Raw genomic sequence first — 57671 nt, forward strand, 5'->3', positions numbered from 1 at the left:
CGATTGTTCTGAAAAAGAGCAATCGGGCTTGCTTTTTACTCGTTTTCGCCTCTTTTATGTACGTTTTGTTGCTATTCTGTTTAATAACTGTTAAATATATGCAGATTTCTGACAAAATGTTTGGTAGGGTCGGAAAAAAGTCGTACCTTTGCACTCGCAATTCAGAAATGAGTTGATTATATCGCGGTGTGGAGCAGTTGGTAGCTCGCCAGGCTCATAACCTGGAGGTCGCATGTTCGAGTCCTGCCGCCGCAACAATGATCGGGTAAGAAGTTGGTCAACAACATCTTATCCGATTTTTTTGTGCCCTAATTTATTAATTTAACATTAAATATTTGTTTAATTCGAATTAAAGTGCTACTTTTGCACAATAATATTTTATGTGCAATTAATAAAAAAGGAAGGGCTTCAATATGTCAGTATCCAAAACAAGACAAAAACTGGTAGATGTCGCACGACAACTCTTTGCCAAGAATGGTATAGCAAATACTACAATGAATGATATTGCTGTAGCTTCTGGTAAGGGAAGACGTACGCTTTATACTTATTTCAGTAGGAAGGAGGATGTCTATTACGCGGTGATAGAATCAGAGTTGGAGCGTCTTTCGGACAAGTTGGACGAGGTTGCTAATTGCAAGATGCGTCCACAGGATAAAATCATCGAGCTTATCTATACTCACCTCAGTATGATCAAGGAAACGGTTGTAAGAAACGGTAACCTCCGTGCTGAGTTCTTCCGTAACATCTGGATGGTTGAGAAGGCGAGAAAAAACTTCGATGAAGACGAAATAGAGATTCTCAGAAGGATTTATGCCGAAGGAAGAGAAGACGGTGAGTTTGATATTGATAACATCGATCTGGTGGCCGATATTACTCACTATTGTATCAAAGGTCTCGAGGTTCCATTTATCTATGGACGTTTGGGCCATGGCATGAATGTGGAGTCGAGCAAACCTCTGGTTGCCAAGGTGGTTTATGGTGCCTTGGGAAAGTCGGGCTTGAAACTCTAGATAAAAGATAGAAAAAACGTAACTAATTGATAATTAATTAAATAAGAAAGAAATGGGATTATTAAGTGGTAAAACAGCCCTTGTAACAGGTGCTGCTCGCGGCATCGGTAAGGCTGTCGCTATGAAGTTCGCCTCTGAAGGCGCTAACATCGCATTTACAGACCTCGTACTCAACGACGATATGGCTGCCGGTTTGGAAGCTACTCGTAAGGAGATTGAGGCTCTTGGTGTAACCTGTCGTGCTTATGCTGGTAATGCAGCAGATTTCGAGGAGACACAGAAGACAGTTAAGCAGATTCATGAGGACTTCGGTTCTATCGATATCCTGGTTAACAATGCAGGTATCACCAAGGACGGTTTGATGCTCCGTATGAGCGAGGCTCAGTGGGATGCTGTTCTGAATGTAAACTTGAAGTCAGCCTTCAACTTCATTCATGCTTGCTCTCCAATCATGCTTCGTCAGCGTGGTGGTTCTATCATCAACATGGCTTCTGTAGTAGGTGTTCATGGTAATGCAGGTCAGTGCAACTATGCAGCTTCTAAGGCTGGTATGATTGCTTTGGCTAAGTCTATCGCTCAGGAGTTGGGTCCTAAGGGCGTACGCGCTAATGCGGTAGCTCCTGGTTTCATCGAGACTGCAATGACTGCACAGTTGCCTGAGGAAATCCGCAAGGATTGGATGCAGAAGATTCCATTGCGTCGTGGTGGTCAGACTGAGGATATCGCAAATGTTTGTCTCTTCCTCGCTTCCGACTTGTCTAGCTATGTAAGCGGTCAGGTTATTCAGATCGACGGTGGTATGAACATGTAATCTCTCGGCAACGTTTTGTTGATAAAACATGCAGGTAGTTTACGAAGACAACCATATAATCATAGTCTCTAAGAGAAGTGGCGAAATCGTACAGGGCGACAAGACCGGCGACGAACCTCTCTCGGAGACTGTGAAACAGTACATCAAGGAGAAGTATCACAAGCCGGGAAATGTATTCCTCGGGGTGGTGCATCGCCTTGACCGTCCTGTTTCGGGTTTGGTCGTATTTGCCAAGACTTCTAAGGCATTGAGCCGTCTGAACAATATGTTCCGGGATGGCGAAGTTCACAAAACCTATTGGGCAATCGTGAAGAACATGCCAAAGGAACCTGAGGCTACGCTCACCCATTGGATTGTAAGAAATGAAAAGCAGAATAAGAGCTATGCTTACGACCATGAGGTGAAGAACTCGAAGAAAGCGATATTGAAGTATAAGGTGATAGGTCATACAGACCATTATACACTTCTGGAGGTGAACTTGATGACGGGTCGTCATCATCAGATAAGATGCCAGCTTGCCAAGATGGGATGTCCTATCAAGGGAGATCTGAAATACGGTTCTCCACGTAGCAATGCAGATGGCAGTATTTCTCTCCTTTCACACAGAGTAGAATTTGTTCATCCTGTGTCTAAAGAAACAATAGTAGCAGAGGCTCCGCTGCCGGATGATAATCTTTGGCGGGCTATTGCACACTAACTCAAAAATCCATGCTTATGAAGAGGTATGCGAAATGGGCAGGAATCACGGTGTTGACTCCATTGGTGCTCATCTTGTTGTTATCCATTCTGCTTTATCTGCCACCTGTTCAGAATTGGGCGGTAAAGCAAGTGGCTGCTTATGCCTCAGAGTCGACGGGTATGGATATTTCGGTAAAGCAAGTACGCCTCGTCTTCCCTCTGAAACTGGGAGTGGAAGGCGTAAAGGTACTTCAGCCAATCGACTCACTCAAGAATTCCCCAAACTTGGCTTTAAGAAATAAGAGAGATACCGTTGCCGACATCCAGAAGATAGTGGTAGACGTACAGTTGTTGCCTCTTTTCGAAAGTCAAGTCATGGTGGATGAACTCAATTTCACCCAGATGAAGGTGAATACCACTAATTTTATTCACGAAGCCAGAATCAAGGGCAATGTAGGTAATCTGCGCCTGAAGGCTCATGGCATTGACCTCGGAAAGGAGAAGGTGAGGGTGAATCATGCCCTGTTGGCTGATGCCCGACTCTCGGTAGAACTGAGCGATACTGTGCCGCCGGATACTACGCCTAGTACCAATTTCTGGAAGGTGAATATCGAAAAACTGAAACTGAAGAACACTGATTTCGTATTACACATGCCTGGAGATACCCTCCAGGTGAATGCTTATTTTGGAGATGCGGTGGCGCAGACTACCTATCTCGACCTTTATAAAGGACTTTATCAGATAGGTCATCTTGACTGGAAGAAGGGCAAGGTGAACTATGACCAGAACTATATCCGTCCGGTATCGGGCATGGACTTTAACCATATCGCCCTGGCGGCCCTGACTTTAAAGGCAGACTCTTTCTATTATTGCGATTCGAAGATAGATGTCAAGATTCGTGAAGCTCAGTTTAAGGAGAAAAGCGGTTTGCAGGTAGACCAGCTCTATGGCAGATTTGTGATGGATTCCGTGAAACTGCAGTTGCCTGATATCTGTCTCCGTACCCCATACTCCCAGTTGCAGGCAACGGTGGATATGGATATGAATGCCTTTGATGAGGTGAAACCTGGCAAGTTGATGGCACAGCTGAAGGGAGCTTTGGGCCGTTCAGACCTGTTCCTCTTTGCAGGCGATGCCTTCCCAAGCGCCATGAAGAAGAAATGGCCATTCTATCCGATGAAGATAGAAGGTTCGTTCAAGGGAAATATGCAGCAGGCATCTTTCTCGGGCTTGAAACTGTCGCTGCCTACAGCCTTCGAACTGAGTGCTGATGGAAAATTGGGTAACCTGACGGATATGAACCGTCTGAAGGCAAATGTAGATCTGAACGCCCGTACCTATCATCTGGATTTCATTACCGCCATGCTTGACCCTTCTCTGATGCAGGAGATACGTGTGCCTAGCGGTATCGGAATCCGTGGTAACATTCAGGCAGACGGCTCCAGATATGCTACCCGACTCGCCATTACCGAAGGTCGTGGCAGGATGAGGGTAGATGCCAAGATAGATGTGAAGACCCGGAAAGACGGCAGTATCGATATGAACCGTCTGGCTTATCAGGCTAAGATTCAGGCGCACAACATCCTGGCAAAGCATTTCCTGCCAAAACAGGATTTGCATTCTTTCACCGGCTCATTGGAGGCGAAGGGTGTGGGAACTGATGTCCTCTCTCCTCGTACCCGATTGCAGGCTAAGGCACAGGTAAACCGGATTCAGTATGGCAAATACAAACTGGATCATGTATTGGCAGTGGCTCACGTTGCTAATGGTAAGGTGCATGCCGATATCGACAGCAAGAACCAGTATCTTACGGGACTCGTCAGCCTTGATGCACTTACGAATTCCAAGAAACTGGAGGCTACCCTGGTGGCAGATGTCCGCGATGTGAATCTTTATTCGTTAGAGGTAACGAAGGCACCGATGCGCCTGTCGCTCTGCGGTCACATGGATATCAGGTCCGACCTGAAGGACAGTCACGACATCATGGCTTCGATGAGTGATATTACGGTTCGTACGGCAGAAAAGAATTACCGTCCGGTGGATGTTGACGCTGATGTCTTTACCCGCAGAGATACCACGCACGCAGTCATCGATTGCGGCGACTTCCATCTCAACATGGATGTACACGGAGGCTATAAGCAGTTGGTGAGCCGTTTTTCCGGATTGCAGAAAGAATTGGCTCATCAGCTTAGGAACCATCATATCGACCAGGTGAAGATTCGCAGTCAGTTCCCTTTCGGTCATGTTTATCTTACCACAGGAAAGGACAATTTCATTTCCCGTTTCATCGCTTACTGCGGTTATGATTTCAAGGCGGTGGATATGAAGATGACCATGTCGCCTGTAACAGGTGTCAATGGTTATCTCAACATCGATTCACTGGTAGCGAGTGGCATGCAGTTGGATACGATCCGTGCCTTGGTGAAGACTGAGGGCGATACCATCCGCTATGCAGCACGTGTTCAGAACAACAAGCATAATCCTCAGTATGTGTTCCGTGCACAGGTAGAGGGCGAACTGCAGGAGAAGGGTTCCAATATCGATGCCCGCATCTATGATGCCAAAAACAGATTGGGTGTAGATGTGGGTCTGGAGGCGCTGTTGCTGGAAAACGGCGTGAAGATTTCGCTCATCGATACCCATCCTGTCCTGGGGTACAAGAAGTTTACTGCCAACGATGACAACTATCTGATGTTGGGCAATGACGACCGTGTTTCAGCCAATCTGATTCTGAAGGCAGCCAATGGCATGGGTATCCGCATATACAGCAATGATGAAAACGAAGAAGCGCTGCAGGATCTTACGGTGAGCATGAGCCAGTTTAATCTGGATAAAGTGCTCAGCGTGATTCCTTATATGCCTGACATCTCGGGTATTCTTGACGGCGACTTCCATATTATCCAGACCAAGGATGAACTCTCGGTTTCTTCTAATCTGAACATCGACAATATGGTTTACGAAAAGTGTCCGATGGGAGATGTCGGTACTGAATTCGTTTACATGCCAAAGAGCGACGGTTCTCATTATGTAGATGGTTTCCTCAATTATGATGGCGAAGAAGTAGCTACCGTAAAGGGTACTTACAAGTCGGAAGGAAACGGTTATCTCGATGCCGAAGTGGGTATGGAGAAGTTGCCTCTGCATTTTGTCAACGGTTTTGTTCCTGACCAGATTATGGGGCTGAAGGGATATGGCGAAGGAAAACTGAGTTTGAAGGGAGCCTTGAGCCAGTTGGATGTAGAGGGCGAAGTATATCTGGATTCGGCTTATCTCGTCAGTGTGCCGTATGGCATCACGATGCGTTTTGCCAACGATCCTGTCCGTATCATAGACAGCAAGTTGCTCTTCGAAAACTTCATGATGTATGCCAACAATGAGAGTCCGCTCAATATCCAGGGCAGTCTCGACTTTACGAATATAGAGAAAATGATGCTCGATATCCGGATGAGAGCACAGAACTTCCTGCTGATTGATGCCAAGGAGAATGCCCGTTCCGAGGCTTTCGGCAAGGCGTATGTCAACTTCTTTGGAGCGATGCGCGGACCGGTAAGCAATCTGAAGATGCAGGGTAAGCTGGATGTCCTCGGCAATACGGATATGACGTATGTGCTGAAAGAATCGGAACTGACTACTGATACGCAGCTCGATGAGCTGGTGAAGTTTACGAATTTCAAGAGTGGCAAGCCTGTCGTTGTCGAGCGTCCGGCACTGGAAGGATTGAACATGATGTTGGGCATGTCGATAGACGAGTCGGCTCATATCCTCTGTGCTTTGAATGCCGACCAGACCAACTACATCGACCTGATGGGCGGTGGTGATCTGACGATGACTTACAATTCGGTTGATGGCATCGGCATCACGGGCAAGTATACCCTGAACAATGGCAAGATGAAATATTCGCTGCCTATCATTCCGCTCAAGACGTTTGATATCCAGGACGGCAGCTACATAGAGTTTAACGGCGATCCGTTCAACCCGACCCTGAACATCACGGCAACAGAGAATGTCAGGACAACGGTAAACGAGGGACAGGGAACCGGCCGCTCGGTGGATTTCATTTGTGGCGTAAAACTCTCGCAGACATTGAATAAGCCAGGCATCCAGTTTATCGTTTCCTCACCAAACGATGCCACCTTGCAGGATGAACTGAACACGATGAGTATTGAAGAGCGGGGTAAGATAGCCATTACGATGCTGGCTTCAGGCATGTATCTTGCCAACGGAAATACCAATTCGTTCTCCATGAACAGTGCCTTGACCTCATTCCTCAACTCAGAGATCAATAATATTGCAGGTTCAGCGATGCGTTCTGTGGGTGTGGATGTCGGTATGTCGGTAGATAACTCCACCAATGCAGCAGGTGGCATGCACACCGATTACAACTTTAAGTTTGCCAAACGGTTCTTCAACAACCGCTTGAGTTTCAGTGTGGGCGGCAAGGTTTCTACCGGTGCAGAAATGGAGAATGCAGCCAACAATGATGATGTATTCTTCAACAATATCGAATTGCAGTACCGGCTCAACGAAGGTGCGAGCCAATATATCCGTGCCTTCTACAACAACAATACCTACGATTGGCTCGAAGGTTTGATAGGTGAGTATGGTGTCGGTTTCAAATGGCAGAGAAAGTTGCAGCATTTCAAGGACATCTTCCGTTTCAAGACCGATAAGCAGCAGATTCCTGCAGCCCCAATGGAGAAGAATCCTGCGGTGAAGAAGAGTACGAACGAAAAGAAGGATACGATGGAGAAATCCAGAACAAAGGACTTTGACCCATTGAAACTTAACGAAAAGTAATGAGCGATATGAAACAGCAGAACAGGTTATACCTTATTATATATGTGGCAGCATTGCTGATGTTGTCGGGGCAGCTCATAACGGGTTGCTCTTCAACCAGTGCACTGAAAGAAGACGAGCAGCTGTTTACGGGTCTGGTACCTATCGAGTATAAGAACTACGAGAAGGGAGCTTATGCTGATTCTACCATCACCGAGATGGAGTATGCCCTGGCTTCGGCTCCGAACGGTGCCTTGTTCGGGAGCAGCTATTACCGCACGCCGTTCCCTGTGCGCCTGTGGATATGGAATGCTTTCTCTCAGTCGGATGGAGCACTGGCTAAGTGGATAACCAAGGTATTCGGTTCCAAACCTAAGCTGATGGCGAATGTGAATCCGCAGCTCCGTGCCCAGGTAGCCGAGCATCAGCTCGATAAATATGGGTATTTTAACGGTAAGGTGACTTATGATGTGCTGACACAGAGCAATCCGAAGAAGGCGAAGGTTGCCTATCAGGTAGACTTCGGTCATCTCTGGACGCTTGATTCTATGGCTTATCTCAACTTCCCAGCCAAGAGCAAGCAGTTTATAGATGCTTCCATGAACAAGGCGCTCATACGGAAGGGGAGTCCTTTCAATGTCTCCAACATGGAATCGGAACGTCAGCGTATCACCCGTCTGTTCCGCAACAGGGGCTATTATTTCTATCAGAATAGTTATGCTTCTTATCTTGCCGATACCGTGAATGTGCCCGGCAAGGTGCAGTTGCGGCTGATGATGGCAGACAGCGTGGACGATAGGGCTACCCGACAGTGGTATATCGGAAAGATTCATGTTAATTTCAGAAAGCAGTATATGGAGGAGTTGAAGGATTCCTTTATGCGCAGCTATCTGAGTTTCCATTATAATGGAAGAAAGATGCCGATACGTCCGGGCATCGTTTTGCAGAGTCTGCGCCTGCGTCCCCGTGAACTGTATCGGGTACGTACCGAGGAACGTGCCAAGACCGGACTCCAGGAGATGGGACTCTTCAGCTATTCCAGCATCCAGTTCACTCCCCGTTCGGTGCAGACCTTAGATAGTCTGGGCAATGTAGTATATCGTGATACCTTGGATGCCAATATCGATCTGGTATTCGACAAGCCATACGATTTCTATGTCGAGGCAAATGCCCGCGGTAAAACGACCGGTAGAGTAGGACCGGAGTTGGTAGTGGGTCTTACCAAGCGCAATGCTTTTCATGGAGGCGAGAAACTTACTGTCAACCTGCATGGTTCGCATGAGTGGCAAACCATCAGTCAGGCTGGTGGAGGTTCTACCCGCATCAATTCCTATGAATACGGATCGGATGTTTCCGTAGAGTTCCCTCGCATCATCACGCCTTGGAATATGTTCAGAACGATGGAGCAGAATGAGCGCAGATACCGTGCCGGGCATATGCCTACCAAATATCGGGGTGTGCCAACTACTACCATCAAGGCTTCGATGAATGTGCTGAACAGAGCCAGCTATTTCCGACGTCATGTGGCAGCGGGCGAGTTAACCTATGCGTGGTCTACCTCTTACCAGCATCAGCATTCTTTCAGTCCGCTGATTCTCTCTTATGAGTTTATGAACAGCCGCACTGCCGCATTCGATAGCATCCTCGCCCTGCATCCTTATCTTCAGATATCGATGCGCGACCAGTTTGTGCCTAAGATGAGTTACACCTATACTTATCGCAGTCCGCGCCGTTACCGCCATCCTATCACCTGGTCAACCACCATCAGCGAGGCAGCCAATATCCTTTCGCTCGGTTACATGGCGGCCGGAAAGGGATGGAATGAGAAAGACAAGAAGATGTTCAAGAATCCGTTTGCTCAGTTTCTGAAACTGGAGACTGATTTCGTGAAATATTGGCGTATCACCCAGGATGGTACGCTGGTGGGACATGTCAATGCCGGCATTATCTGGAGTTATGGCAATGCCGAGAATGCTCCTTATTATGAGCAGTTCTATATCGGTGGTGCCAACAGTGTGCGAGCCTTTAATGTGCGGAGTATCGGACCGGGCAGATACCAGCCTACCAACAGCAAGTATTCGTATATCGACCAGACGGGCGACATCAAGTATCTGATGAATCTGGAATACCGTCAGAAGGTATGGGGCGATCTCTATGGAGCTCTTTTCCTGGATGCAGGTAATGTGTGGACCTTACGCAACCATGAGTACAGTCCGCTCGGCAAGTTTGATGTAGACAAGTTTTTCCGGCAGTTGGCGGTAGGCACCGGTGTCGGTGTGCGTTATGACATGGGTATGTTTGTGATACGTGTCGACTGGGGTATCGGTCTGCACGTTCCTTACGATACCGGCAAGAATGGCATCTATAACATCCGACGGTTCAAGGATGCCCAGAGTCTGCATTTCGCTGTGGGTTATCCTTTCTAGGTTTAGACTGGGAGATGTGTCCGGAAATAAGTCTGATATGTGTTACAGATAGTGCATAAAAGAACAAAAATTGATATTAATCAAAAAAAAAGTAGGAAAACTTGCGGTTAACTGCATTTTTTTTGTTACTTTTGCATCGTTATTTTTTAAATAACTATATCAACTATTAATAAATAAAAGTATAGACAAAATGAAACCTACGTTATTGCTTCTGGCTGCCGGTATGGGTAGCCGTTATGGTGGTTTGAAACAGCTTGATGGTCTGGGTCCTAATGGTGAGACTATCATGGACTACAGCATCTATGATGCTATTCAGGCTGGTTTCGGAAAGATCGTATTCGTTATCCGCAAGGACTTCGAAGATCAGTTCCGTGAGAAGATTCTTTCAAAGTATGAGGGCCATATTCCTGCAGAACTTTGCTTCCAGGCATTGGATGCTCTCCCAGAGGGATTCTCAGTTCCAGAAGGTCGTGAGAAACCATGGGGTACAAACCATGCTGTCCTGATGGCAAAGGATATCATCAAGGAACCTTTCTGCGTAATCAACTGCGATGACTTCTACAACCGCGATTGCTTCATGGTAATCGGCAAGTTCCTCTCTGAACTTCCAGAGGGCAGCAAGAACCGTTACGCCATGGTAGGTTTCCGTGTAGGTAATACCTTGAGTGAGAATGGTACCGTAGCTCGCGGCATCTGCTCTAAGGATGCTGATGAGAACTTGACAACCTGTGTAGAGCGTACCGAGATCATGCGTATCGACGGTAAGGTATCTTACAAGGACGAGCAGGGCGAGTGGGTTGCTGTAGGCGACAATACTCCTGTTTCCATGAACGTTTGGGGCTTCACACCTGATTACTTCCAGCATAGTGAGGAGTACTTCAAGGAGTTCTTGAGTGATCCTAAGAATATGGAAAACAAGAAGGCTGAGTTCTTCATCCCATTGATGGTCAACAAGCTCATCAATGAGGGTACAGCTACTGTTAAGGTGCTCGATACTACCAGCAAGTGGTTTGGTGTAACTTATGCAGCCGACCGCCAGAGTGTTGTTGATAAGATCCAGTATCTTATCGATGAGGGTGTTTATCCAAACAAGCTCTTCTAATTTAATGTGATGGATATAAACATTAATATATTGACAGATCAGGAAGCCGCTATTCTCCGAGAGACGATAGCGGCTTCTCATCGTATTGTCGTCTGTGCACATAAGTCGCCAGACGGTGATGCCATCGGCTCTTCTTTGGGATGGGCTGGTTATCTTCGCTCTTTGGGCAAGAAAGTTGACATTTGTGTGCCGGATATGATACCGGATTCTATTTCCTGGTTGCCTGGAGCTGCAGGTATCCTGCGATATGACAGACAGCCTGAACTGGTGCAGCGAGCTTTCGATGAAGCCGACCTGGTATGCTGTGTTGACTTTAGCAGTGAGGGACGTCTTGATGAGATGGACCATGTATTGTTGGGTTGCAAGACTCAGCGTGTCATCATCGACCACCATCTGGCTCCTAATCTTGAGGCTAAGCTGCTGGTTTCGCAGCCACATGCCAGCAGTGCCAGCGACCTGATATTCCGTGTTGTCTGGCAGTTGGGAGGTTTCCCACAGATGGATCAGACCTGGGCTACCTGCATCTATTGCGGCATGATGACCGATACGGGCGGTTTCACCTATAATTCTACCCAGCCTTATATCTATTACATCATCTGCTTGCTGCTTACCAAGAACATCGACAAGGATAAGATTTACCGCAATGTCTTCAATAATGCCCGCATTCCGGCAGTCCGGTTCCGTGGCTATCTGATGAATGAAAAGTTGCAGGTAGTAGAGGGACTTCATGCCAGTTTCTATACCGTGACCCGTAAAGAGTTGAAGAAGTATGACTTTATCAAGGGCGACCTGGAAGGACTGGTGAACGTACCTCTTACCATCAAGGGTCACAAACTCTCCATTTCTCTTCGTGAAGATACAGATATAGACAATCGCATATTGGTAAGTCTCCGTTCGGTAGACGATTTCCCATGCAATAAGATGGCAGCCGAGTTCTTCAATGGTGGCGGTCATCGCAATGCTTCTGGCGGCAAATTGCATTGCAGCATACAGGAGGCGGAGCAGATAGCACTGAAGGCTATCCTGGCATACGCCGATATGCTGAAGTAGCCGATTTTTTCCTGAGAAATGACGAAAAAGGCAGAAAACAACCCCGTTTTGAGGCAATAGGATGATAATAAGTGATAAATAATAATAAAATCAACCTATTCCTCTCGGTGTTGTCTTATCTTTTTTGTACCTTTGCCCAATAAATCAGATTTTAAAAAGAAGAATGAAGAAATTTTTGTTTGCAATGATTGCTTTCGCGGCTGTTTTATCGTTTGCCGCATGCAATGATAGTGAGACTTATAAGGACATGCGCGACAGAGAGCTCGATTCTATCAGCTCTTTCTTGCGTAAGGAAAATATTAAGGTCATCTCCGAGGATGAGTTCAACAGACGTTGGAAAAATAATGAAAAACTGACAGATACAGCAAAGAACAACAACGAATGGGTACTTTTCAACAGTAACGGTATCTACATGCAGGTGATTGACCAGGGATGTGGCGACTATATCAAGAAAGGTACATCGGTAGATGTATTGGTCCGCTTTGATGAGTATAACCTTTCGTATGCTGCAGAAATGAGTGATAAGTGTCTCACGCTTTCAAACAAAGTTCCTGCTTATTCCTATTATATAGATAAGATGAGAGTTACCAATACTTCCGGTACTTTCACCGGTACTTTCGTTGATCCTAAAGCCAGTCTGATGGCCAATACATATAATTCATCCAATTATGGCAGTGTAAGTTCTACCGTGCCTAGCGGTTGGCTCATACCATTCACCTGGATTAAGATTGGCAGACCGAAGACTGATGATGAACGCATCGCTCATGTCCGCCTGCTCGTACCTCACTCTTACGGTACCACATCGGCATCGGGCAGTGTGCAGGCATGTGTCTACGACATGACTCTGCAGAAAGGAAGATAAACATTAAAAGAGAAAGATATATTTATGACACTGATTAAGTCAATTTCTGGTATCCGCGGTACTATCGGCGGTCCAGCGGGCGATACTTTGAATCCGCTCGATATCGTAAAGTTCACTTCAGCATACGCTACCTTCATTCGCCGTAGCGGTGCTTCTGAGAGTAATACCATCGTTGTAGGCCGTGATGCGCGCATCTCTGGCGAGATGGTAAAGAATGTGGTTTGTGGAACCCTCATGGGTATGGGCTACGATGTGCTGAACATCGGTCTGGCTACTACTCCTACCACTGAACTTGCTGTTACCATGAGTGGTGCCGCCGGCGGTATCATCATCACAGCTTCTCACAACCCACGCCAGTGGAATGCCCTCAAGCTCCTCAACGAGAAGGGTGAGTTCCTCACAGCAGCTAATGGTAACGAGGTGCTGGGTATCGCAGAGAAGGAAGACTTCGACTATGCGGATGTGGATCATCTCGGAAAATATACTGAAGACAATACCTTCAACAAGCGCCATATCGACTCCGTACTTGCTTTGAAGCTCGTAGATGTAGAAGCAATCAAGAATGCCCACTTCAAGGTTTGTGTAGATTCCATCAACTCAGTTGGTGGCGTTATACTTCCAGAGTTGCTGGATGCGCTCGGTGTAGCATATACTTTCCTCAATGGTGAGCCTACAGGCGACTTCGCTCATAATCCGGAGCCATTGGAGAAGAACCTCGGTGGTATCATGGATGAGTTGAAGAAGGGTGGCTACGATATGGGTATCGTTGTAGACCCTGATGTTGACCGTCTGGCTTTCATCTGCGAAGATGGCAAGATGTTTGGCGAAGAGTATACCTTGGTAAGTGTGGCAGATTACGTGTTGAGCAAGACTCCAGGCAATACCGTCAGCAACCTTTCATCTACCCGTGCCCTCCGTGATGTTACAGAGAAGCATGGTGGCAAGTACACCGCAGCTGCTGTAGGCGAGGTGAATGTAACTACCAAGATGAAGGATGTTCACGCTGTTATCGGTGGTGAAGGCAATGGTGGAGTTATCTATCCAGAGAGCCATTACGGTCGTGATGCCCTCGTTGGTATCGCCCTCTTCCTGAGCAGTCTGGCTCACAAGGGCTGCAAGGTGAGCGAGCTCCGTGCCAGCTTCCCTAACTATTTCATCGCCAAGAACCGCATCGACCTGACTCTATCTACCGATGTAGATGCTATCCTCGTGAAGGTTAAGGAGATGTATGGTAAGGAGAAGGATGTCACCGTAACAGATATCGATGGCGTCAAGCTCGATTTCCCTGACAAGTGGGTTCACCTCCGCAAGAGTAATACCGAGCCTATCATCCGCGTATATAGCGAGGCCTCTACCATGGAGCAGGCTGATGAACTGGGCAAGAAACTCATGCAGGTGGTTTACGATATGCAGTAAGATACTGAATATGAGATCATATAAAAAGAGATGAAGCAACGTAGATTTTGCTTCATCTCTTTTTTTGTGCGCCGATTTCCATCTGCAAAACTTCAGTAATTTGAAGAAAGATAGAGAAAGATTTGGCTTTCTCAGATAAAAATCGTATTTTTGTTGCGAAATTGCAGACAATGAGGCCTCTGAGCCTTTGTTGCAGTAATGAAAAACTTGAACCGTTCCTTATAGGGAGCATAAATGAAATTACAGAATAATGGAATCTATTATAAAGCATTATCAGGTAGCCCATGTCGGGTTCAGCCTTTCTTATCCTGATTCCTCTCAGGATATGATGGCAGTTTTACTGGAGGCTTATCAGGCGTTTGAATGCGAAGAGCAGGTTGCATCTGCTGCCCGAACCTCCTTCACGCTTACCTTGTCAGAAAGCGGGGAAGAGATGAGGAAACCTGCCGGTTTCAAGGAGGAATGCAGACAGGATGAGGAGGGACAGCTCATTATCAGTGGTAGTCTGGGAGAGAAGCAGAAGGCGTTCCTGATGGCAATGACTGATATGAAATCGATACTGGTTACAGGTTATGATTATCAGCATTCCAGTCTTCTGGTTCCTGCTGGCACCTTCAGCCAGAAGTCGGCTTTCGGATCCCTCAAGGCAACCGTTGACACCTCGCTGATGCTGCTCTATGCCATGCGTTCGGCAACCGGAGATACACTCCTGTTTCATTCTTCTACCATAGTAAAGGATGGAAAGGCTTATCTCTTCCTGGGCAAGAGCGGAACGGGCAAGAGTACGCATTCCGGACTGTGGCTCAAACATATCGAGGGCACCCGACTGCTCAATGATGATAACCCGGTGGTACATATATCGCACGAAGGAACGCCCATGGTGAGTGGCTCGCCTTGGAGCGGAAAGACACCTTGCTATAAGAACGAGGAATATCCGATAGGGGCAATTGTCCAATTGCGCCAGGCACCAGAGAATAAAATCAGAAAACAGACCGTCATAGAGTCTTATGTGTCTATCAAGACTTCTGTCTCCGGCAAGGCATGGGAGAAGGAAATTGCAGATGGCCAGCATCAAACGATAGAGAAGCTGATCGGGGCTACCCGGCTTTATCAGCTCGACTGTCTGCCTGATGCCGATGCAGCTCTCCTTTGCAGTCAGACCATCAGTCAGTAAAACCAACCGTCGGGTAAAAAACAATCGTACAATAGAAAGATGAATACATCCGATTCAAAATATAAGGCAATAGCCGCGCTCGAGCAATTCATCCGTGAAGGTCGTCCTGTCAAGTTTCCGGTCAAAGGAACCAGCATGCTTCCCTTTATCGTAGGTGATAGAGATTGCGTAGAATTCTATCCGGTAGAAGGCGAGTTGAAGGTGGGCGATATTGTGATGGCGAGGGTAGAAGAAGGCTATCCGGTGGTGCATCGCATCATCGGGATAGAGCCTGTTGCAGGAGCAGCTTCCCCCGCATCCTTTTCTGCAGATGATTGCCGTATCGTGCTGACGGGTGATGGAAATCTCGGTTTTAAGGAGCATTGCCTGCGCAAGGATGTCATTGCGAAGGCGCATGCTGTCATCTGTCCCGACGGCAGCCGTAAGAGTCTCATCTCGCAGAAAGCGCTCAGAAACTGGTACAGATGGCAGAGGTTGAGGCCTGTGCGTAGGGTCTTGCTTAAAATAATCAAGCTCTATATCCGTTTATCATATAAAAACTAAAAAACAAGATACAATGAAGATCAAGAAAGATTTCAAGCTCCGCGAAATTTGCGGTGAGTATGTGGTAACAGCCGAAGGTATGCAGGCTGTAGACTTTACCAAGTTGATCAGTCTCAATGAAACTGCCGCCTTTCTCTGGAAGACGGCTGAAAAACAGGGCGAATTTACGGCAGCTTCGTTGGCTCAGGCTCTGTGCGATGAGTATGATGTCGTCATGGCTCAGGCAGAAAAAGACTGCGAGGCGATTATTGCCCAGTGGCAGAAAGAGGGACTGGTATGAGGAAGTATGCACTATGGTTTTTTCGCCAGATGTCTGCTGTCCGGGGACGTTTGCTGTTGCGCATCATCGCCGGTCTTCTGCAGGTAGCATTAGGTTTGTGGCTCGTCTGGCTGTGTCGCCGGTTCATCGATGTGGTGATCTGGCGTGGCAATGTGCTGCGCGAAACCATCGTGCTTTTTTCAGTCATCGCCCTGCTGATAGCCCTTCGCCAGCTGGTATTCTATCTTTCCGGCATCACCGAGGTTATCCTCCAGAATGATATGCGTAGCCGCCTCTTCCGGTTTGTGCTGGGCAGGAAACTCTATGCCGTTAAGCATCAGGCTGAGGCTGGTTCCGGAAAGCCTGCTTCTGATATGCTTTCCGGCGACATCAGCCAGCGTTTGGAGCGCGATCTCTCATCAGCCTCTTCGGTAGTTACGGATATCCTGCCCACAATCGTAGTCACCCTGGTGCAGCTCTTCGGTGCCTTCTTCCTGATGCGTTCTATCGATTCCATTCTGGCATGGAGCCTTCTGGTACTGACACCGGTGGTTGCAGTCTGTGCCAAGTATCTCGGCAGCCGACTCAAGAAGATGACGCTGGCGATACGCGAGGAGGAGAGCAGCATACAAATGATGATTCAGGAGACGGTAGAACATGAACTCACCATCAAGACCTTGCAGGCAGAGAGCACGGTTTCCGGTAGGGTAGGCAGCATGCAGCAGCGTTTGCATCATCTGGTCCGCCGTCGTATCCGTTTTACGTTGATATCCCGTCTGCTCCTGGCTTTCACCTTCAGTTACGGCTATTTCGGAGCCTTTGTCTATGGCGCCATCCAACTCAAGAACGGGTTGATAACCTTTGGTGTGATGACCGCCTTTCTGCAGTTGGTGGGTCAGATACAGAGTCCTATCATGTCGCTCTTGGGCATGATTCCCCAGCTGATTCATGCATCAGCGAGTGTAGACCGGTTGGTAGAGATTGAAAATACCGAACAGGAGGAATCTCTGTCGCAGGCAGATGCTTCTATACCTTTGCAGCGTGCTTGCGGCATCCGTCTTCAGGATGTGAGTTATTCATATCCCGATGAGCGAAAGAAAGTTGTTGTCAGTCATTTCTCTTATGATTTCCGTCCCGCCACATCTGTGGCGATAGTAGGAGAAACCGGTTGTGGCAAGACCACTATCCTGCGTCTCTTGTCGAGTATCATCCAGCCCGATAGCGGAAGGATTGTATTGTATGATGCCCTGGGCAAAGAGACAGAAGGAACTGGCATGCGTTCGCATATCGTGTATATAGAGCAGGGTAATACGCTGATGAGCGGAACCATTCGCGATAATCTTCTTCTTGCCAATCCCGTGGCTACCGATGAGCAGCTTACCGAAGCCCTTCATGTAGCCTGTGCCGATTTCGTATTCAGTTTGCCGGCTGGTATGGATACGAAGATAGGAGAGCATGCCACCCGTTTGAGTGGCGGTCAGGCACAGCGCATCGCCATAGCCCGCAGTCTTTTGCGCGAAGGTAACATTCTGTTGTTGGATGAAATCAGCTCATCGCTGGATGCCGAAACCGAGAAGCTTCTTTTCGACCGCCTCTTTGCTTCGTATGCCGATAAGACAATTATCTGTGTTACGCATAGGAAGGAGGTGGCAGACAGATGCCAGGAGCAGATACGGCTGTGATGATGTGTTTTTATAGCAGTCCGGTTTACAAGGCTTTAAACGGATGTCCTCTGTTTCGGAAACAGAACAGCGTTATCCGTAGTAAGTATAGTAAGTATAAAAAGAAAGCTCAGGGTTATCTGACCTGAGCTTTTTGCATATCATGATTTCTGTATCATTTACTTCTGGCATTCCTTGCAAGGAGTCCAAGGCTTCAACTGCTTGAAGAAGTCGTTGCCCTTATCATCTACGAGGATGAATGCAGGGAAGTCCTCTACGGTAATCTTCCAGATAGCCTCCATACCGAGCTCTGGGTACTCTACGCACTCAATGCTCTTGATAGAACTCTTAGAGAGAACGGCAGCTACACCACCGATAGTACCGAGGTAGAAACCACCATGCTTCTTGCAAGCCTCTGTAACAACATCGCCACGGTTACCCTTGGCAATCATTACAAGGCTAGCGCCATGATCCTGGAACTCATCTACGTATGGGTCCATACGGTTGGCTGTGGTAGGTCCCATAGAGCCACATGGATAACCCTCTGGAGTCTTGGCTGGTCCTGCATAGAGGATAGGGTGGTTCTTGAAGTACTCAGGCATCTCCTCGCCTGCATCCAGACGAGCCTTGAGCTTAGCGTGAGCGATGTCACGAGCCACGATGATGGTACCCTTCAAGTTAACACGGGTGCTTACAGGATACTTGGTCAACTCAGCACGAACTGCGTCGATACCCTTGTCAAGGTCAATCTCGATACCCTTGGTACCCTCACCTGGGTTACGGAGCTCCTCAGGAATCAACTCTGTTGGATTCTCATCCATCTTCTCCAACCAGATACCGTCCTTGTTGATCTTAGCCTTGATGTTACGGTCGGCAGAGCAGCTTACACCCATACCGATAGGGCAGCTTGCACCGTGGCGAGGCAGACGGATGACACGGATATCGTGAGCAAGATACTTACCACCGAACTGTGCACCCAAGCCAATCTTGTGAGCCTCTTTGAGAAGCTTATTCTCCAAGTCGATGTCACGGAAAGCACGGCCCGTCTCATCACCTGTTGTAGGCAACTCGTCGTAGTACTTGATAGAAGCCAACTTCACGGTAAGGAGGTTCTTCTCTGCTGAAGTACCACCGATAACGAAGGCGATGTGGTAAGGAGGACATGCTGCTGTACCCAGACTCTTCATCTTCTCTACGAGGAATGGGAGCAATGTGCCCTCGTTCTGGATAGTAGCCTTGGTCATTGGGTAGAAGTAGGTCTTGTTGGCAGAGCCACCACCCTTGGCAACCATCACGAAGCGGTACTCGTCGCCCTCTGTAGCCTCGATATCAATCTGGGCAGGCAGGTTACAACGGGTGTTCACCTCATCATACATATTGAGAGGAGCGTTCTGAGAATAGCGGAGGTTGTCCTGTGTAAAGGTGTTGTAAACACCCAGACTCAGTGCCTCTTCGTCCTCGAAATCGGTCCATACACGCTGGCCCTTCTCACCGTGGATGATAGCAGTACCTGTATCCTGGCAGAATGGGAGGATGCCCTTAACGGCAGTTTCTGCATTGCGGAGGAACTGGAGAGCTACGTACTTGTCGTTCTCTGAAGCCTCTGGGTCGCTGAGAATCTTAGCCACCTGGAGGTTGTGCTCACGACGGAGCTTGAACTCTACGTCGTGGAAACCCTGCTGTGCCAGCAAAGTAAGAGCTTCCTTAGAAACCTTGAGGATAGTCTTACCCTCGAACTCTGCTGTGCTTACGCCTTCCTTAGAGATAAGGCGATACTCTGTCTTGTCCTCTCCAATCTGAAACATTGGAGCATACTTAAAATCTGGAGTTTTTGCCATAATGTTTTTTGTTATTTTAAACTGTTGAAATATTCAAGTCTAATTAATTCTCGTATTCTATTTCCTGGTCGAGGCTGTCGACGAAGTTGCGGAAAACCTCTTCCTCCACATCGCCCATGGCAAATTCTTTCTCAGCATCCTTTCGGATTTCTGCTATCCATGAGCGGCGTGCCTTGATATAATCTTCGTGTATGCGGTTGGCATCTTCGAGTGTAATGTCACTGATGCCGTAGTAATCGCAGATCATCTGGTAGGTCCATGCCCACTGGTAGTCGCGATAGTTGGCATTGATTTCTTCAAACCGGTCGAGCAACTGTTCTATATTCTCGATAGTTCCTTCCTTCACATCCCTAACGATGCCTTCTTCTTCAGAAACCGGGAGTAGGAGTCCCGAAAGATCATCCCAATCGCCCACGCCGACATGGGTGGCTGGAGGGGTGATGGCTGGGTCGCGCTTCAGTACACGCTTCAATACGGCACCCATGTAGATGCGGAGGGCGATATCATAATATTTGATGCCCTTGTGGAGCGATGAAGCCGGTATGATATATTCGTGATAGAGATACTGCGAAACATTATCGCCCGTTACCTCGCGCAGGTTTTCAAGAATCTTCTTACCCTTCAGAATCTCGCCAACAGAATAAGGTGAAAGCCAGTCGAAGTTGACGATGCTCTTGCGGTTCTCCATAGCACGGAGATCACGCTTAGGCCATTTCTTGATGTCGCGGTACAGACCTACGGTAGTGATGTTTCTGCCCGGGATGAGGAACATCTTGTCGCCATCGGCAATGAGGTAGGCGAAAGGCAGGTTGCGGGTGTTAGGGTGGTGCATCAGCTTGCCGAAGCATACTGAGAAGGAACCCAGAGTGGCTGGCATCAGGAGATAAGCACCGCTGGCTGTCTTGGAACCGCGCTCCAGAATGCCCCAGTGCATAGGGCCCATCTTGTAGGCATGGTTGCTGAAGTTGGTGGCAGAACCGGCGTTATAGAAAGAGAACATGCCTCCGATAAGCAGACTGCTCTTATGATGAGAAGCGGTGAAAGGACCGCAGAAGGCTGCACAAGCCTCGCCATTGCTCATATAGGAGTTGGCGAAGAATACGGAGGCTGATGCGGTAAAGCCGTTAGACAGCTGGCAGGCTTCGCCTACGAAGCAATCCTGTATCTTCACACTGTTGATGACGCTGGCGCCTTCAGCGATGATACTGTTTTCTGTAATAACGCCTGTGCCGATATATACGTTGCCATGAACAGAGCCCAATAGCGTACAGTCGCTCAGACGGGAAGCACCGTTCACTTCGCAGTAATCATTGATTACGCAGTTGGTAATCTCCTTGGTATTGATGATCTTCACATTATTGCCAATCTGGCCCCGATCCGGCATCTTGTTGTCGATGTCGGTCTTGATGAGCTGGCGAATCTTCTCCTTCATTTCCTTGTCAGGGAAATGCTTCACCATGAAGGCTGCCAGCTGGCTGTTCAGGTCGCTGAAGAGGATTACGTTGCCTTCACCCACCTCGTTGAGTACGCTCACAAGATTTCCTTCGCCGTAAGTAGCTCCCTCGGTGGTTTCCATGGTCGAGATGTTTGAGATGTAGCAATCATCGCCAATGGTATAGTTGTTGATGAAATTGCCTACGTTTTCTATCAGACAGTCGTCGCCTATGGTTACATTGCGCAATGTGGCATTGTTGATGCCCGAATGCTTTACGAAGCCCTGGCTCACCTCCACGTTCTTGTTGAAGGATCCGATGTTTATTTCGCCATAGAGCATCACGCGGTGCATGAAGTTGGGCTTAAAATCTTCTGATACATTGACTGAGGTCCAGTCTTCGGCCCAGCAGTCGTTATGTTTAAGCACCTCGATTTCCTCGGTGGTTAAAGGTCTGTAATCATTCATAGCTTACTTGTTATTGATATTTATGTTCTTACTCATAATCCTGGTACAGGAAGTCGTTGTATGGATACTTCTGTACGTGCAACTCTCTTACTTTCTTGTAGAGTATCTCGCGGAATTCGTCGATGTTCTCCTTGTTCTTTGCCGAGATGAAGAGGCAGTCCTCATTGAGTTTTGCCATCCAGGTCTTCTTCAGGTCTTCCAGCGGGATGTTCTCTTTCTCCATCGGTGTGAGGTCGTCTTCCTCTTTTTCTACCCATGAGTAGTTGTCTATCTTGTTGAAGATAATCATCGATGGCTTATCGGCGCAATCCAGTTCCTTGAGCGTATTCTCTACTACCTGGATCTGCTCTTCGAAGTCGGGATGTGAGATGTCTACTACGTGCAGAAGGAGGTCGGCCTCGCGTGTCTCGTCAAGGGTACTCTTGAATGAGTCGACCAGGTCGGTTGGCAATTTGCGGATGAATCCTACGGTATCGGCAAGGAGGAACGGCAGGTTGTCTACAACCACCTTGCGTACGGTGGTGTCGAGGGTGGCAAAGAGTTTGTTCTCTGCAAACACCTCGCTCTTGCTGAGTAGATTCATGATGGTAGATTTACCTACGTTGGTATAGCCCACCAGTGCCACGCGCACCATTCTGCCTCTGTTTTTTCGCTGTGTAGTCTTCTGCTTGTCGATTTCTGCCAGTCGCTCTTTGAGGAGACTCATTCTGCCGAGGATGATACGGCGGTCCATCTCGAGCTGGGTCTCACCCGGTCCACGCAGACCAACAGATCCCTTACCGCCACCAGATCCTGAACCGCCACCCTGTCGTTCCAGGTGAGTCCAGAGTCTTTGCAGACGAGGGAGCATATAGCGGTATTGCGCCAACTCTACCTGGGTTTTAGCCGCAGCGGTTTGCGCACGCATGGCGAAGATATCGAGGATGAGTGAGGTGCGGTCCAGAATCTTCACCTGCAGTTCCTGTTCGATGTTACGGATCTGTTTGGCAGAAAGCTCATCATCAAAGATGACCATACCTACTTCTCTATCTTCCTCTTCCTCGTCCTTGATGTATTGCTTGATTTCCTCCAGCTTACCCTTTCCCACGTAGGTGGTCTGGTTAGGCGACACCACCTTCTGCGTGAATCGCTTCACGGTGACGGCGCCTGCGGTATCTGCAAGAAATTCCAACTCGTCGAGATATTCCTTGGTCTTGGCTTCGTCCTGTGTCTTGGTAATAAGACCCACCAGCACAGCGGTTTCCGCCTTGACTTCTGATATTACAAATTCTTTCATCTATTTTCTTTATCTATATAATAATGTGAAAAGATAGTGCAAAGATAGTGTAAAATACAGAGAAAACAAAATATAGCATCAATATTTTAACTTTTTTATTAATGTGGCAGAAAATATTCAAAAGACACAAAATGCATAGCTGTATTTTAGCCACAACAGCTCACAAATGGTCTTTTTGATGCGCAAAAATTGTAAACGTTTACGTGGTTTTTTGCATAAAAAATCGAGATTTATTTGATTTATATCAATATTTGTCTTAATTTTGCACCCAGAAAAAGAATTGATTTTCAAAAACGATAAAATCATAACTACATAAAAAACACAAACTGCTGAAACATTCAAAAACTTCAAAGGCCTCGACGCGATGTCGGGGCTTTTTGTTTTCTTCTCATCTAAAGGCTTTTCTTACCATTTATTTTTCCTCGTTTTTGTCTCTTTTTCGTTAGATTTTACGAAAATGGATGCTTTTTGAACAAAAAGTATACTCTTTTCTCTGCAAAATAACTTATCTTTGCATGCGGTTTTGTTGTATGCAGCAGTAACTGGAGTAGTATGCCGGCTATACTGCTGTAGCATCATAGAGAAGATTATAAATCAACCTAACAATAAAATGAAAATGAAGCAAAAAGTTTGTATTGCTAGTATTTTGTTGCTCGGCACGGTTTGTGCGAAAGCCAACAATTATAAAGTAAGTTCACCTGACGGCAGATTGGCGGTCAAGGTGGAATGTGTAGACGGAAAGGCTTTCTATTCGGTAGAGCTGAATGGCAAGCAGATGCTTAAACCTTCTGCCTTGGGACTGGTAGCCAACTATGGCGACTTCTCCCAGCATCTTACCATGGGTGCGATGAAAGGAACAGAGAAGCATCTTTCTTACGACATGACCCGTATCAAGAAAAGCCACATCGAAAAGGATGTTTATGAGGCTACCATCGGATTCCTCAATGCCAAGAAGGATTCCATGACCTTGCATCTCCATGTAAGCAACAACGATGTTGCCTACAAATATGAGATGATCCGTCCGAAGAAGAATAACCCTAAGTCGGTGATTATATATAATGAGGTGAGCGGTTTCAATTTCCCTGAGCAGACCACCACTTTCCTCTGCCCTCAAATCGGTCCGATGACTGGTTGGGAACGAACCAAACCATCTTACGAAGAAGAATATACTCCGAATGCTCCGATGACAAAGAAGTCGCAGTTTGGTGTGGGCTATACCTTCCCTTGTCTCTTCAAGGTGGGTAATGACGGTTGGGCATTGGTCAGCGAAACAGGAGTATCGAGTGCATATCCAGCCAGCAGACTTTCTGATTATGATGCAGCGAAGGGATATACGGTAGCTTTCCCTCAGAAAGGTGAAAACAACGGAATCGGTTCAGAATATGCCGGTATACCTTTGCCGGGCGAAACACCATGGCGTACCATCACCGTTGGCACCACATTGGCTCCTATAGTAGAAACTACCATCCCTTACGATGTGGTAGAACCTCTGTATGAGCCAACTCAGCAGTATAAGCCTTCACGCTATACCTGGAGCTGGCTGATCTGGCAGGATGAGAGTATCAACTATGATGACCAGGTTAAGATGATAGATGTTGCTGCGGCTCAGGGCTATGAGGCTATCCTCGTAGACAACTGGTGGGACCAGCGCATCGGTCGTGACAAGATTGAGAAATTGGCTCAGTATGCCAAGAGCAAGCAGGTTAGTCTGATGCTCTGGTATAATTCGAATGGTTTCGAGAATGATGCTCCACAGACTCCACGTCAGATTATGAACAATTCCATCGCCCGCAAGAAGGAGATGGCTTGGATGAAGAAGATAGGTATTGTGGGAATCAAAGTTGATTTCTTCGGTGGTGACAAGCAGGAGACGATGAAACTCTACGAAGATATTCTGAGCGATGCCAACGATTATGGTCTGGAGGTGATCTTCCACGGTTGTACCATGCCTAGAGGTTGGGAGCGCATGTATCCTAACTATGTTTCCAGCGAGGCAGCATTGGCTTCTGAGAATGTATATTTCACCGATTATCATGCCAAAAAGGAGGCTTTCGAGATGACGATGCATCCGTTCTCAAGAAATGCTGTAGCCAGCTTCGACTGGGGTGGCGTGATGATGAACAAATATCTTTCAAGAGATAACAAGAGCCGCCATCAGCGCTATACAAGTGATGTCTTCGAGATGGCAACCGCTATCACCAATCAGAGCAGCGTAAACTGTGTTTGTCTCTATCCTAACAATCTTCAGGATGTTCCTCAATGGGAATTGGACTGGTTGAAGGGCTTGCCTACAGCATGGGACGATGTGAAGTTTATCGCAGGATATCCTACGAAGTATGCGGTTGTAGCCCGTAAGGCGTCTCAAGAGAACGGCTCTGGTGCAGCAATCAATAACGGAAAATGGATTGTCGGTGGTTTGAATGCTACAGACAAGCCGCTCACCCTGACCCTCAATCTGCCTATGTTCGCTGGCAAGACTGTGGAATATCTTACCGACCAGCCAAAGAAACAGGGTGAGAAGTTCTACACTTCGGTAAAGAAGACCTTGAAAGTAGGCAAGAATGGTAAGGCAAAGGTTGTGATTCAGCCAAATGGCGGTATTATCATCAATTAGAATGCTGTTCATCGCCGGTAATGAATCCGCAGAAACAATACATAATAAATAAAAAGGGGTGATTACAAAATCATCCCTTTTTTCGTCTTAAAACTAAATTAAAAACTAAACGAATAACAATAATGATGACAGCAAACTACAGCAGAAAGTGGATGATGGCAGGTCTTCTTGCTTTTTCTGCCTTTACCTCCCCAGTCATGGCACAGCACAATGGACTGGTAGATATGAGCCACAGCAAGGAAGCCCGAATGGTAAATATGCCTTTGGGAAGTACCCGTTGGACAGGCGGTTTTTGGGGTGGCCGATTCAAGGTCTTTTCAGAAACCTCGCTTTGGGATATGTGGAAAACCTGGGATACACCCGAGGTATCGCACGGCTTCCGTAATTTCGAGATTGCGGCGGGCGATGCTGAAGGCGAACATTGGGGACCTCCTTTTCATGATGGCGATATGTATAAATGGCTTGAGGCATGTGCTTCGGTTTATGCAGTAACCCATGATCAGAAACTAGATGCCCTGATGGATCGCTTTATTGCCGAAGTAGCTAAGGCACAGCGTACCGATGGTTATATCCATACCCCTGTGGTGATAGATGAGCGCCATAAGGGCATCGATACGCATGCTCTCAAAGACCGGAAAGATGAAGCCGAAATCGGTATCACAGTAGGAGGAAAAGATGAGAAAGGAGCCTTTGCCAGCCGTCTCAACTTCGAAACCTATAATCTGGGACATCTGATGACTGCCGGTATCGTACATTGGCGTGCCACAGGCAAGAAGACACTCTTCAACTGTGCACTCAAGGCAGCCGATTTTCTCTATGATTTTCTGAAGAACCAGCGCGATGAGTTGGCGCGCAATGCAATCTGTCCTTCTCATTATATGGCAGCTTCAGAGATGTATCGTGCTACCGGTGACAAGCGTTATCTGGAACTGGCAGAGGGATTGATAGCCATTCGTGATGAAGTGAAGAATGGTGAAGATCACAATCAGGATCGCCATCCTTTCCGTGAGCAATATGAGGCGATGGGGCATGCGGTGAGAGCCAACTATCTCTATGCGGGTGTAGCTGATCTCTATGCCGAAACAGGGGAGAAGCAACTCATGAAGAATCTGTCCAGTATCTGGGATGATATCACCTATCGCAAGATTTATATCACAGGTGGATGCGGTGCCCTCTATGATGGTGTGTCACCTGATGGAACCACTTACGATCAGCCTAGCATTCAGCAGATTCATCAGGCATACGGCAGAGCATATCAGTTGCCAAACGAGACTTCGCATAATGAAACCTGTGCGCAGATTGGTAATATCTTCTTATCCTGGCGTATGCTCGAAACCACAGCTGATGCCCGCTATATGGATATGGTAGAAAACGAACTCCTGAATGGAGTCTTGCCGGGCATTTCGCTCGATGGTACCCGATATTTCTATACTCAGGCCCTGCGCCGTACGGGCGATTTTCCTTATGTGATGCGCTGGCCGAAAACCCGCCAGAAGTATATCAGTTGCTTCTGCTGTCCACCTAACACCCTTCGTGCACTTTGCGAAGCGCAGGAGTATGCTTATGCCGTGAAAGGGGATACTTTGTGGGTGAACATGTATGGTGATAATCATCTGAAAACAAAGGATGTTGATATGGAGATGACTTCAGGTTATCCTTATGATGGCAAGGTTTCCATTCGCATCAACAAGGCTAAGAATATCAGAACCTTGATGCTCCGCGTGCCGGGAGAGGGTAGATATGAGGCGATTTCTGCTACTGATTCAAAAGGCAGACAGACTGGTTGGAAGAAGGGAACCCTCGTAGAACGAACATTTGATATGAAACCTCGTCTGGTGGAGGCTAACCCTTTGGTTGAAGAGAATAAGAACCAGATAGCCGTGATGCGCGGACCTATTGTCTATTGTTTGGAAAATGTGGATATCGATGCTTCTTCTGTTCCTGCTTCCTGCAAAGATAAGTATGGTAGGGTAAGCGTGAATGATATCGTGATTCCTGCTGATATCCAATGGACTGAAGTAAAAAAGACGATCGACGGTCACGAGTTTGTTGCGCTCCAGGGGGAGGCGCTGCTTGCTGAAAAGGGAACTGCAGCATCCTGGCAGAAGAACCAGCTTTACCGTACACTTGCTCCTGCCCAGAAAAAAGTAAATGTTACGCTCATTCCTTATTATGCCTGGGATAATCGGGGTAGTGATGTGGAAATGTCGGTTTGGCTTTCAGTTAGAAAATAATTTTTTTTAGTTATGAAATTAAGAAGAATCCTATTGCTGGGAATGCTGGGCTTCAGCCTCGCTCTCTCTGCAGAAAATAAGAAGATAGGCTATGTGCAAGTATCACCAGATTCTTCTCTCGCTGATGCGGTTCGCAAGGCTCGCGAGATGAGAAGATTGGGACAGGCAGATTCGGTAGTAGTTAAAATGCAGGCGGGGCAATACCGACTCTATGAACCTCTGGTGCTCCGTCCGGAAGACAGTCATCTCTGTTTTGAGGGAACGCCTTCGGTAAAGCATTCGGCAGGTACGGTACTTACAGGAGCCGTACCTGTTACCGGATGGAAGAAACAGGGCAGATATTTGGTGGCTGATGTGCCTGATTTCAATGGATGTCCTATGAATTTCCGACATCTCTGGGTGAATCACTCGCGGGCTGATAGGGCACGTGGCGTGAGTGATTTCAATCAGATGCCGCGCATCAGATGGGTAGACAAGAAGAAACGCGTCATCTGGGTTCCGGCTTCTGCTGTTCGTCAGCTTCTGACGGGTGCTAAGGATAAGGCGGGTAACAGCATCATCCGACCGGATGCAAGATATGCAGAGATGACGCTGCATCAGATGTGGGAGGTAAGTTATCTGCGCATCAGAAACATCCGTATTCAGGGCGATTCTGCTGCCATATCTTTCCACGATCCTGAGGCTAAGATTCAGTTTGAACGTCCTTGGCCTTCACCTATGTATAATTGTGAGCACAATTCTCCTTTCTTTATCTCGAATGCGCTGCCTCTTCTGGATAAATCGGGCGAATGGTATCATGATATCCGTACGCATAAACTGTATTATATGCCTAGGAAAGGGGAGCGTATGGATGTTGCGGCGCCGGCTTTGGAAACGTTGGTGAAATTCGAGGGAACCAGAGAAAAAATGGTGGATGCTGTTACTTTCAGAAATGTAAACTTTGAAGTTACAACATGGAACCGCCCTTCTTACAAGGGACATGTACCTTTGCAGGCGGGAATGTTCATTACCGAAGGTTACAAACTGCGCCCTAGTATCGACCGTGTGAACAACCATAAACTAGATAATCAGGATTGGCTTGGCAGACCCGCTGCTGCTGTTGAATTGCGCTATGCAAGCAGAGCGGTTTTCGATTCATGCTCTTTTGGACATCTGGGTGGCGATGGTCTCGATTTTGTTGAGGGTTGCCGGGATGGAGCAGTACTTAGCAGCACCTTCGAAGATATAGCGATGAATGGATTGGTATGTGGCAGCTTTTCGCCTGCCGGTCTGGAGACGCATCTGCCTTATCGTCCGCAGGATTTGCGTGAGGTGTGCAGCGGACTGCATGTCAGGAACTGCGAGTTCTCTGATGTTACAAACGAGGAGTGGGGTACCTGTGCTATCGCTTTGGGTTACGTCAGCCGCATGAACATCGAACATAATTATATTCATGATGTCAGTTATTCGGCTATCAGTATGGGATGGGGTTGGAATCGCGATTTGGTTGTGATGCATGATAATCGCATTCATGCCAATCTTATCGAGCGCTATGCTGCCCATATGTACGATTGCGCTGGCATCTACACACTTGGCAACCAGCCAAACACGGTTATTTCAGAGAATGTAGTGCGGGATATCTTCCATCCTTCCTACGTACACGATCCTCATCATTATTTCTATCTCTATACTGATGAGGGTTCTTCTAATATTCTCCTGAAAGATAACTGGACGCCAGAAGAGAAATTCCTGAAAAACGCCTGCGGTCCTAATAATGTCTGGCAGAATAATGGTCCGCAGGTGGCTGATGAAATTGTGAAGAAGGCAGGGAAAATAAAGGAGTAGGGATGAAGTGAAAAATAAAAACAGCTGTCTTTGCTAATTAGAAAGTTCAAGGTTCAAAGTAAAAAGCGTATGAAATTTAGGGTCACCAGTAAAAGTGTGTGGATTAGGCATAGATCTTCATTAGTCTGAAGAGAAAGAACTTACGGTCAATAATACCTCTGAGTTGTGCTCTGAAATGCTTGATCTTTGCATTGAGGGATTCTGCTGATGCATTGGTAGAGCGATTGACAAAATAGTTAAGGATCTCATCCTCACGGTCGTACATGGCGGCAGCAATATCATTGAACGATTTGTTGCCGAAATCACCGACCTTCGAGTACCATGAATGCAGGCTGACAGCACCTTGCTCCTTAGTACACCTCTGCGAGAATATCATTCGAAGAGAGTGGGTAAGCGAGAAAGCCGTCTTTATGTCCGGAAACTCACGGAACAGTATTTCTGCACGTTCCTTCTGTGTGTCTGTCCATTTCTCGGGTGACATCATAAGTAGCCCCTTACTGCGTGCAAGGAGTTCTGCACGAGTCTCTCCGTTCTCAAGTCTTTCGGGATAGTACCTTGCATTGCGCCTTATGGCATTGCCCTCCTCATCCACAAATGGACCATCGTTCTCCTGCAGCTGGCGCATCATCAGACGGTGCTCTTCCCTAGCATTGGCATCAAGTGTCATCTGCTCACGCCTATACTCTCTGCGTACCTCTTGCAAGGCTTCAAGACAAAACTGCTGATGATGGAACCGGTCGAGCGTACGCATAGCCTTCGGAAAGCATGTCTCTACTATGTTGTGCATACTCTCAGAGAAGTCGAGAGTAACCTCTTCCACGCTCATTCTCAACGCTTCTGGTATCTTCATCAATGCCTTTATGACATCCTTTGCCTTAGTGCCCTTGACTACAGCAATAAGGCATCCCTTGCGACCATGTGCATCCTTGTTCGAGGCTATTGTGTATACCTCTCCCGTGGACAAGCATGTCTCATCTATGCTGACGTGAGGACTTATGTTCTCTGGGAAGATGAGCCACTCGTCAGCATGGCCTAGTTCAGACCATTCACGATAGCCGCTTAGGTGGTCCTTGTAGGCTCTGCCATACTCATCACCGTCTATGTGATAGTCATCCTCAAACGAACGGGCCGTTATAGGGCGCGTCTCCAAACGCTTCTTTTAAAAAATCCGCCAACTCGGTTGAGCAGCGGGTGGACTCCTGAATGAGATTGCATTCGGTCATCACGTTGTGACCATCTGCATCAAGCCATCTGCGACGGCGCACGTGAAGCAGTACTTCCTGACCTCTAATCGGAAAGTCGTGAAACACACTTTCGCGTGTAAATCCATTGGGGCGCAGGTCTTCTCCGTCGTCAGGTTTCTGCTCGTTCTCATCGAGATAAAGGTGAATCACCTGTGTGTCACCTTTCTTCTCGACACGTACAGTCTTCAAGTCAAACCAGTCAAGCATGCGGGCTGGCAATAGGCATTCCGCTAAGAGTCTATACTGTTCCATTTTCTTCTAACGTTTACTCTATAAACGTACACCTGCTTGCTTTTATTGTGCTATGCTATCCACACGCTTTTGCAAGTGACCCGATAAAAATCTATCTTTTAGAGATTCTTGAACTCGATGCCGTTTGCCTCTGAGTAGTCAATGGTGATTGGCTTCTCGCGACTTACTTCCTCGGCAAGAATCTTCTTGCTCAAATCGTTCTGAACGTAATCCTGAATGGCACGCTTTACCGGGCGGGCACCAAACTCTGGGTCGTAACCTACCTTTGCCAGATACTGGATAGCTGCAGGAGTCCAGAGAAGTTCAAAACCCTGAGGCTCCAACATCTTCTTTACTCGCTTCATCTGAAGTTCTACAACCTCGGCAATCTGCTCCTGGGTCAACGGCTTGAAGGTAATGATATCATCAATACGGTTCAGGAACTCAGGGCGGAAGGTCTTCTTCAACATCTCACGGCTTGCGTTGGAAGTCATGATGATGATGGTGTTCTTGAAGTTGACTACACGGCCCTTGTTGTCTGTCAGACGACCATCGTCCAATACCTGCAACAGGGTATTGAATACATCAGGATGCGCCTTCTCAATCTCATCGAAGAGAACCACACTGTATGGTTTGCGGCGTACAGCCTCGGTCAACTGACCACCTTCATCGTAGCCGACATACCCTGGAGGCGCACCGATCAGACGGGTTACGCTGAACTTCTCCTGATATTCACTCATATCAATTCGGGTCATCATCGACTCGTCATTGAACAGATACTCAGCCAGCGCCTTGGCAAGCTCGGTCTTACCTACACCGGTGGTACCGAGGAAGATGAAGCTGGCGATAGGACGCTTAGGATCCTGCAAACCGGCACGGCTGCGGCGAACGGCATCACTTACAGCGGTGATAGCCTCGTCCTGTCCGATGACTCTCTTGTGGAGTTCTTCCTCCAGGTGGAGCAGTTTCTCACGCTCGCTCTGCATCATGCGGCTTACTGGTATTCCGGTCCAGCGGCTTACAACCTCAGCGATATCATCAGCAGTAACTTCCTCTCTGACCATCGCTGCGCCACCCTGTGTACTCTTCAGCTGCTCCTGGATTTTCTTGATGTCATCCTCGAGCGCCTTCAGTTTAGAATAGCGGATTTCAGCTACGCGCTCGTAATTGCCTTCGCGCTCCATGCGTTCAGCCTCAAACTTCAGGTTTTCTATCTCCTGCTTATCCTGCTGAATCTTGTTGACGAGCGCTTTTTCGCCTTCCCATTTAGCACGGAAGTCATGCTCCTGATCCTTCAATTCTGCAATTTCCTTATCCAACTGCTGAATCTTAGGCTGGTCATTCTCGCGCTTGATGGCCTCACGCTCAATCTCCAACTGCTTCAAGTGGCGGGTAATCTCATCCAGTTCTTCTGGTACAGAGTCACGCTCCATTCTCAGTTTGGCTGCTGCCTCATCCATCAGGTCGATAGCCTTATCAGGGAGAAATCTGTCAGAGATGTATCTCTCTGATAACTTGACGGCTGCGATGCAGGCATCATCCTGAATACGTACCTTATGATGGTTCTCGTAGCGCTCCTTGATACCACGGAGGATACTGATGGCGTCTACCTCGTCAGGCTCATTAACCATGACGGTCTGGAAACGGCGTTCCAGCGCCTTATCCTTCTCGAAGTACTTCTGATACTCGTTGAGGGTAGTAGCACCGATAGCTCTCAGTTCACCACGAGCCAGGGCTGGCTTCAGAATGTTGGCTGCATCCATGGCGCCTTCGCCACCGCCTGCACCTACCAAAGTGTGAATCTCATCGATGAAGAGGATAATCTGGCCGTTGGCGTTGGTTACCTCTTTGATGACGCTCTTCAGACGCTCTTCGAACTCACCCTTATATTTGGCACCGGCTACCAGCGCACCCATATCGAGAGAATAGAGTTGCTTGTTCTTCAGATTCTCCGGTACATCGCCACGTACGATACGCTCTGCAAGACCTTCTACGATGGCGGTCTTACCTGTACCAGGCTCACCTATCAGAATAGGGTTGTTCTTGGTTCTTCGTGACAGAATCTGGAGCACTCTTCTTATTTCCTCATCACGTCCGATAACTGGGTCCAGCTTGCCGCTTCTTGCCTGTTCTACAAGGTTTTTCGCATATTTCTCCAAACTCTGATAGTTGTCATCAGCGCTTTGTGATTTTACGTTCTGTCCCTGTCTCAGTGTCTGGATGGCAGCGAGCATATCTTTGACATTTGCACCAGCATCCTTCAGAATACGTGCAGCAGTAGAGTTGCCCTGTACGATAGCCAACAGGATAGGTTCTACGCTAACGAACTCGTCGCCCATTTTCTTGGCGGTATCCTCGGCATTCATCAGTATCTGGTTAGTCTCGTTGCTGAGGTACGGCTGACCGCCGCCCTGCACACGAGGCAGATGTTGCATCTCCTGACGCAAAAGCATGGCGATTTGCTGTCCGTTCATGCCCAACTTCTGGAAGATGTAGTTGGTCACATCGGTAGCCTTTTCAAGAATACCGCTAAGCAGATGCACCGGTTCGATGGTTTGCTGACCATTTCGCTGCGCAATGTTTACGGCTTCCTGTACCGCCTCCTGCGCCTTGATAGTAAATTTGTCGAATGTCATATTAATATCTCCTTTCTTATATTATATATTCATATTTCTGTTATTTGGATGAGCACCGGAATCTCCTCTTCGGAAACCTCCCGGTGCGTTCCTCCCATCCTTTAGCGAAACTTATGCCTATTCGTTGAAAATCAATGGTTTACTGACAATCTGTCTTGTTTTGGGTAGATAAAAGATAGAAATAAGAGATATTTCCGGACAGAATGACAGAAAAAGGCGGTTTGAGTACGGGCTTATTGAACTTTCGCATGTCAGGAAGTTACAGGAGTTAAAGGAGTTAAGGAGTCAAGACATATGTCTTGCTGCTTAAAAACTACGCCCAAAAGACTATTGTCTTAACTCCTCAGCGACCGTAGGGAGCGATAACTTCTTTAACTCCTTTAACTCCTGAACTTGCGAAACTTGAGATTGCTTATTTCTTGATTTCTCTCAATTATCTTTTAAATATCCTTTAAATAATGCTATTTTATGGGGGGAAATGTTGTGTAATCAAAATAATCTTCGTACCTTTGCACCATCATAAATTATAATTTATAAGTTCAATGGCTGAAACAAAGAAAATCAAGACAGCGTTGGTGTCTGTCTTCCACAAGGATGGCTTGGACGAATTGCTCGCCAAGTTGAATGAAGAGGGTGTAAAATTCCTGAGTACTGGTGGTACCCAGAAGTTTATCGAATCTTTGGGTTATGAATGCGAGAAAGTTGAGGAGGTCACTACCTATCCATCTATCTTGGGTGGTCGCGTAAAGACTCTTCATCCTAAAATATTTGGAGGTATCTTGGCTCGCCGTGACAACGAGGGTGACCAGGAGCAGATGAAGGAATACGAAATCCCTTCTATCGATCTCGTTATCGTAGACTTGTATCCTTTCGAACAGACTGTAGCTAGCGGTGCTAGCGATGCTGATATCATCGAGAAAATCGATATTGGCGGTATCTCTTTGATTCGTGCAGGTGCCAAAAACTTCAAGGACGTGGTAATCGTTCCTAGCAAGGCAGAATACGGCGTATTGCTCGATATCCTGAAGAAGAAGGGTGCTGAGACTGATATCGAAGACCGCAAGATGTTTGCAGAGCGTGCATTCGGTGTAAGCTCTCACTACGATACTGCAATCCATGCATGGTTTGCTAAGTAAACTCTCGGAAAAATAAAGTAGTTAAGGAGTTAAGAAGTGGAAGAAGTCAGGACAAGTGTCTGCGGGGATTCCATCCCCGGTATATGACAGACTGTTGCCGTGGCTTCTATGCTCCTTTAACTCCTTAACTCCTTAAATAAAAAGAAAATTTTAAGCTTAAAATAATTTAGAAACGAAATGGGATTTTTTTCATTTATTCAGGAAATCGCAATGGACTTGGGTACAGCCAATACCATCATTATCAGTGATGATAAGATTGTAGTGGATGAACCTTCTGTTGTAGCCCTTGACCGCCGCACCGACAAGATGATTGCTGTGGGCGAGAAGGCTAAGATGATGTACGAGAAGACTCATGATAATATCCGTACTATCAGACCATTGCGTGATGGCGTGATTGCCGACTTTACTGCCTGTGAGCAGATGATGCGTGGATTGATTAAGATGGTTCATACTGGTAGCCGTCTCTTCTCTCCTTCACTCCGTATGGTTATCGGTGTACCTTCTGGTTCTACCGAGGTTGAGCTTCGTGCAGTGCGCGACTCTGCCGAGCATGCCGACGGACGTGATGTATATTTGATTTTTGAGCCAATGGCTGCCGCTATTGGTATCGGTATCGATGTTGAGGCTCCAGAGGGTAATATGATTGTTGATATAGGTGGTGGTTCTACCGAAATTGCTGTCATCTCATTGGGTGGTATTGTATCGAACAACTCAATCCGTACAGCCGGTGACGACCTTACTGCCGATATCCAGGAATATATGAGCCGTCAGCACAACGTGAAGGTTTCTGAGCGTATGGCTGAGCGTATCAAGATTCATGTGGGTTCAGCTCTGACCGATCTGGGTGATGAGGCTCCAGAAGATTTCATCGTACATGGTCCTAATCGTATTACAGCGTTGCCTATGGAGGTACCTGTATGCTACCAGGAGATTGCTCACTGCTTGGATAAGACCGTGGCAAAGATTGAGAACGCTGTGCTCTCAGCATTGGAGAACACACCTCCTGAGCTCTATGCCGATATCGTGAAGAATGGTATCTGGCTCTCTGGTGGTGGTGCTTTGCTCCGCGGTCTCGACAAGCGTTTGCAGGATAAGATCAATATCCCATTCCACATCGCAGAAGATCCATTGCACAGTGTTGCCAAGGGTGCTGGTATTGCGTTGAAGAATGTAGACCGTTTCTCTTTCTTGATGAGATAATCAGAACTTATTCTAATAGTAAGAATAAAGTATGCGCAACCTTTTAGAGTTTTTAGCGAAATACAACCATTGGTTTGTCTTCCTGATTCTTGAGGTGGTGAGTATGGTGCTGTTGTTTCAGTATAACAGCTATCAGGGCAGTGCCTGGTTCTCCTCGGCTAATGCCGTAACGGGTAAGTTGTATGAATGGGATGCGAATGTAGAAACATTCTTCTCGCTTACCAAGGTGAACCAGGAACTGACACAGCGAAATGCGTATCTCGAACAGGAGGTGCAGAAACTTTCCGACAGTCTCGTGAGCGTGACCAAGGATAGCAGCATCTACCATCGTGACCAGTTTGCATTGCTGAGAAACTATCGTCTGATTCCGGCTAAGGTAGTGGCGAATAGTGTCGATAAACCCGGCAACCTGATGACAATTGACAAGGGTAGCGCGGATGGCATCCACAAGGATATGGGTGTAATCAGTGGTGCGGGTGTTGTGGGTATCGTGTATCTGGTGGCAGAACATTACGCTATCGTGATTCCGGTATTGAACACGAAGTCGAACATCAGTTGTATGATTCAGAATAGAGGCTATTTTGGCTATCTGCGCTGGAAGGGTGGTGTGTCTGACCTTGCCTATCTGGAAGAGGTGCCACGTCATGCTCACTTTAAATTGGGTGACTATGTGGTAACGAGTGGCTATTCTGCTGTATTCCCTCCTGGAGTGAGAGTAGGCAGGATATTGCACGTGTTCAACTCCGCCGATGGACTGTCGTATCGCGTACAACTTCGCCTCTCTACCGATTTTGCCCGTCTGCGTGATGTATGTGTAATTGATGATGCCGCCATGAAAGAGCGGTTGGAGATTATGCGTGCAGCACAGGATAGCATCGAAACAAATGGAGACAATAATCAATAATGACGTATAGTAAGAGGATATAAAAAGCAATGAGTATAGATTTAGTGAAAAGACTAGCTACCTTTGTGGTGCTCGTGCTGGTACAGGGATTGGTGTTTAATCATATTCATCTATTCAATTGTGCCACCCCCTTGCTGTATATCATTATGGTACTGCATTTCCGCCGCAACCATCCTAAATGGGCGGTGTTATTGTGGTGCTTTATGATGGGGCTTTGTGTGGACGTATTTGCCAATACGCCAGGTGTTGCAGCAGCTTCGATGACTGCCGTAGGACTGCTACAACCTTATTTGTTTGAACTTTTCGTACCGCGTGACAGCGCCGACGATCTGGAACCGTCCATGCGTTCTATCGGCGTGGGTGCATATTGCTGGTACGTATTCTTCATCATTCTCGTTTATAATCTATTGTTCTTTACACTCGAAACATTCCATTTCTTTAATTGGGTTCACTGGTTGGAATGTATAGGCGGAAGTACGGTTATCACTTATATATTGGTGATGGCGACAGAAAGTTTCAGAAAGTAAGATTCCGGATAAGTGATGAGAGAGAATAGAACACGATTTTTAGTTTGCTATATATAATAAGGTATGTTGGATTACAATCTTGAAAAACGTAGATTCGTTATCGGTGGAGTGGCCATAGCTATTGTGGTCATTTACATGATTCGTCTGTTTACGCTTCAGATTATGAGCGACGACTACAAGAAGAATGCCGACAGTAATGCCTTCTTGAAGCATATTGAGTTTCCCGCCCGTGGTGCCATTTACGACCGTAATGGTAAGCTGCTGGTGTATAATCAGCCGTCTTACGATCTGATGGTGGTCATGAACGAGGAGAGCGGCCGACTTGATACGATGGATTTCTGTAATTCGCTGGGTATCACGAAAGAGTTTTTTATCAAGCGAATGAACGATATCAAGGACCGCTCTAAGAACCCGGGCTATTCGCGCTATACCCAGCAGCTTTTTATGGGACAGCTGAGCGACCGGGATTTCAGTGTGTTCCAGGAGAAGATGTTCCGGTTCCCCGGTTTCTATGTCCAGAAACGTACCGTCAGAGAATATACCTACCCTTATGCAGCCCATGTGCTGGGTGATGTGGGTGAGGTTTCGCAAAGCGATATTGAAGATGATGACTACTATCAGGCTGGTGACTATATCGGAAAACTGGGTATCGAGAAGTTTTATGAGAAGCAGCTGCGTGGTGAGAAGGGTGTGAAGATCATGCTGAGAGATGCCCACGGAAGAATACAGGGTAGCTATCAGAATGGTAAACTCGACCGGAAACCTGTGGCTGGAAAGGACTTGACGCTGGGATTGGATGTCAAGTTGCAAGCCTTGGGCGAACGTCTGCTCCAGGGTAAAATCGGCAGTATCGTTGCCATCGATCCTAGAACGGGCGATGTGCTGGCTATGGTTTCTTCTCCTTCTTACGATCCAAGACGTCTGGTGGGTAGAAACCGCGGCAAGATGCACAAGTGGCTCTCGCGTAATCCTTGGAAACCGCTCCTGAACCGTAGTATTCAGGGTCAGTATCCTCCGGGTTCTACCTTTAAGACCAGCCAGGCGCTGACCTATCTTACTGAAGGTATCATCACACCGGGAACAGCATTCCCATGTAATCATGGTTTCTCTTATAAGGGTCTGCATGTGGGCTGTCATGGTCACCCGTCGCCTATTTCGCTGGTTGATGCCATCAGTACCTCTTGTAACGGTTACTTCTGCTGGGGTCTTTACTATATGATAGGTAACCGCAAGAAGTATGGCAGCGTACAGAATGCGATGACTGTATGGAAAGATTATATGGTGAGCATGGGGTTCGGATATAAGTTGGGCATCGACTTGCCTGGCGAGAAACGCGGTCTCATTCCGAATGCACAGTTCTATGATAAGGCTTACAATGGTTCATGGAACGGACTGACGGTAATCAGTATTTCTATCGGTCAGGGTGAGGTTAACCTTACGCCGTTGCAGATAGCCAACCTGGGTGCTACCATTGCCAACAGGGGATACTATTATGTGCCTCATGTAGTGAGAAAGGTGAAGGGTGAACCGCTTGATACGCTCTATACCCGGCGCCATTATACCAAGGCTTCCCGACGGGCTTACAACTATGTGGTAGCCGGTATGAGAAGTTCGGCGCTGAAGGGAACCTGTAAGCTGCTCGGCCGCTACGATTTCGAAGCTTGCGGCAAGACGGGTACGGCACAGAACCGTGGCCATGACCACTCTGTATTCATGGGCTTTGCTCCGATGAACAACCCGAAGATTGCCATTGCCGTGTATGTAGAGAATGGTGGTTGGGGTGCTGACTATGGTGTGCCTATCGGTGGTCTGATGATGGAACAGTATCTCAAGGGTAAGTTATCTCCTGATTCTGAGCGCAGGGCTGCAGAGATGCAGGCCCGTAGAATCGCCTACGGATTAAGCAGTAGATAGTTTTCAGTTAACAGTTTATAGTTGATAGTTTATAGATTATGATCGATAATAAACAACCTAGTGTGCTTGCTTCACTTGACTGGTGGACGATAGGTATTTATCTGGCACTCCTCATCTTCGGATGGGTGAGCGTCTGTGGAGCCAGCTATAACTATGGTGACAACGAGATATTCAGTCTGGGTGCCCGCTCGGGTATGCAGATTATATGGATTGGCACATCCATAGCACTGGGATTGGTAATCCTGCTGCTTGATGACCGGTTTTACGATACCTTCTCGTATGTCATCTATGGCGTCCTGATACTCTTGCTCTTTGCTACGATATTCAATCCGCATAGCATCAAGGGTTCCCACTCCTGGCTGGTGTTGGGACCGCTCCGACTGCAACCGGCTGAGTTTGGTAAGTTTGCTACGGCTCTGGCGGTAGCCAAGTTTATGTCAAGCTATGGTTTCAGTATGCAGAACCTGAAGCATTTCATGGCAGCCGTAGGCATTATCGTTCTGCCGATGCTCTGTATCGTAGGTCAGCGCGAAACGGGTTCTGCCTTGGTTTATCTTTCATTCTTCCTCATGCTTTACCGCGAAGGAATGCCGGGTGCCATTCTCTTTACCGGCGTGTCGATGGTGGCTTACTTCGTAGTGGGTGTGAAGTATGAGAACGTGATGATGTGGGATACCTATACTTCTGTGGGTAAGTTTGTCGTGCTTCTGCTGGTGCAGATTTTTACGGCTGGCATGGTGAACTCCTATACGGGCGACAGGAAACAGGCACTGATGATCCTTGCCTATTCGGTAGGCATTACGCTGCTCTTCGTGCTCTTTTCTACCTATGTCATTCCGTTCGACATTGTGTGGATCCAGCTCTTCCTATGTGCTATGCTCATCGGATTCCTGGTTTATCAGGGACTGAGAACCCGGTTCCGGAATTACTTCCTCATCTCAATCTTTTCGTTGGGAAGTATCGCTTTCTTCTATTCTGCCGATTATGTGTTGAATCATGTGATGGAACCTCATCAGAGAGTGCGTATCAACGTACTGCTGGGACTGGATGAAGATTTGGCTGGTGCGGGATATAACGTGCATCAGAGTGAGATTGCCATTGGTTCCGGCGGACTTCAGGGAAAAGGTTTCCTCAATGGAACGCAGACCAAGCTGAAGTTCGTGCCTGAGCAGGATACAGACTTTATCTTCTGTACGGTAGGCGAGGAGGAAGGTTTCCTCGGTTCGGCAGGCGTGCTGCTGCTTTTCCTGGCTTTGATATTGCGGTTGATGCATCTGGCTGAGCGGCAACCTTATAAATTCGGGCGTATCTACGGCTATTGTGTCCTGTCGGTATTCCTCTTCCACCTGTTTATTAATGTGGGAATGGTGCTGGGTTTAACACCGGTTATAGGTATTCCGCTGCCGTTCTTCAGTTATGGTGGCAGTTCGTTATGGGGATTTACCATCCTTCTTTTCATCTTCTTGAGAATTGATGCGGGAAGGAACTTAGTGAGAAGTTAAAAAAAAGAGTGAACAGATTGTTATGCATCTGTTCACTCTTTTTTTTATTGTATCTTTGAAATCTTGATGCCGATGTCACTCACACCGGGCAGGATTTCTCTTTTCATATCATGTCTGATGGCTACGTGTATGGAATCGCCCTGATGCATCTGATAGATGTTGATAGGGAAGTTATACTGATAGTAGCTGATACCCTGTCCTCTGCTCACGCCGTTTTTGTCAATCAGCTGGCAGTTTACCGTATCTATCTTGCATTCGCCAGGTATCTTTCTGGTTCGGTGATAAACCGTCTGTTCTACGATGAGCGTAAGTCCCATGAATGGGTAGGCACCTGTAATGCGAAGTCCTAAGCTTTGTTTGTAATGCCCGGGCTCGAGTAGAGGTGATACTTCGAATGATAGGGTGTCGTTCTTCTCCCATCCTGCAATCGGTGTATGGGCATACTCATCGTATACGGTCGAACCGCTGCAGGCAAAGAGAATGTGAACGATCGCTGTCAAAACGATGAAATAAACAGTCTTTTTCATCTTTTTCTAGCTCCTATTCTTTATTCTTGTGAGGCGTTATTGCCTTGTGGCTTGTTACCATTCTGAGGGGCGTTGTTGCCATTCTGCGGCTTGTTGCCCTTGTTAGGTCGTCTGTCGTTTCTTGGCTGGCGGTTGTCACCCTTAGGATGATTGCCCTGATTACGGTTGTCGCGGCGCTGGTTGTTTGGCTTGCCTTCATTCTTCTGAGGTTTGTTGTCGCCGTTCTGCGCGCGGTTCTCGTTCTTCTGAGGCTTGTTGTCTCCCTCCTGCTGGCGAGGTCCCTTGTTCTTATTGTTCTTCTTCTTCTTTTTCTTAGCCTTGTCAAAGCGGCTCAAATCAGCTTCGGCGAGCAGGTCGACTGGTTTGGCTACAGGTTTTGCCTTACCGTCTTCCAGCAGACTCAATGGCTTCTCGCCCTGACGGTTCATTTCGATGATAGCCTTGGCACGCTCGATGCTGATGGTTTCGAGGTTGGAAGCAAGGTTCTTGTCAGAAGAGTAGGTGATAAGACCAGCCAGGATATCCACCTTGAACTGATGGAAATCACCGTCGGCTGTCTGCAGTACGGCATCCTTAGGCGGCAACTTTCTGCTAGCCTCTACATAGCTGTCTACCTCGTAGTTGAGACAGCACTTCAGTTTGGCGCACATACCGGCAAGTTTCTGAGGATTCAGAGAGATGTCCTGGTAGCGTGCTGCATTGGTGCTAACGCTGATGAAGTTCTTCATCCAGGTAGCGCAGCAGAGTTCTCTGCCGCAAGGACCCGTTCCACCGATGCGGCCTGCTTCCTGTCGTGCACCGATCTGTTTCATCTCAATGCGCACATGGAAGGTATCGGCAAGAACCTTGATGAGCTGGCGGAAGTCCACACGTTCGTCAGCGATGTAATAGAAGATAGCCTTGTTGCCGTCTCCCTGATATTCTACATCACCTATTTTCATCTTCAGTCCGAGATCTTTGGCTATCTGGCGGCTCTGGATCATGGTGCCGTGTTCACGGCTCTTAGCCTCCTTGCATTTGTCAAGATCCACCTGCTTGGCGATACGGTAGATACGCTTGATATCATCCTGCGACTTGAGGTTTGCCTTCTTAATCTGGAGTTTTACCAGTCTTCCGGTCAGCGTAACCACACCGATGTCGTGCCCCGGGTTAGCCTCTACCGCCACTATATCGCCCTTCTTCAGGTCGAGGTTATTCACATTGTGGTAATATCCCTTACGGGTATTCTTGAACTGTACCTCCACGAGGTCAGTACTTTCAGCATTGCCGGGTACATCGGCAAGCCAGTCGTATGTGTTGAGCTGTCTGTCCTGTCTTCCTACGCCCTTAGCGCACAGACCACGGTCGCAGCCGTTCCACATCCTGAATTTCATATTTTTGTAATCCACGATCGTCTAATTTATAATGTATAATTTATAATGTCTAATTTATAATGAACAATGAACAGAACTTTCGCAAGTTTTGCCCCATACGCCCTTTTAGGGCGTGCTGCTTCCACTTTTCACTTCCTAAGCAGGAGTACGATGATTTTGAGCGCCATATCGAAGAAAACGATTTTGGCATTGGCATTTTGCGAAATCATGCGCTTGCTGTCTTCGAAGAGGTTGGAGATGTCAATGATGTTTGCCTCGTTGATGAAGCGGGCAAAGTTCTTGGCAAAGTTCTCCTCATCCTGCGTCATGTAGCTCAGTTCCGGATTCCGGAAGTTGTACATGAAACTTTCTCTGAGCATGTGCATAAAGTAGTCGAGCATGCGTTTCTGCTTTTCTCTTCCGAAGGTTGCAATCACATCGGTCCACTTCTTGAGGTCACCTATCTTGCGCATGTAAGCCAGTCGCATCAGCATGATGAACATGTCGAGATGCTGCCGGTTTTCGTTTCCTGCATCCAGTTCTTCGAGTGCGAGGTTCCAGTTGCCGTTGGCGATACGGGCTATGCGGTGTGCCATGTCTGGCTCCAGCGCTCTCCGTTCCGTCAGCGCTTTTTCCATCTCAGCGGTTTCTATCTTCTTGAAGTCGATACGCTGTGTACGGCTTCTGATGGTTTCCAGCAGCAGTTCCGGATTCTCGCTTACCAGCAGGAATAGCGTCTGGCGAGGCGGCTCCTCCAGCAGTTTCAGTATCTTGTTAGCACTCTGGATGTTCATACGTTCCGGGAGCCATATCAGACTTATCTTATATCCGCCCTGACTCGACATCATCATCAGTTCGTGAGAGATGGCATCGGTTTCTTCGGCAGTGATGATAGCCTGTTTGTTATAGTCGGCATCCGTCTTGCCCATCTTCAGCATCCAGTCGCTAATCTGGATGTAGGGACCTTTAGAAAGCAGCAGCTCTCTCCATTCCTTGATGAAGTCGAGGCTCACCGGTTTGTGTTCGCTGCCCATATTGGCGGTCTTGATGGTAGGAAAGGTGAAGTGGAGGTCCGGATGTTCCCATTTCCTGAGCATCGGTGAATCGCCCAGAAGATAGCTGGCAAAAGCCAGTGCCATCGCCAGTTTGCCGCAACCCTGCGGGCCGCAGAACATCAGCGCATGGGGCAAACGGTTCTCCTGAACCATCTCCATGAGACGGTTCCATACTTCTTGCTGACCTATAACTTCATTTCTTTGCATTTAAAACAGAATTTTTGCTATTTGCTTGACGCTGTCTACAGCCGATACAGTGAAGAAGTGAACATTGTTGTAACCATGTTCGAAGAGATCTTGCACCTGAGCGGTGGTCCACTCGATACCGAGCTGCTTGGCATCATCGTCAGTTTTACATTTCAATACTTCTTGTGCGAGTTCTTCAGGAATATCGCAGTGGAAGGTTTTCGGCACTACAGTGAGCTGGCTCAACTTGGCGAAAGGCTTGATGGCAGGAATGATAGGAATGGTTACGCCTATCTGCCGAGCCTTTTCAACAAAAGCATAGAACTTCTCGTTGTCGTAGAAGAGCTGGGTAACGGCATACGCTGCGCCCAACTGTTGTTTCTCCAGCAGATGATGCATATCCATTTCGAGGTTTGGCGCCTCTTCATGCTTCTCCGGATAGCAGGCTACACCGCAGCAGAACTTGTCGCCCGGGTGTTTGATGGGTGTGCCATCAAAGAAGAAACCATCATTAAACTGATTCACCTGCTTCAGAAGGTCGGTGGCATGGGCATGACCGTTCTCGGTTGGTGTAAACTGCCGGTCTTCTTTCGCCTTGTCTCCTCGCAGAACGAGAATGTTGCTGATGCCCAGAAACTGGAGGTCGAGCAGTTCGTACTCGATGTCTTCCTTCGTAGCACCGCTGCAGATAATATGAGGGATGACAGGTATGTCGTACTTATTCTGTATAGCGCCTGCGATGGCTACGGTGCCCGGGCGGCGGCGTACACGCTGGCGAGTGAGGAGACCGTTTTCCAGTTCCTTGTATACATACTCGCTATGGTGCGTAGTGATGTTGATAAAGCGAGGACCAAACTCGCTCAGCGCATCGATGGTACGGAAGAGTGCTGCTGTTCCGTTACCTTTCAGCGGAGGTAAAACCTCAAACGAAAAGCCTCGCTTATCGCCCTGCTGATGTAGAAAATCTGCTATGTTCATATTACCTAAATTCTATGTTTCTTCTTATTTTGGTGCAAATTTACAAAAAAAATAGGGGAAAACCGCATGTTGAACGTAATATTTATAAAGAAAAAACGTATATTATTAGGTGGAGATTGATTTTTGGCATGAAAAAAGAAGATTTCCTGCCGGTAAATGCTACGCTATTCTACAGAAAAGTGATTAAAATTTAAACCTAAAAAATAATGGAACAAAAACAAACAGGCTCTAGAGCCTATCTTATTTCAATTGTGATGGTAGCCGTTTTGGGCGGCTTGCTTTTCGGTTATGATACCGCGGTAATCTCGGGAGCCGAGAAGGGTTTGCAGGCATTCTTCATGGGTGCTGAGGATTTCACCTATACCGATTTCTGGCATGGATTCACTTCTTCCAGCGCCCTGATTGGTTGTATCATCGGTTCGGCGCTTTCGGGTGTGCTGGCTTCTAACTGGGGACGTAAGCGTTCGCTGATCTTTGCGGGTGTGATGTTCTTCATCTCTGCATGGGGATCTATGTGTCCTGAGTCTTTGGTGTTGCCAAAGGGCGAACCTAATCTTACGCTTCTCATCGTGTTCAACCTCTACCGTGTGATTGGCGGTATCGGTGTGGGTCTGGCATCTGCTGTATGCCCGATGTATATCGGTGAGATTGCGCCTAGCAACATCCGTGGTATGTTGGTCAGCTGGAACCAGTTTGCCATCATCTTCGGTCAGCTGGTGGTTTATTTCGTCAACTTCTTCATTCTTGGCGATCATATTGCTCCTGCTATCCAGAGTGTGGGCAATGGTATGAACCAGATTCTGAATGGTGGCGAGGCTGCCTGGGCTATTGAAACCGGATGGCGCTATATGTTTGGTTCTGAGATGGTTCCTTCGGGTTTGTTTGCTCTGCTTATCTGCTTTGTTCCTGAGACTCCCCGTTATCTTGCCATGGTTGGTCAGGATGCGAAGGCTGAGCGTATCCTGGCTCGCATCAATGGTGCTGAGGAGGCTAAGAAGATTTTGGATGACATCAAGAATACGGTTACTGAGAAGAAGGAGAAACTGCTTACTTACGGTGTGCTCTGTATCTTCGTAGGTGTGATGCTCTCTGTATTCCAGCAGGCTGTAGGTATCAATGCCGTGCTCTATTATGCTCCTCGTATCTATGATGCTATGGGCTTTGACAATCCGATGGTATTGACCGTATTCAATGGTATCGTGAACCTCGGTTTCACCTGTGTAGCCATCTTTACGGTAGAGAAGTTGGGACGTAAGCCTTTGCTCATTACCGGTTCTCTGGGCATGGCATTGGGTGCCATCGGTGTAGCCATCACCTTCGGTAATCCTAATCTGCAGTTGTTGTGCATGGTATCCATCATGGTTTATTCTGCATCATTCATGTTCTCTTGGGGACCAATCTGCTGGGTACTTATCGCCGAGGTATTCCCTAATACGATTCGTGGTGCTGCCGTAGCGATTGCCGTAGCCTTCCAGTGGATTTTCAACTGGATTGTTTCTACCTCTTTCGTTCCGATGGCTAACAGCCTGGGCTATTGGTTCACCTATGGCCTGTATGGTGTTATCTGTATCCTCGCTGCCATCTTTGTATGGAAGCTCGTTCCTGAGACCAAGGGTAAGACGCTGGAGGATATGACCAAGCTTTGGAAGAAAGACTAAGTACTTATTCTGTGAAATATCAAGACCGCCAGGTGTAGAAAGAAACGCCTGGCGGTTTTCCTTGTATGCTCGGCATGAGCTTATTCTAATGGGTGCAAGTCCCTAACGAACCCTAATAGCGGGAATCGTATAGCCAAGAGTAAGGGTGTCCACAGCGAGGTGGAATCTGAAAGAAGCTGGCGGCAAACATCTGACCTAACGTACAGAAACTTCATATAAGGCATTTGACCATGGATGAGATTGCAAGACACATCAAAGTCCCATAGCTATTCGGAATGGTTGGTGTAAATGAAGTGGGTATAAGATGGAAAGAATAAGCCCTTATCCGAGGAGGTCTCACGGACGCATGGGTGAAGATGAATAATTCGATGTACAATGACGGAGTAAAGCTTGCCGTGAGAAGTCAGCAGAGGTCATAGTACCCAAGGCACGTGTGCTTATAGGGAAGGACTGAATCGTGCAGTGCAATAGTAAATGAATGTTACCTTGTGAGACACCTCATCAGATGTCCGAAAGGAACTCTCTATCCAAGACGATAGGACGGAATCCGACAATAGGATAGAAGTGATGCTACTCATAGGGATAGCTGAAAACAACTTGCCACACATCGCAAGATGAGAAAGCACGAAACCGCCGTATGCGGAACCGCACGTACGGTGGTGTGGGAGGTCGGTAAATGTGAAAATAGGAGGCAAATGCCTTTTATGATTAGCATTTACCTCCTACCCGATTGTCGTCATATTTCTTTCAGTCAACACTCAACATTCAACATTCAACACTCACCAAGTCTATACGCCACCTGTTCATCGTGGCATATAGACCCTTGGCGTTTTTTATTCATTTTATCCATCGTATTGAATAAAATCAGTACTTTTTTATTCAATACGAATGATATATTGAATATTTTTTGTATCTTTGCCCCGGTTTAATCAATTCATCTGAAGAGAAATGAGAACAATTATCAATAACCAGAAAAAGGAACGGGATATTCTGCTTTCCCGTCCTTATCTTACACGTCATACCCAATATGATGTGGATGAACTGTTGGCAAGCAAGCAAATCAAGTTGATAACGGGGCCTAGAAGAACCGGTAAATCGACAGAGGCTTTGCTGATGCTGAAAGGCAGGAACTTTGCCTATCTGAATTTTGATGACGGCAAACTCCTGAGTGCATGGGACGATGATTTGGTTTGGGAAACGCTACGTGCCGTTTATCCCGACTTCGAGTATCTTCTGCTCGATGAGGTTCAAAATCTGGATGGTTGGGATTTGTGGGTCTCCAAACTTTACCGCATGGGAATTAACATGGTCATTACGGGAAGCAACGCCAAATTGCTGAGTAGCGAAATGGCAACATTGCTAACAGGCAGATATATACAGATAGAGATGCTGCCTTTCAGTCTTTCAGAATTCTTTATCTGGAACCACAGGAATCTTTCGGAGGTATCAGAGATGAAAGATAGCGTATCCGACCTCTCGCTTATAGCTGACTATCTGCACCATGGTGGTTATCCTGAGACTGTAGCAGCAAGAAGCCTGACCCAAAACTATCTCTCCACACTCTTCGATTCCATCATTTGGAAAGACATTGCCAAGCGCCATAAAGTACGCAATGTGGAGGATTTGAACAACCTGGCCATGTATCTGGTTTCTAACTTCTGCAATCCTTTCAGTGCCAACGAACTGGCAGAAGCGCTGGGATTTTCGAGCGTTGCAACCACCAAGAAGTTCATGGGATTTTTAAGAGAACCCTATCTCCTGTATTATCTGCCACGTTACAACAACAAGTTGAAAATGATGAAGAAAGCTCCACAGAAAGTATATGTGGTTGATAATGGTTTTGTAGAAGCCAAGGCTTTTAGTGTGAGTGAGAACTTAGGCAGGTTGTTGGAGAATCAGGTTTTTATAGAGTTGGTTCGCAGGGGATATCATGCAGAAACATCGCTTTTCTATTATCGCTCCCGTAATGACAAGGAGACTGATTTTGTTACAAGGCAGGGTGCTCATGTAGAAAGTCTGATACAAGTATGTTATGACCTCTCTTCCGAACGGACACTCAAGCGGGAGATAGATAGCATAATAGAATGTGCGGGAGAACTCAAATGCTCCAATCTGATCATTGTCACGATGAATGAGGAAAGGGTAATTGAGAAAAATGGATATAAGGTCAAGGTTTTGCCTATATATAAGTTTTAAGGAGCGTCTGATCTTTGTATATATGCAACAAGGCGCAACCTTCTCACGAAGACTGCGCCTCTAATAGTTTTCTTTTTTTGTTTAATTTTTAAGAGAGTATTAACATATATATATTTGTAAGTGTAAGTTTCTTACTTCTTTATTTCTTTTGCTCTGAACTTACCTCAGTTCGGGATAAGAAATAGTGCCTAAAAAAGTTGGTAATCTCCGATATTTTTTGTATCTTTGTAGTTGAAATCCAATTAGTTACAAACATAAAAAGATATCATTATGGAGATTACCAAGGACAAAGTTACAGAATTATTTTGTATTATTGATGAATTTTACAAAGTTTTTGATGCTGAAAATGCAGGAAAATTGTTTTTGAGTGAAGATGGAGTAAAGCGCAGACGACGTAAAGCCTCTTTATCTGATAGTGAAATCATGACGATTTTGCTGTATTTCCATTTCGGCTCATTCCGAAACTTCAAGCATTATTACCTATTCTTTATTAGAGGAACATTGAAGTTATATTTTCCAAATGCAGTGTCTTATAACCGTTTTGTAGAACTTGAAAGTCGCGTATTCTTCCCTCTCATGTTCTTCCTGAATCTCCGTGCTTTTGGCAGATGTAATGATAGAGGTGAGATAATTGCTTTTGTTCTCACTGGTGCAAACGTTAGCGACAAAGATCCAGCGGTATTCGATGTATTGGCTAAACGTCTGTATGGCAAGCTGTTTGCAGATAAAGGCTATATCTCGCAAAAACTCTTCGATTCGCTTTTTGAGGAAGGCATCCAGTTGGTTACAGGACTGAGAGTGAACATGAAGAACAAACTAATGCCGTTCTATGACAAGATGATGCTACGCAAAAGATACATCATTGAAACGATTAATGACCTGTTGAAAAATACGGCTCAGATAGTACATTCACGTCACAGGTCTGTTTCGAATTTCATCATAAATATTATTTCTGCATTAGGGGCATACTGTTTCTTTGACAACAAGCCCAAGGCACTTACTGGATACGTTATCGAAGATACGAAACAGCTTAGTCTTTTCTAACATTGCATATTTTACAGGAGGATTTTGTCTCAGCAACCATCCAAGATATATAGATGGTTGCCAAGCCTCTGTGTCCCTTATATAAAAACATTATAAAGCCTTTAGATAGAGCTCGTTATCCCGAACTGAGGTATTATCTGCACAAGGACTGCCCACATATCCCAACATGGTCAATGATTGAGTCTGCACCATAAGGCAATATTCAATCTTTTATAGGGTTTAAGAGAATAGATTCAACCATGATTAAGGTTAATAGAAATTATTCAACCCTTAACAGGGTTTAAGTTAAAATCCATTCAACTTTTTTAGGGTACTACATCATGATTATGCAAGGTGGTTCTCTTGATCTTGCTGAAAAGGCTGATGCAGGTTATCACACAACTTTCATCATAGGATTTGAACTCGGATAGGGACCTAATCGCAGCTGAGGCGAGCGATCTTGCGCTCGCCTCAGTGGCTTATATGAACAGATTGACGTTTGAGTTTTCGGCTCGTTCCATATAGCTTGCTACGCCGCCTACGTTGACGTTGTCGAGGAGTTCGTCGCGGCTTATCCCCATCACGTCCATAGACATCTGGCAGGCTATGAATTCCACGCCGTTGTCGATGGCTTGCTGACGCAGGGATTCGAGCGAGTCGACTCCTTTCTTGGCCATGAGGAAACGCATCATCTTGGAGCCTATGCCCATCATGTTCATCTTGGAGAGTGAGAGGCTGGTAGAGTCTGAGGGGAGCATCCATGAGAACATTCGCCCCCAGAGGTCTTTGGCGACGTGTGGCTTGTGGGTCTTCTTGATGGCGTTAAGCCCCCAGAATGTAAAGAAGATGCTGACTTTCTTGCCCGTGGCGGCTGCTCCGTTGGCGAGGACGAAGGTGGCGAGGGCTTTGTCGAGGTCGTCGCTGAAGAGGATAAAGGTCTTGCCTTGGGCATTCGTCGTGGGGAGTGGGGCCCCTACGGGGCATGGTGTCGCCTTTTCTATTTCTACAGTGTGTATGCCGCCCTCTGAGTGTCTGCTGACGAACTTGTTGCCTGTGGTGCGGCACCATGCCTCAGCATCGCGTGGGAAGCCTGCGTCTGTGGCCTTTACCACCAGAGTCTGACCTGCACTAAGTCTGTCCATGGCCTGTTTCATCTTGAGAATGGGTCCTGGGCATTGTATGCCGCAGGCGTCGACCGTGATTGTCACCTTGCCTTGTGGGCTGGGGCGGCATTCGCTTGCGACGTGCGTCTCGTTTTTGTCGTCAAAGCCTTGGGGGGTCTCTATGCTTGCGGTGGCGGCCTTGTATGTGCGCAGTCCTCCGATGAGGTTGCTCACTTGGCTATATCCGTTTGCCTTGAGTATGTTGGAGGCGAGGTAGCCGCGCAGGCCTACTCCGCAGAAGAGCCATACGGGGCGTGTTGTGGGTATCTCGCCAAGGCGTTGCCTCATGTCGTCCAGAGGAATGTTGATCGCACCGGGTATGCTGCCCAATGCGTATTCGTCGGGGGTACGCACATCGACGAGGGTGACTGCGGACGTGTCGGCGTCGCGCATCTCACGCCAGTACAGAGGCTGCATCTTTCCGCTGAGTATATTGCAGGCGACGTAGCCCGAAATGGCAACGGGGTCTTTGGCTGACGAAAACGGGGGTGCATAGGCGTGTTCGAGTCGGGTGAGTTGCTCTGCAGTAGCTCCCTGCTTGATGGCGAGTGCGTACTGGTCGATGCGTGTGTCCACTCCGTCGCAGCCTACGATCTGCGCTCCGTAGAGGCGTCCGTCTGTGGGGGAGAAGGTTATCTTGATAGCCATCTGGGTGCTGCCGGGATAGTAGCCTGCATGGGAGCCGTTGTGTATGGTGGCTGAGAGGTATGGTATGTTCATCTGCTTGAGCCGCTTGGCTGGCAGACCTGTGGAGGCTACCGTGATGTCGAAAACTTTTGCTATGGCTGTGCCTATCGAGCCTTCGTATCTGACGCTGTTGCCCAGCACCATATTGTCTGCCACGATGCGTGCCTGACGATTGGCTGGGCCTGCGAGGAAGTTGAGCCACGGTTTGCCTGTGATGGGGTGTGGGAATTCGATGGCATCACCTACGGCATAAATGTTTTCGTCTGATGTCTGCAGATATTCGTTTACCCAAATGCCACGCATCTCGCCCAACTTCAAATGTGCGTCTTGGGCTAGGCGTGTCTCGGCTCTCACTCCGATGCTCAGCAGGACCATATCAGCGTCAAGCTTTATGCCTGACTTGAAGTGTACGGAGAGTGCTTCGCCTTGACGCGAAAAGCTCTCTACGGCTTGTTCGAGGTATAGCCTGACTCCCTGCTCCTGCAGATGCTCGTGTACGAGGGCTGCCATGGAGTAGTCTATGGGGCCCATCACCTGTGGGGCCATCTCGACGACGGCGACTTCCGCGCCTGCGTGTCTGAGGTTTTCGGCCATCTCAAGACCGATGAAGCCTCCACCCACGATGACTGCGCGGCGTACTTTGTGGCAACTCAGGTATGACTTGATACGGTCGGTGTCGTTCACGTTTCTCAGCGTAAAGATGCCTTCGCTCTGTATGCCAGGGAGTGGGGGCACGACCGGTGAGGCTCCGGGTGAGAGCAGGAGCTTGTCGTAGCGTTCTGTATAGGTCTTTCCGTCGATGGTCTTGACCGTCACCTGTCGCTGCTCTGTATCGATGGCTGTGACCTCGCTGTTGGTGCGGACATCGATGTTGAAGCGTTTGCCGAATGCCTCGGGTGTCTGGACGAAGAGCTTGTCGCGCTCTTCTATCACGCCGCCTATGTAATAGGGTAGGCCGCAGTTGGCATACGATATGTATTCCCCTTTCTCAAAAAGGACAATCTCTGCTTCTTCGGAGAGCCTCCTCATTCGGGCTGCCGCGGTAGCTCCTCCGGCGACGCCTCCCACTATGACGAATTTTGTTTTGGCCATTTTCTCTTTGTTTAATGTGTAAGTTTGTCGTAATAGTACGGTTCTTCCCCGTATAAGTAAGTCAGTTTCCACGCTCATACCTAAGCGCCAACAGCAGGTAGGGGCCTCCCATTACGTAGCTATCGCCACCTTTTACCCATTGCCTAACCTGTTTGTCTCGAGTACAAAGGTAGGTATTTTTTTCCATATTGCCAAATATTTTGAAGAAAAAATGCTTCATCATGCAACATAATTGCCCAAAATGGTGTCTGTATTGCCCTGAAAATATTGAATGAAAAAAAATCTGGTGCCAAACAGTAAAAGAGCTGGCAAGCCTATTATCTGCACACGAACTGCCCACATATCCCAACATGGTCAATGATTGAGTCTGCACCATAAGGCATTATTCAATCTTTTATAGGGTTTAAGAGAATAGATTCAACCTTGATTAGGGTTAATAGAAATTATTCAACCCATAATAGGGTTTAAGTTAAAATCCATTCAACTTTTTTTAGGGACAACACTACACGGCAAGGGTCTGTTGTCATTATGTCATTAGGTCATTATGTCATTAAGGATTCGGGATTGTCATTTAGCCCCTAATATAATTATATTTTAAATCACTAGTGTCCTGTTAAAACGAGACGATTATCAAATAAGTTATTAATACTCAAAAGTTTACGGACTTTTTATAGTGTATTCGATTTGATTTTGTATCTTTGCACGCATATTTAAAATACGTGTGCGATGAACAAAGGCAAAACTATATTCTCTCAGATTATGTCACATATACCAGAACGTGATTTCAAAACTTGTGTAGACCGTTATAAGGGAAACTACAGAGCAAGAAACTTCTCTTGCAAAGACCAATTCCTAGTAATGAGCTATGCTCAATTAACAGGTCGTGAATGCATTCTTTGTTACTAGGGCAAAAGATAACATGCTTTTTGAAGTTGTAGCAGAAGCCGAAGTTGACAAGAGTACTGGTATCATTTCTGATGAACGTATCAAATTAACAGGACTACATACTGCCAAATGGTATCCTGAAGAACTTAGAATGGTAACCTATGAGGACTATGCAACAAGTAAGGTGTATAGGTTTCTCACAAACAACATGGAATATGAAGCGCTTACCATATCTGAATTATATAGGGAAAGATGGAACGTGGAACTTTACTTTAAATGGATTAAGCAACACCTTCACATCAAATCCTTTTATGGAACTTCCGAGAATGCCATATATCTGCAAATCTGGATTGCCATATGCACATACTTGCTTTTAGCTTATGCAAAGAAAGTGATGCACATAGAACAATCGCTACACACTATTTCAAAGAACGTGGGTCTATTCCTTACGGACAAGACTCCTTTAAATGAATTGTTTAACAAAGCTGTTCCAACAGAAGAGACGGAGGATTGGCTATATCCTAGCCTTTTCAGGCCCGATGATTTCTAAACGGGACAGCAGTGACCTTGAAAACCACTTTGTTTGGCTGGCAAAGTATGATTTCAAGGTTTGATTTAACATTATCAAACATAAATATGTCAAAGAATTCCACTTTTGTGTGATTTTTCTTTCTAAAAAGTTTGTATTATCAATGATTATTCGTATCTTTGCAGCACGAGAACCCGCCAAGCCTCTCAACGATGCTCAAATGTGCGGGTCGTTTTTGTTTTTATAGGTATATGGCAACAAAAATTCCGTTCATAAAAACATACTCCACACCCCAAGAGTTAGTACAACTACTCAAAACAAGAGGTATGGAGATAACCGATGAAGAAAAGGCTCAGCATTATCTTTCCCACATCGGTTACTATCGTTTGTCTGCCTATATGTACCCATTGCTTTCCATTCCCAAGGAGCAACATCTATTCAAGCGAGGAGTATCTTTCGGTAAGGTTATGATGTTGTATCGCTTTGACAAGAAGCTACGACTACTTTTATTCAATGAAATTGAAAAGATAGAGGTCGCAGTGCGTTGTGCAATCGTGAACTTTGGAACGGAAATGACAGGCAACCCTTTTTGGATGACTGATGCCAACAATTTCTCAAATCCGTCCAAGTTCAATCGCTCTATACGTCTTATAGAAGATGAACTGAACCATACAAAAGAGGATTTCATCAACCATTTCAAAGAGACATATACCAATCAGTACCCACCTTCATGGATGCTGACAGAGATATTGCCATTTGGTGTAATCACCAATGTTTATTCTAACATCAAGAATAAGAAGATAAAGAAGCGTATTGCACAGTCATTTGGCTTGCAAGTTGCACCTTTTGAATCTTGGCTTACCATTATCACTGTAACAAGAAACTCATGTTGTCATCATGCACGTGTATGGAATAGGGTATTCTCTATTCGTGCTACCATGCCAATTAGAATGTCACGTCCTTGGATTACCTTGCCGACAGATCCATTGAAAGTGTACTTTGATATGTGCATCATCAAGTACTTTCTTGACATCATATCTCCAAATAACGATATGCTTGATAAGATGAACAGACTTTTTGCTACGTTTCCAGAAGTAGATAAGGCTGCCCTTGGTTTTCCTTCTGGTTGGGATAACGAACCACTGTGGCAATAAAAGGCATATGGAGTGACTACTAACCACCTTACATCACCCAAATTTTTTGTAATTTCGGTGTGACAGAAGGTTAAAAACGTTAAATCTTCTATTTTTCGTATCTAAACAGAATCCACATCGCCACTTTTCTACCGTTTAGAGTGTATAATACTGATAATCAGCCAATAATAGATACTTTATCTGGAACCACAGGAATCTTTCGGAAGTATCAGAGATGAAAGATAGCGTATCCGACCTCTCGCTTATAGCAGACTATCTGCACCATGGTGGTTATCCTGAGACTGTAGCAGCAAGAAGCCTGACCCAAAACTATCTCTCCACACTCTTCGATTCCATCATTTGGAAAGACATTGCCAAGCGCCATAAAGTACGCAATGTGGAGGATTTGAACAACCTGGCCATGTATCTGGTTTCTAACTTCTGCAATCCTTTCAGTGCCAACGAACTGGCAGAAGCGCTGGGATTTTCGAGCGTAGCAACCACCAAGAAGTTCATGGGATTTTTAAGAGAACCCTATCTCCTGTATTATCTGCCACGTTACAACAACAAGTTGAAAATGATGAAGAAAGCTCCACAGAAAGTATATGTGGTTGACAATGGTTTTGTAGAAGCCAAGGCTTTTAGTGTGAGTGAGAACTTAGGCAGGTTATTGGAGAATCAGGTTTTTATAGAGTTGGTTCGCAGGGGATATCATGCAGAAACATCGCTTTTCTATTATCGCTCCCGTAATGACAAGGAGACTGATTTTGTTACAAGGCAGGGTGCTCATGTAGAAAGTCTGATACAAGTATGTTATGACCTCTCTTCCGAACGAACACTCAAGCGGGAGATAGATAGCATCATAGAATGTGCGGGAGAACTCAAATGCTCCAATCTGATCATTGTCACGATGAATGAGGAAAGGGTAATTGAGAAAAATGGATATAAGGTCAAGGTTTTGCCTATATATAAGTTTTAAGGAGCGTCTGATCTTTGTATATATGCAACAAGGCGCAACCTTCTCACGAAGACTGCGCCTCTAATAGTTTTCTTTTTTTGTTTAATTTTTAAGAGAGTATTAACATATATATATTTGTAAGTGTAAGTTTCTAACTTCTTTATTTCTTTTGCTCTGAACTTTATGGTTGGAAGAACTTAATCTGTGCTCCAGTATATGGTTTTTCTGCTATCTTATATCTGAAAGCTGTAGGCTTTGGATTCTTCTCATCCTTTGGATCAACTTCGTAACCATAAAGAGCAAAATAAGCTTCCAGCTTGCTGGTAGTATTGTCAACCAGTCCTGCATTGTAAATACTATAATATGGATATGGTTGATTTGCATAACAATAGAACTTAACCTTATGAGTTGCACCACCATACTCCAGGTTTACAGTTATTGCCTCTGGAGTGAGGAAAAATTGAAGGACTGGTGTAAGTGTATAGTAGGTTACAACACTCTTGAAGCTAACCTGCATCTCACATTTCTTCAATGCTTCCTTCAGTTCTTTCTTGTCATCGCCTTCAATGTAACGGGCGAAGATCTTAACAGGGAAGTTGTTAACAGTCATTACAGTATCTTTGCCATTTCCATAGATATCTGTAGCAACGTCTAAGGTGTCGATGTATTCCTTTTGTTTGACTTTATCTGTTGTAACATATTCTGTAACATGCTCATCGCTTATATAAGCGAGTTTGCTCATGCGGCTACCAGATGTCTTGAGATAGCAGGTCTGCTTTTCTGCTTGTGTGAGCGGCTTTGTATAGTTGTTATCATCGCCTGTATTACAAGAAGTGAATGCGAAAGCTGCAATGAAGGCAGCTGCAATTGAGAATAATTTGATTTTTTTCATTTTGCTATTATGTTTTGATTCTTATTTTCTCATATTTCTCAGCCTAAATGTACCCCGATATGGTTGTTCGAGGCTCTTCAGTCCTTGTATAAAACAAGAAAAGGCGGGAAACTTGCATCACTTTTAGTTAATCTCTGTTAATGCTCTTCACTTGTCCATTTCATAGAGCACTTTTGCCAATGTATTGTAACCTCTGACTTTCAGTTCTTAGTTGTTTGAGCTTTTTACTGTGTTATGTCTAGGTTTGTCCTACATAGCGATGCAAAGTTAGTGTTTTATTTTGAAATGCGCAAGAAATTTATGATTTTCTTTCTCTTTTTCGCATAAAAATACTACTTTTGTGGAGATTTTAGGGATTATTCACCTAAAAGCGGAATGAATAGTGTAGACTCTGAGTCTCATGGAAAATGAATTAATGATGAATATGATATGAAAAAGAAAGTAGGTACATTTAAGATTTGGCTGTTGGCGATAGCCGCAGTAGTGGCGTTTTCTGTCTTGCCGAAGGTTTCTTCGCTGGCAACAGAAGATCAGGCACTTGTTGTAAAGGAGAGTAAGCAGGAGGCTGCTGATGCTGCGGGCGATGAATCGTCTGCAGAGAATAAGCAG

The 57671-nt window shown here is 46.6% G+C and carries 42 protein-coding genes and 1 tRNA gene (1 of these 43 running past the window's edge); 31 read left to right on the forward strand and 12 right to left on the reverse strand.

Features of this window, described 5'->3' with window-relative positions; genetic code table 11:
• Positions 1–182 precede the first annotated feature (182 nt).
• From NQ544_RS00235 to NQ544_RS00300, 14 genes are all read left to right on the forward strand, one after another.
• A tRNA-Met gene (locus NQ544_RS00235) sits at positions 183–255 on the forward strand.
• Positions 256–413: 158 nt separating this feature from the next.
• Entirely contained in the window at positions 414–1010 is a 597-nt protein-coding gene (locus NQ544_RS00240) for a TetR/AcrR family transcriptional regulator (RefSeq protein WP_006847902.1), read from the forward strand.
• A gap of 52 nt (positions 1011–1062) precedes the next feature.
• Positions 1063–1821, forward strand: a complete 759-nt coding sequence (gene fabG, locus NQ544_RS00245) for a 3-oxoacyl-[acyl-carrier-protein] reductase (protein WP_006847901.1) — start codon at positions 1063–1065, stop codon at positions 1819–1821.
• 28 nt (positions 1822–1849) lie between these two features.
• Positions 1850–2518 (forward strand): RluA family pseudouridine synthase, encoded by a 669-nt coding sequence (locus tag NQ544_RS00250; protein WP_006847900.1) that lies wholly within the window; start codon positions 1850–1852, stop codon positions 2516–2518.
• Positions 2519–2535: 17 nt separating this feature from the next.
• Entirely contained in the window at positions 2536–7296 is a 4761-nt protein-coding gene (locus NQ544_RS00255) for a translocation/assembly module TamB domain-containing protein (RefSeq protein WP_050758613.1), read from the forward strand.
• Between the two features lie 8 nt (positions 7297–7304).
• Positions 7305–9701, forward strand: a complete 2397-nt coding sequence (gene tamL, locus NQ544_RS00260) for a translocation and assembly module lipoprotein TamL (protein ID WP_479691908.1) — start codon at positions 7305–7307, stop codon at positions 9699–9701.
• Between the two features lie 190 nt (positions 9702–9891).
• Positions 9892–10803: a glycosyltransferase family protein gene (locus NQ544_RS00265; protein WP_006847897.1), complete on the forward strand. Its 912-nt coding sequence runs from the start codon at positions 9892–9894 to the stop codon at positions 10801–10803.
• Between the two features lie 15 nt (positions 10804–10818).
• The gene (locus NQ544_RS00270; protein ID WP_040553236.1) at positions 10819–11853 is read left to right on the forward strand and encodes a DHH family phosphoesterase; all 1035 of its coding nucleotides are present in this window, start codon (positions 10819–10821) and stop codon (positions 11851–11853) included.
• A gap of 163 nt (positions 11854–12016) precedes the next feature.
• The gene (gene bamK / locus NQ544_RS00275; protein ID WP_006847895.1) at positions 12017–12715 is read left to right on the forward strand and encodes a BamK family beta-barrel-assembly machinery protein; all 699 of its coding nucleotides are present in this window, start codon (positions 12017–12019) and stop codon (positions 12713–12715) included.
• Positions 12716–12739: 24 nt separating this feature from the next.
• Positions 12740–14131 (forward strand): phosphoglucosamine mutase, encoded by a 1392-nt coding sequence (glmM, locus tag NQ544_RS00280; protein ID WP_006847894.1) that lies wholly within the window; start codon positions 12740–12742, stop codon positions 14129–14131.
• Between the two features lie 250 nt (positions 14132–14381).
• Positions 14382–15305, forward strand: a complete 924-nt coding sequence (locus tag NQ544_RS00285; protein WP_006847892.1) for a hypothetical protein — start codon at positions 14382–14384, stop codon at positions 15303–15305.
• A 39-nt stretch (positions 15306–15344) separates the two neighbouring features.
• Positions 15345–15848, forward strand: coding sequence for a S24/S26 family peptidase (locus tag NQ544_RS00290; RefSeq protein WP_006847891.1), 504 nt, complete (start codon positions 15345–15347; stop codon positions 15846–15848).
• Between the two features lie 13 nt (positions 15849–15861).
• The gene (locus NQ544_RS00295; protein WP_006847890.1) at positions 15862–16128 is read left to right on the forward strand and encodes a PqqD family protein; all 267 of its coding nucleotides are present in this window, start codon (positions 15862–15864) and stop codon (positions 16126–16128) included.
• Positions 16125–17789, forward strand: a complete 1665-nt coding sequence (locus tag NQ544_RS00300) for an ABC transporter ATP-binding protein (protein ID WP_006847889.1) — start codon at positions 16125–16127, stop codon at positions 17787–17789. Before NQ544_RS00295 ends, NQ544_RS00300 begins: the two co-directional genes overlap by 4 nt.
• A 158-nt stretch (positions 17790–17947) precedes the next feature.
• Here the strand turns inward: NQ544_RS00300 and NQ544_RS00305 are convergent, their stop codons facing one another.
• Genes NQ544_RS00305 through hflX form a run of 3 tightly spaced genes read right to left on the reverse strand, consistent with a single transcriptional unit; the run spans position 17948 to position 22782 of the window.
• Positions 17948–19606, reverse strand: coding sequence for a fumarate hydratase (locus NQ544_RS00305; RefSeq protein WP_006847887.1), 1659 nt, complete (start codon positions 19604–19606; stop codon positions 17948–17950).
• Positions 19607–19649: 43 nt separating this feature from the next.
• Positions 19650–21506 (reverse strand): DUF4954 family protein, encoded by a 1857-nt coding sequence (locus NQ544_RS00310; RefSeq protein ID WP_006847886.1) that lies wholly within the window; start codon positions 21504–21506, stop codon positions 19650–19652.
• Between the two features lie 28 nt (positions 21507–21534).
• Positions 21535–22782, reverse strand: a complete 1248-nt coding sequence (gene hflX, locus NQ544_RS00315; RefSeq protein WP_006847885.1) for a GTPase HflX — start codon at positions 22780–22782, stop codon at positions 21535–21537.
• Between the two features lie 616 nt (positions 22783–23398).
• Here hflX and NQ544_RS00320 point away from each other — a divergent pair.
• The 3 genes from NQ544_RS00320 to NQ544_RS00330 all read left to right on the forward strand — a co-directional run bounded on the left by NQ544_RS00320 (position 23399) and on the right by NQ544_RS00330 (position 29454).
• On the forward strand, positions 23399–25396 hold the full coding sequence (locus tag NQ544_RS00320) for a glycoside hydrolase family 97 protein (protein ID WP_040553158.1): 1998 nt from the start codon (positions 23399–23401) through the stop codon (positions 25394–25396).
• Between the two features lie 122 nt (positions 25397–25518).
• A complete protein-coding gene (locus tag NQ544_RS00325; protein ID WP_006847881.1) occupies positions 25519–27630 on the forward strand; it encodes a glycoside hydrolase family 127 protein in 2112 nt (703 codons plus the stop codon).
• Positions 27631–27642: 12 nt separating this feature from the next.
• Positions 27643–29454 (forward strand): right-handed parallel beta-helix repeat-containing protein, encoded by a 1812-nt coding sequence (locus NQ544_RS00330; protein WP_006847880.1) that lies wholly within the window; start codon positions 27643–27645, stop codon positions 29452–29454.
• Positions 29455–29557: 103 nt separating this feature from the next.
• On the opposite strand, the gene NQ544_RS00335 is transcribed toward NQ544_RS00330, so the two are convergent.
• The 3 genes from NQ544_RS00335 to clpB form a co-directional block, all read right to left on the reverse strand.
• Positions 29558–30604: an ISAon1 family transposase gene (locus tag NQ544_RS00335; RefSeq protein WP_006848989.1), complete on the reverse strand. Its 1047-nt coding sequence runs from the start codon at positions 30602–30604 to the stop codon at positions 29558–29560.
• Positions 30570–30950, reverse strand: coding sequence for an ISAon1 family transposase N-terminal region protein (locus tag NQ544_RS00340; protein ID WP_006847878.1), 381 nt, complete (start codon positions 30948–30950; stop codon positions 30570–30572). Before NQ544_RS00340 ends, NQ544_RS00335 begins: the two co-directional genes overlap by 35 nt.
• A gap of 98 nt (positions 30951–31048) precedes the next feature.
• Positions 31049–33565, reverse strand: coding sequence for an ATP-dependent chaperone ClpB (gene clpB / locus NQ544_RS00345; RefSeq protein WP_006847877.1), 2517 nt, complete (start codon positions 33563–33565; stop codon positions 31049–31051).
• Positions 33566–34107: 542 nt separating this feature from the next.
• Between clpB and NQ544_RS00350 the strand changes: the two genes are divergently transcribed.
• The 6 genes from NQ544_RS00350 (at position 34108) to rodA (ending at position 40748) form a co-directional block, all read left to right on the forward strand.
• Positions 34108–34701: a phosphoribosylaminoimidazolecarboxamide formyltransferase/IMP cyclohydrolase gene (locus NQ544_RS00350; RefSeq protein WP_006847876.1), complete on the forward strand. Its 594-nt coding sequence runs from the start codon at positions 34108–34110 to the stop codon at positions 34699–34701.
• Positions 34702–34878: 177 nt separating this feature from the next.
• Complete coding sequence (locus NQ544_RS00355) at positions 34879–35901, forward strand: rod shape-determining protein (protein WP_006847875.1); 1023 nt, start codon at positions 34879–34881, stop codon at positions 35899–35901.
• A 31-nt stretch (positions 35902–35932) separates the two neighbouring features.
• Positions 35933–36805, forward strand: coding sequence for a rod shape-determining protein MreC (mreC, locus tag NQ544_RS00360; RefSeq protein ID WP_006847874.1), 873 nt, complete (start codon positions 35933–35935; stop codon positions 36803–36805).
• Positions 36806–36834: 29 nt separating this feature from the next.
• A complete protein-coding gene (gene mreD / locus NQ544_RS00365) occupies positions 36835–37332 on the forward strand; it encodes a rod shape-determining protein MreD (protein WP_006847873.1) in 498 nt (165 codons plus the stop codon).
• Between the two features lie 63 nt (positions 37333–37395).
• Positions 37396–39246, forward strand: coding sequence for a penicillin-binding protein 2 (gene mrdA / locus NQ544_RS00370; protein WP_006847872.1), 1851 nt, complete (start codon positions 37396–37398; stop codon positions 39244–39246).
• Between the two features lie 38 nt (positions 39247–39284).
• A complete protein-coding gene (gene rodA / locus NQ544_RS00375) occupies positions 39285–40748 on the forward strand; it encodes a rod shape-determining protein RodA (RefSeq protein WP_006847871.1) in 1464 nt (487 codons plus the stop codon).
• A gap of 44 nt (positions 40749–40792) precedes the next feature.
• Here rodA and NQ544_RS00380 read toward each other — a convergent pair whose 3' ends face one another.
• From NQ544_RS00380 to NQ544_RS00395, 4 genes are all read right to left on the reverse strand, one after another.
• Entirely contained in the window at positions 40793–41275 is a 483-nt protein-coding gene (locus NQ544_RS00380; protein WP_006847870.1) for a gliding motility lipoprotein GldH, read from the reverse strand.
• A gap of 20 nt (positions 41276–41295) precedes the next feature.
• Positions 41296–42648, reverse strand: a complete 1353-nt coding sequence (locus tag NQ544_RS00385) for a PSP1 domain-containing protein (RefSeq protein WP_006847869.1) — start codon at positions 42646–42648, stop codon at positions 41296–41298.
• Positions 42649–42776: 128 nt separating this feature from the next.
• Positions 42777–43889: a DNA polymerase III subunit gene (locus tag NQ544_RS00390; RefSeq protein ID WP_006847868.1), complete on the reverse strand. Its 1113-nt coding sequence runs from the start codon at positions 43887–43889 to the stop codon at positions 42777–42779.
• Positions 43890–44846, reverse strand: coding sequence for a methylenetetrahydrofolate reductase (locus NQ544_RS00395; RefSeq protein ID WP_006847867.1), 957 nt, complete (start codon positions 44844–44846; stop codon positions 43890–43892).
• Between the two features lie 206 nt (positions 44847–45052).
• Here NQ544_RS00395 and xylE point away from each other — a divergent pair, with 206 nt between their 5' ends.
• The 3 genes from xylE (at position 45053) to NQ544_RS00410 (ending at position 49744) form a co-directional block, all read left to right on the forward strand.
• The gene (xylE, locus tag NQ544_RS00400) at positions 45053–46504 is read left to right on the forward strand and encodes a D-xylose transporter XylE (RefSeq protein WP_006847865.1); all 1452 of its coding nucleotides are present in this window, start codon (positions 45053–45055) and stop codon (positions 46502–46504) included.
• 948 nt (positions 46505–47452) lie between these two features.
• Positions 47453–48700 carry an ATP-binding protein gene (locus NQ544_RS00405; RefSeq protein ID WP_006847864.1) on the forward strand — a complete coding sequence of 416 codons (1248 nt, stop codon included), beginning with the start codon at positions 47453–47455 and terminating at the stop codon, positions 48698–48700.
• A 270-nt stretch (positions 48701–48970) separates the two neighbouring features.
• On the forward strand, positions 48971–49744 hold the full coding sequence (locus NQ544_RS00410; RefSeq protein ID WP_228023626.1) for a transposase: 774 nt from the start codon (positions 48971–48973) through the stop codon (positions 49742–49744).
• A 458-nt stretch (positions 49745–50202) separates the two neighbouring features.
• Here NQ544_RS00410 and NQ544_RS00415 read toward each other — a convergent pair whose 3' ends face one another.
• Positions 50203–52665, reverse strand: a complete 2463-nt coding sequence (locus tag NQ544_RS00415; RefSeq protein WP_040553961.1) for an FAD-dependent oxidoreductase — start codon at positions 52663–52665, stop codon at positions 50203–50205.
• A 759-nt stretch (positions 52666–53424) separates the two neighbouring features.
• On the opposite strand from NQ544_RS00415, the gene NQ544_RS00420 reads away from it, so the two are divergent.
• The 4 genes from NQ544_RS00420 (at position 53425) to NQ544_RS00435 (ending at position 56191) form a co-directional block, all read left to right on the forward strand.
• Positions 53425–53571, forward strand: a complete 147-nt coding sequence (locus NQ544_RS00420; RefSeq protein ID WP_244263591.1) for a DUF4372 domain-containing protein — start codon at positions 53425–53427, stop codon at positions 53569–53571.
• Complete coding sequence (locus tag NQ544_RS00425) at positions 53549–54100, forward strand: IS4 family transposase (protein ID WP_006849535.1); 552 nt, start codon at positions 53549–53551, stop codon at positions 54098–54100. The genes NQ544_RS00420 and NQ544_RS00425 overlap by 23 nt, the downstream gene beginning before the upstream one ends.
• A 230-nt stretch (positions 54101–54330) precedes the next feature.
• Entirely contained in the window at positions 54331–55233 is a 903-nt protein-coding gene (locus NQ544_RS00430) for an Abi family protein (protein ID WP_006849536.1), read from the forward strand.
• A 214-nt stretch (positions 55234–55447) separates the two neighbouring features.
• Positions 55448–56191 (forward strand): ATP-binding protein, encoded by a 744-nt coding sequence (locus NQ544_RS00435; RefSeq protein WP_006849537.1) that lies wholly within the window; start codon positions 55448–55450, stop codon positions 56189–56191.
• Positions 56192–56351: 160 nt separating this feature from the next.
• On the opposite strand, the gene NQ544_RS00440 is transcribed toward NQ544_RS00435, so the two are convergent.
• Positions 56352–57062, reverse strand: a complete 711-nt coding sequence (locus NQ544_RS00440) for a DUF4840 domain-containing protein (RefSeq protein ID WP_006847863.1) — start codon at positions 57060–57062, stop codon at positions 56352–56354.
• Positions 57063–57491: 429 nt separating this feature from the next.
• On the opposite strand from NQ544_RS00440, the gene NQ544_RS00445 reads away from it, so the two are divergent.
• On the forward strand, positions 57492–57671 hold the beginning of the coding sequence (locus NQ544_RS00445; protein WP_006847862.1) for a DNA/RNA non-specific endonuclease. Its footprint extends 729 nt past the window's final position; only the first 180 of its 909 coding nucleotides appear in the window; its start codon is at positions 57492–57494; the stop codon falls past the right edge of the window.

Origin of the sequence: Segatella copri DSM 18205, assembly GCF_025151535.1 — a bacterium.
GTDB classification, from domain to species: Bacteria; Bacteroidota; Bacteroidia; order Bacteroidales; family Bacteroidaceae; genus Prevotella; species Prevotella copri.

Coding starts and splice junctions, on each gene's coding strand:
- NQ544_RS00240 (WP_006847902.1), top strand. CDS start 414: ATGTCAGTATCCAAAACAAGACAAAAACTGGTAGATGTCGCACGACAA.
- fabG (WP_006847901.1), top strand. CDS start 1,063: ATGGGATTATTAAGTGGTAAAACAGCCCTTGTAACAGGTGCTGCTCGC.
- NQ544_RS00250 (WP_006847900.1), top strand. CDS start 1,850: ATGCAGGTAGTTTACGAAGACAACCATATAATCATAGTCTCTAAGAGA.
- NQ544_RS00255 (WP_050758613.1), top strand. CDS start 2,536: ATGAAGAGGTATGCGAAATGGGCAGGAATCACGGTGTTGACTCCATTG.
- tamL (WP_479691908.1), top strand. CDS start 7,305: ATGAAACAGCAGAACAGGTTATACCTTATTATATATGTGGCAGCATTG.
- NQ544_RS00265 (WP_006847897.1), top strand. CDS start 9,892: ATGAAACCTACGTTATTGCTTCTGGCTGCCGGTATGGGTAGCCGTTAT.
- bamK (WP_006847895.1), top strand. CDS start 12,017: ATGAAGAAATTTTTGTTTGCAATGATTGCTTTCGCGGCTGTTTTATCG.
- glmM (WP_006847894.1), top strand. CDS start 12,740: ATGACACTGATTAAGTCAATTTCTGGTATCCGCGGTACTATCGGCGGT.
- NQ544_RS00285 (WP_006847892.1), top strand. CDS start 14,382: ATGGAATCTATTATAAAGCATTATCAGGTAGCCCATGTCGGGTTCAGC.
- NQ544_RS00290 (WP_006847891.1), top strand. CDS start 15,345: ATGAATACATCCGATTCAAAATATAAGGCAATAGCCGCGCTCGAGCAA.
- NQ544_RS00295 (WP_006847890.1), top strand. CDS start 15,862: ATGAAGATCAAGAAAGATTTCAAGCTCCGCGAAATTTGCGGTGAGTAT.
- NQ544_RS00300 (WP_006847889.1), top strand. CDS start 16,125: ATGAGGAAGTATGCACTATGGTTTTTTCGCCAGATGTCTGCTGTCCGG.
- NQ544_RS00305 (WP_006847887.1), bottom strand. CDS start 19,606: ATGGCAAAAACTCCAGATTTTAAGTATGCTCCAATGTTTCAGATTGGA.
- NQ544_RS00310 (WP_006847886.1), bottom strand. CDS start 21,506: ATGAATGATTACAGACCTTTAACCACCGAGGAAATCGAGGTGCTTAAA.
- hflX (WP_006847885.1), bottom strand. CDS start 22,782: ATGAAAGAATTTGTAATATCAGAAGTCAAGGCGGAAACCGCTGTGCTG.
- NQ544_RS00320 (WP_040553158.1), top strand. CDS start 23,399: ATGAAGCAAAAAGTTTGTATTGCTAGTATTTTGTTGCTCGGCACGGTT.
- NQ544_RS00325 (WP_006847881.1), top strand. CDS start 25,519: ATGATGACAGCAAACTACAGCAGAAAGTGGATGATGGCAGGTCTTCTT.
- NQ544_RS00330 (WP_006847880.1), top strand. CDS start 27,643: ATGAAATTAAGAAGAATCCTATTGCTGGGAATGCTGGGCTTCAGCCTC.
- NQ544_RS00340 (WP_006847878.1), bottom strand. CDS start 30,950: ATGGAACAGTATAGACTCTTAGCGGAATGCCTATTGCCAGCCCGCATG.
- clpB (WP_006847877.1), bottom strand. CDS start 33,565: ATGACATTCGACAAATTTACTATCAAGGCGCAGGAGGCGGTACAGGAA.
- NQ544_RS00350 (WP_006847876.1), top strand. CDS start 34,108: ATGGCTGAAACAAAGAAAATCAAGACAGCGTTGGTGTCTGTCTTCCAC.
- NQ544_RS00355 (WP_006847875.1), top strand. CDS start 34,879: ATGGGATTTTTTTCATTTATTCAGGAAATCGCAATGGACTTGGGTACA.
- mreC (WP_006847874.1), top strand. CDS start 35,933: ATGCGCAACCTTTTAGAGTTTTTAGCGAAATACAACCATTGGTTTGTC.
- mreD (WP_006847873.1), top strand. CDS start 36,835: ATGAGTATAGATTTAGTGAAAAGACTAGCTACCTTTGTGGTGCTCGTG.
- mrdA (WP_006847872.1), top strand. CDS start 37,396: ATGTTGGATTACAATCTTGAAAAACGTAGATTCGTTATCGGTGGAGTG.
- rodA (WP_006847871.1), top strand. CDS start 39,285: ATGATCGATAATAAACAACCTAGTGTGCTTGCTTCACTTGACTGGTGG.
- NQ544_RS00380 (WP_006847870.1), bottom strand. CDS start 41,275: ATGAAAAAGACTGTTTATTTCATCGTTTTGACAGCGATCGTTCACATT.
- NQ544_RS00385 (WP_006847869.1), bottom strand. CDS start 42,648: ATGAAATTCAGGATGTGGAACGGCTGCGACCGTGGTCTGTGCGCTAAG.
- NQ544_RS00390 (WP_006847868.1), bottom strand. CDS start 43,889: ATGCAAAGAAATGAAGTTATAGGTCAGCAAGAAGTATGGAACCGTCTC.
- NQ544_RS00395 (WP_006847867.1), bottom strand. CDS start 44,846: ATGAACATAGCAGATTTTCTACATCAGCAGGGCGATAAGCGAGGCTTT.
- xylE (WP_006847865.1), top strand. CDS start 45,053: ATGGAACAAAAACAAACAGGCTCTAGAGCCTATCTTATTTCAATTGTG.
- NQ544_RS00405 (WP_006847864.1), top strand. CDS start 47,453: ATGAGAACAATTATCAATAACCAGAAAAAGGAACGGGATATTCTGCTT.
- NQ544_RS00410 (WP_228023626.1), top strand. CDS start 48,971: ATGGAGATTACCAAGGACAAAGTTACAGAATTATTTTGTATTATTGAT.
- NQ544_RS00415 (WP_040553961.1), bottom strand. CDS start 52,665: ATGGCCAAAACAAAATTCGTCATAGTGGGAGGCGTCGCCGGAGGAGCT.
- NQ544_RS00420 (WP_244263591.1), top strand. CDS start 53,425: ATGTCACATATACCAGAACGTGATTTCAAAACTTGTGTAGACCGTTAT.
- NQ544_RS00430 (WP_006849536.1), top strand. CDS start 54,331: ATGGCAACAAAAATTCCGTTCATAAAAACATACTCCACACCCCAAGAG.
- NQ544_RS00435 (WP_006849537.1), top strand. CDS start 55,448: ATGAAAGATAGCGTATCCGACCTCTCGCTTATAGCAGACTATCTGCAC.
- NQ544_RS00440 (WP_006847863.1), bottom strand. CDS start 57,062: ATGAAAAAAATCAAATTATTCTCAATTGCAGCTGCCTTCATTGCAGCT.